This is a genomic window from Pseudomonas putida (assembly GCF_028682175.1).
Lineage (GTDB): Bacteria > Pseudomonadota > Gammaproteobacteria > Pseudomonadales > Pseudomonadaceae > Aquipseudomonas > Aquipseudomonas putida_AD.
In genome coordinates, this window is sequence record NZ_JANHKS010000016.1 from 1 (window position 1) to 55,734 (window position 55,734).

The 55,734-nt window shown below is 60.9% G+C and carries 54 protein-coding genes and 1 tRNA gene (1 of these 55 only partly in view); 22 read left to right on the forward strand and 33 right to left on the reverse strand.

The features are described 5' to 3' along the window. Positions 1-16 precede the first annotated feature (16 nt). The 4 genes from NPS29_RS13425 to NPS29_RS13440 all read right to left on the reverse strand — a co-directional run bounded on the left by NPS29_RS13425 (position 17) and on the right by NPS29_RS13440 (position 4,347). Positions 17-928, reverse strand: coding sequence for an SdiA-regulated domain-containing protein (locus NPS29_RS13425; protein ID WP_274133134.1), 912 nt, complete (start codon positions 926-928; stop codon positions 17-19). Between the two features lie 221 nt (positions 929-1,149). After that, on the reverse strand, positions 1,150-2,073 hold the full coding sequence (locus tag NPS29_RS13430) for an SdiA-regulated domain-containing protein (RefSeq protein WP_274133135.1): 924 nt from the start codon (positions 2,071-2,073) through the stop codon (positions 1,150-1,152). Positions 2,074-2,250: 177 nt separating this feature from the next. Then, positions 2,251-2,916 (reverse strand): fumarylacetoacetate hydrolase family protein, encoded by a 666-nt coding sequence (locus NPS29_RS13435; RefSeq protein ID WP_274133136.1) that lies wholly within the window; start codon positions 2,914-2,916, stop codon positions 2,251-2,253. Positions 2,917-2,952: 36 nt separating this feature from the next. Next, the gene (locus NPS29_RS13440; RefSeq protein ID WP_274133274.1) at positions 2,953-4,347 is read right to left on the reverse strand and encodes an FAD-binding oxidoreductase; all 1,395 of its coding nucleotides are present in this window, start codon (positions 4,345-4,347) and stop codon (positions 2,953-2,955) included. Between the two features lie 199 nt (positions 4,348-4,546). Between NPS29_RS13440 and serA the strand changes: the two genes are divergently transcribed. Further along, on the forward strand, positions 4,547-5,776 hold the full coding sequence (gene serA, locus NPS29_RS13445; RefSeq protein WP_274133137.1) for a phosphoglycerate dehydrogenase: 1,230 nt from the start codon (positions 4,547-4,549) through the stop codon (positions 5,774-5,776). Between the two features lie 173 nt (positions 5,777-5,949). On the opposite strand, the gene NPS29_RS13450 is transcribed toward serA, so the two are convergent. Together NPS29_RS13450 and NPS29_RS13455 are read right to left on the reverse strand one after the other, a co-directional pair. Further along, on the reverse strand, positions 5,950-6,387 hold the full coding sequence (locus NPS29_RS13450) for a DUF4399 domain-containing protein (RefSeq protein ID WP_274133138.1): 438 nt from the start codon (positions 6,385-6,387) through the stop codon (positions 5,950-5,952). A gap of 129 nt (positions 6,388-6,516) precedes the next feature. Next, a complete protein-coding gene (locus NPS29_RS13455; RefSeq protein WP_274133275.1) occupies positions 6,517-7,155 on the reverse strand; it encodes a 2OG-Fe(II) oxygenase in 639 nt (212 codons plus the stop codon). Between the two features lie 195 nt (positions 7,156-7,350). On the opposite strand from NPS29_RS13455, the gene NPS29_RS13460 reads away from it, so the two are divergent. Then, positions 7,351-8,091, forward strand: a complete 741-nt coding sequence (locus NPS29_RS13460) for a DUF2059 domain-containing protein (protein ID WP_274133139.1) — start codon at positions 7,351-7,353, stop codon at positions 8,089-8,091. Between the two features lie 131 nt (positions 8,092-8,222). Here NPS29_RS13460 and NPS29_RS13465 read toward each other — a convergent pair whose 3' ends face one another. Next, entirely contained in the window at positions 8,223-9,164 is a 942-nt protein-coding gene (locus tag NPS29_RS13465; protein ID WP_274133140.1) for an alpha/beta hydrolase, read from the reverse strand. 106 nt (positions 9,165-9,270) lie between these two features. Between NPS29_RS13465 and NPS29_RS13470 the strand changes: the two genes are divergently transcribed. Then, positions 9,271-9,861: a DUF6436 domain-containing protein gene (locus NPS29_RS13470; protein WP_274133141.1), complete on the forward strand. Its 591-nt coding sequence runs from the start codon at positions 9,271-9,273 to the stop codon at positions 9,859-9,861. Positions 9,862-9,952: 91 nt separating this feature from the next. Here the strand turns inward: NPS29_RS13470 and NPS29_RS13475 are convergent, their stop codons facing one another. After that, positions 9,953-10,867 (reverse strand): ParB/Srx family N-terminal domain-containing protein, encoded by a 915-nt coding sequence (locus NPS29_RS13475; RefSeq protein WP_274133142.1) that lies wholly within the window; start codon positions 10,865-10,867, stop codon positions 9,953-9,955. A gap of 250 nt (positions 10,868-11,117) precedes the next feature. Between NPS29_RS13475 and NPS29_RS13480 the strand changes: the two genes are divergently transcribed. Beyond that, a complete protein-coding gene (locus NPS29_RS13480; protein ID WP_274133143.1) occupies positions 11,118-13,517 on the forward strand; it encodes a penicillin acylase family protein in 2,400 nt (799 codons plus the stop codon). A gap of 205 nt (positions 13,518-13,722) precedes the next feature. On the opposite strand, the gene NPS29_RS13485 is transcribed toward NPS29_RS13480, so the two are convergent. The 8 genes from NPS29_RS13485 to NPS29_RS13520 all read right to left on the reverse strand — a co-directional run bounded on the left by NPS29_RS13485 (position 13,723) and on the right by NPS29_RS13520 (position 23,061). Further along, positions 13,723-14,613 carry an ABC transporter permease subunit gene (locus NPS29_RS13485; RefSeq protein WP_274133144.1) on the reverse strand — a complete coding sequence of 297 codons (891 nt, stop codon included), beginning with the start codon at positions 14,611-14,613 and terminating at the stop codon, positions 13,723-13,725. Continuing rightward, a complete protein-coding gene (locus tag NPS29_RS13490) occupies positions 14,610-15,530 on the reverse strand; it encodes an ABC transporter permease subunit (protein WP_274133145.1) in 921 nt (306 codons plus the stop codon). Before NPS29_RS13490 ends, NPS29_RS13485 begins: the two co-directional genes overlap by 4 nt. Further along, positions 15,527-16,669, reverse strand: coding sequence for a polyamine ABC transporter ATP-binding protein (potA, locus tag NPS29_RS13495; protein ID WP_274133146.1), 1,143 nt, complete (start codon positions 16,667-16,669; stop codon positions 15,527-15,529). The genes NPS29_RS13490 and potA overlap by 4 nt, the downstream gene beginning before the upstream one ends. Positions 16,670-16,723: 54 nt before the next feature. Then, positions 16,724-17,818 (reverse strand): polyamine ABC transporter substrate-binding protein, encoded by a 1,095-nt coding sequence (locus NPS29_RS13500; RefSeq protein WP_274133147.1) that lies wholly within the window; start codon positions 17,816-17,818, stop codon positions 16,724-16,726. Between the two features lie 273 nt (positions 17,819-18,091). Continuing rightward, entirely contained in the window at positions 18,092-19,189 is a 1,098-nt protein-coding gene (locus NPS29_RS13505) for a polyamine ABC transporter substrate-binding protein (RefSeq protein ID WP_274133148.1), read from the reverse strand. A gap of 239 nt (positions 19,190-19,428) precedes the next feature. Further along, on the reverse strand, positions 19,429-20,793 hold the full coding sequence (locus NPS29_RS13510; protein ID WP_274133149.1) for an aspartate aminotransferase family protein: 1,365 nt from the start codon (positions 20,791-20,793) through the stop codon (positions 19,429-19,431). A 72-nt stretch (positions 20,794-20,865) separates the two neighbouring features. Further along, positions 20,866-22,224, reverse strand: a complete 1,359-nt coding sequence (locus NPS29_RS13515) for a glutamine synthetase family protein (RefSeq protein WP_274133150.1) — start codon at positions 22,222-22,224, stop codon at positions 20,866-20,868. A gap of 42 nt (positions 22,225-22,266) precedes the next feature. Then, positions 22,267-23,061 (reverse strand): gamma-glutamyl-gamma-aminobutyrate hydrolase family protein, encoded by a 795-nt coding sequence (locus tag NPS29_RS13520; protein WP_274133151.1) that lies wholly within the window; start codon positions 23,059-23,061, stop codon positions 22,267-22,269. 277 nt (positions 23,062-23,338) lie between these two features. Here NPS29_RS13520 and NPS29_RS13525 point away from each other — a divergent pair, with 277 nt between their 5' ends. Together NPS29_RS13525 and NPS29_RS13530 are read left to right on the forward strand one after the other, a co-directional pair. Then, positions 23,339-24,715, forward strand: a complete 1,377-nt coding sequence (locus NPS29_RS13525) for a glutamine synthetase family protein (protein WP_274133152.1) — start codon at positions 23,339-23,341, stop codon at positions 24,713-24,715. Between the two features lie 237 nt (positions 24,716-24,952). After that, positions 24,953-25,594 (forward strand): TetR/AcrR family transcriptional regulator, encoded by a 642-nt coding sequence (locus NPS29_RS13530; RefSeq protein ID WP_274133153.1) that lies wholly within the window; start codon positions 24,953-24,955, stop codon positions 25,592-25,594. Between the two features lie 152 nt (positions 25,595-25,746). Here NPS29_RS13530 and NPS29_RS13535 read toward each other — a convergent pair whose 3' ends face one another. From NPS29_RS13535 to NPS29_RS13560, 6 genes are all read right to left on the reverse strand, one after another. Next, a complete protein-coding gene (locus tag NPS29_RS13535; protein WP_062379390.1) occupies positions 25,747-25,962 on the reverse strand; it encodes a TOBE domain-containing protein in 216 nt (71 codons plus the stop codon). A gap of 51 nt (positions 25,963-26,013) precedes the next feature. Then, entirely contained in the window at positions 26,014-26,823 is an 810-nt protein-coding gene (gene ssuB / locus NPS29_RS13540; RefSeq protein ID WP_274133158.1) for an aliphatic sulfonates ABC transporter ATP-binding protein, read from the reverse strand. Next, on the reverse strand, positions 26,820-27,608 hold the full coding sequence (gene ssuC / locus NPS29_RS13545; protein ID WP_274133160.1) for an aliphatic sulfonate ABC transporter permease SsuC: 789 nt from the start codon (positions 27,606-27,608) through the stop codon (positions 26,820-26,822). Before ssuC ends, ssuB begins: the two co-directional genes overlap by 4 nt. 27 nt (positions 27,609-27,635) lie before the next feature. Then, a complete protein-coding gene (locus tag NPS29_RS13550; RefSeq protein ID WP_274133162.1) occupies positions 27,636-28,601 on the reverse strand; it encodes a sulfonate ABC transporter substrate-binding protein in 966 nt (321 codons plus the stop codon). A gap of 352 nt (positions 28,602-28,953) precedes the next feature. Beyond that, the gene (locus NPS29_RS13555; RefSeq protein WP_274133164.1) at positions 28,954-29,592 is read right to left on the reverse strand and encodes a peroxiredoxin; all 639 of its coding nucleotides are present in this window, start codon (positions 29,590-29,592) and stop codon (positions 28,954-28,956) included. Positions 29,593-29,736: 144 nt separating this feature from the next. Next, positions 29,737-31,116 carry an OprD family porin gene (locus NPS29_RS13560; RefSeq protein ID WP_274133166.1) on the reverse strand — a complete coding sequence of 460 codons (1,380 nt, stop codon included), beginning with the start codon at positions 31,114-31,116 and terminating at the stop codon, positions 29,737-29,739. 777 nt (positions 31,117-31,893) lie between these two features. Between NPS29_RS13560 and tauA the strand changes: the two genes are divergently transcribed. From tauA to tauD, 4 genes are all read left to right on the forward strand, one after another. After that, complete coding sequence (gene tauA / locus NPS29_RS13565) at positions 31,894-32,871, forward strand: taurine ABC transporter substrate-binding protein (RefSeq protein WP_274133167.1); 978 nt, start codon at positions 31,894-31,896, stop codon at positions 32,869-32,871. A gap of 223 nt (positions 32,872-33,094) precedes the next feature. Further along, complete coding sequence (gene tauB / locus NPS29_RS13570; RefSeq protein ID WP_274133168.1) at positions 33,095-33,886, forward strand: taurine ABC transporter ATP-binding subunit; 792 nt, start codon at positions 33,095-33,097, stop codon at positions 33,884-33,886. Further along, positions 33,883-34,728, forward strand: a complete 846-nt coding sequence (gene tauC / locus NPS29_RS13575) for a taurine ABC transporter permease TauC (RefSeq protein WP_274133169.1) — start codon at positions 33,883-33,885, stop codon at positions 34,726-34,728. The genes tauB and tauC overlap by 4 nt, the downstream gene beginning before the upstream one ends. Before the next feature lie 60 nt (positions 34,729-34,788). Continuing rightward, positions 34,789-35,622, forward strand: coding sequence for a taurine dioxygenase (tauD, locus tag NPS29_RS13580; protein WP_274133170.1), 834 nt, complete (start codon positions 34,789-34,791; stop codon positions 35,620-35,622). Positions 35,623-36,009: 387 nt separating this feature from the next. Here the strand turns inward: tauD and NPS29_RS13585 are convergent, their stop codons facing one another. Further along, positions 36,010-36,450, reverse strand: a complete 441-nt coding sequence (locus NPS29_RS13585) for a hypothetical protein (protein ID WP_274133171.1) — start codon at positions 36,448-36,450, stop codon at positions 36,010-36,012. Here NPS29_RS13585 and trmL point away from each other — a divergent pair. Continuing rightward, a complete protein-coding gene (trmL, locus tag NPS29_RS13590) occupies positions 36,449-36,904 on the forward strand; it encodes a tRNA (uridine(34)/cytosine(34)/5-carboxymethylaminomethyluridine(34)-2'-O)-methyltransferase TrmL (RefSeq protein ID WP_274133172.1) in 456 nt (151 codons plus the stop codon). The genes NPS29_RS13585 and trmL overlap by 2 nt on opposite strands. A 292-nt stretch (positions 36,905-37,196) precedes the next feature. Here trmL and secB read toward each other — a convergent pair whose 3' ends face one another. The 3 genes from secB to NPS29_RS13605 are packed head-to-tail and all read right to left on the reverse strand — an operon-like array spanning position 37,197 to position 38,397. Further along, positions 37,197-37,688 (reverse strand): protein-export chaperone SecB, encoded by a 492-nt coding sequence (gene secB / locus NPS29_RS13595; protein WP_274133173.1) that lies wholly within the window; start codon positions 37,686-37,688, stop codon positions 37,197-37,199. Positions 37,689-37,727: 39 nt separating this feature from the next. Then, a complete protein-coding gene (grxC, locus tag NPS29_RS13600; RefSeq protein ID WP_274133174.1) occupies positions 37,728-37,982 on the reverse strand; it encodes a glutaredoxin 3 in 255 nt (84 codons plus the stop codon). Between the two features lies 1 nt (position 37,983). Beyond that, a complete protein-coding gene (locus tag NPS29_RS13605; RefSeq protein WP_274133175.1) occupies positions 37,984-38,397 on the reverse strand; it encodes a rhodanese-like domain-containing protein in 414 nt (137 codons plus the stop codon). Positions 38,398-38,596: 199 nt separating this feature from the next. On the opposite strand from NPS29_RS13605, the gene gpmI reads away from it, so the two are divergent. From gpmI to NPS29_RS13625, 4 genes are all read left to right on the forward strand, one after another. Continuing rightward, a complete protein-coding gene (gpmI, locus tag NPS29_RS13610; RefSeq protein WP_274133176.1) occupies positions 38,597-40,132 on the forward strand; it encodes a 2,3-bisphosphoglycerate-independent phosphoglycerate mutase in 1,536 nt (511 codons plus the stop codon). Between the two features lie 139 nt (positions 40,133-40,271). After that, on the forward strand, positions 40,272-41,585 hold the full coding sequence (locus NPS29_RS13615; protein ID WP_274133178.1) for a murein hydrolase activator EnvC family protein: 1,314 nt from the start codon (positions 40,272-40,274) through the stop codon (positions 41,583-41,585). Between the two features lie 30 nt (positions 41,586-41,615). Next, positions 41,616-42,953, forward strand: coding sequence for a S41 family peptidase (locus NPS29_RS13620; RefSeq protein WP_274133179.1), 1,338 nt, complete (start codon positions 41,616-41,618; stop codon positions 42,951-42,953). A gap of 1 nt (position 42,954) precedes the next feature. Further along, complete coding sequence (locus tag NPS29_RS13625; RefSeq protein WP_274133180.1) at positions 42,955-43,752, forward strand: divergent polysaccharide deacetylase family protein; 798 nt, start codon at positions 42,955-42,957, stop codon at positions 43,750-43,752. Positions 43,753-43,933: 181 nt separating this feature from the next. Here the strand turns inward: NPS29_RS13625 and NPS29_RS13630 are convergent, their stop codons facing one another. The 7 genes from NPS29_RS13630 to NPS29_RS13660 form a co-directional block, all read right to left on the reverse strand. Next, positions 43,934-44,689 (reverse strand): substrate-binding periplasmic protein, encoded by a 756-nt coding sequence (locus NPS29_RS13630; protein WP_274133181.1) that lies wholly within the window; start codon positions 44,687-44,689, stop codon positions 43,934-43,936. A 214-nt stretch (positions 44,690-44,903) separates the two neighbouring features. Continuing rightward, positions 44,904-45,674, reverse strand: coding sequence for an imidazole glycerol phosphate synthase subunit HisF (gene hisF, locus NPS29_RS13635; protein WP_274133182.1), 771 nt, complete (start codon positions 45,672-45,674; stop codon positions 44,904-44,906). 134 nt (positions 45,675-45,808) lie between these two features. Then, positions 45,809-46,546, reverse strand: a complete 738-nt coding sequence (gene hisA, locus NPS29_RS13640) for a 1-(5-phosphoribosyl)-5-[(5-phosphoribosylamino)methylideneamino]imidazole-4-carboxamide isomerase (RefSeq protein ID WP_274133183.1) — start codon at positions 46,544-46,546, stop codon at positions 45,809-45,811. 103 nt (positions 46,547-46,649) lie between these two features. Further along, positions 46,650-46,907: a DUF2164 domain-containing protein gene (locus NPS29_RS13645; RefSeq protein ID WP_081563619.1), complete on the reverse strand. Its 258-nt coding sequence runs from the start codon at positions 46,905-46,907 to the stop codon at positions 46,650-46,652. Continuing rightward, positions 46,907-47,545, reverse strand: coding sequence for an imidazole glycerol phosphate synthase subunit HisH (hisH, locus tag NPS29_RS13650; protein ID WP_274133184.1), 639 nt, complete (start codon positions 47,543-47,545; stop codon positions 46,907-46,909). Before hisH ends, NPS29_RS13645 begins: the two co-directional genes overlap by 1 nt. After that, complete coding sequence (gene hisB / locus NPS29_RS13655) at positions 47,545-48,138, reverse strand: imidazoleglycerol-phosphate dehydratase HisB (protein ID WP_081563617.1); 594 nt, start codon at positions 48,136-48,138, stop codon at positions 47,545-47,547. The genes hisH and hisB overlap by 1 nt, the downstream gene beginning before the upstream one ends. Before the next feature lie 313 nt (positions 48,139-48,451). Then, positions 48,452-50,113, reverse strand: coding sequence for an OFA family MFS transporter (locus NPS29_RS13660; protein ID WP_274133185.1), 1,662 nt, complete (start codon positions 50,111-50,113; stop codon positions 48,452-48,454). 480 nt (positions 50,114-50,593) lie between these two features. On the opposite strand from NPS29_RS13660, the gene NPS29_RS13665 reads away from it, so the two are divergent. The 7 genes from NPS29_RS13665 to NPS29_RS13695 all read left to right on the forward strand — a co-directional run. Beyond that, on the forward strand, positions 50,594-52,822 hold the full coding sequence (locus tag NPS29_RS13665) for an AsmA family protein (protein ID WP_274133186.1): 2,229 nt from the start codon (positions 50,594-50,596) through the stop codon (positions 52,820-52,822). Between the two features lie 164 nt (positions 52,823-52,986). After that, positions 52,987-54,054 (forward strand): A/G-specific adenine glycosylase, encoded by a 1,068-nt coding sequence (gene mutY / locus NPS29_RS13670; protein WP_274133187.1) that lies wholly within the window; start codon positions 52,987-52,989, stop codon positions 54,052-54,054. Then, on the forward strand, positions 54,051-54,323 hold the full coding sequence (locus NPS29_RS13675) for an oxidative damage protection protein (protein WP_166594215.1): 273 nt from the start codon (positions 54,051-54,053) through the stop codon (positions 54,321-54,323). Before mutY ends, NPS29_RS13675 begins: the two co-directional genes overlap by 4 nt. Before the next feature lie 102 nt (positions 54,324-54,425). Then, positions 54,426-54,501, forward strand: a tRNA-Phe gene (locus NPS29_RS13680). A 324-nt stretch (positions 54,502-54,825) separates the two neighbouring features. Beyond that, positions 54,826-55,290, forward strand: a complete 465-nt coding sequence (locus NPS29_RS13685) for a Panacea domain-containing protein (protein WP_274133188.1) — start codon at positions 54,826-54,828, stop codon at positions 55,288-55,290. A 9-nt stretch (positions 55,291-55,299) separates the two neighbouring features. Further along, a complete protein-coding gene (locus tag NPS29_RS13690; protein ID WP_274133189.1) occupies positions 55,300-55,506 on the forward strand; it encodes a hypothetical protein in 207 nt (68 codons plus the stop codon). 64 nt (positions 55,507-55,570) lie between these two features. Beyond that, positions 55,571-55,734, forward strand: the 5' end (the start) of a protein-coding gene (locus NPS29_RS13695) for a hypothetical protein (RefSeq protein ID WP_274133190.1). 331 nt of this gene lie beyond the right edge of the window; the window shows 164 of its 495 coding nt (coding positions 1-164); it begins with the start codon at positions 55,571-55,573; the stop codon falls past the right edge of the window.

Genomic DNA, 55,734 nt, shown 5'->3' on the forward strand with positions numbered 1-55,734 from the left:
AATCACCCTCTGCCTGTCACTTCTTCTTGAACGAATAAAACAGATTCGGCTCGCTGACCACATACAACGTCCCGTCTGCCCCCATCGCAATCCCCTCCGCCTGCGGCACGCCCCTGGCCAGCCCCATGCTGCCTTTGCTCAACGACACATTGCCCACCGGCCGACCCGAGGTGTCCAGTTCCAGGATCTGCCGCGACTCATCGGACAGCGCCAGCAAGTGGCCGCTGATTTCATCGAACTGCAAGCTGGAAAGATCACGCACGAACAACCCGGCATCACGCTGTTTGCTCGACGTCACTTCAAGAGTACTCGGGGTGCTGTCATCGGGATTCGGGAAGCCCCGCACTTCAAGGATCTGTACCGGCTTGCGCTCCTTGGCGACAAACAGGCGCTTGCCCTTGTTGTCGTAGGCAAGCCCCTCAAAACCACTGTTGCCCCCAGCATTGATACCCAGGGTCAGTTGCTCGGCGTCGGCGGCATCGAGAAACCGCGTGTCGTCATCCACTTGCACCTTGATCAGCCGCTGGCTGTGCTCATCGCTGATCACATAAATGCCGGGGCTGATGTACTCCACAGCTTCCGCATCGCCAAACCCGGTCAGGGGAATGCGCCGAATAATACGGCCCTCCAGGCTCAACTCGACCAACTCGGGGTCTTTGTTGGTCACGGTAAACAGGGTGTTGCGATCGGGGTCGAAGCTCAGGGCCGAGACGTTGTCTTCCAGGCCTTCGATGATTCGGGCTTCGATCACCACTTCATAGTCATCAAGCCCCATCGCCTGTGCATCACTGGCCTGCCAGAACACATGCCAGTTGAACCACACCCGCTCGACCACGCGGTATTCGCGCACGACGATGAACGACAACGCCAGCGCAAGGACGGCCAGCAAGGTGAGCAGCATCGCTTTGAAAGGGGACGGGCGACGCATGTACGGAGCTCGGTTTCAGATGGGGGCGCATTAATATCACCCTAGTCTGAAACCAGACTTAAAACCCACCGACGCAGCTTCCCTGTAGGAGTGAGCTTGCTCGCGATAGCGGTGCAACAGTCACCTTTTCTGTATCTGAAACACCGCCATCGCGAGCAAGCTCACTCCTACAGGATTGCTGTGAGCCCAAGGACGGCGGCGGGCCGGATTGGGGGGAAAGCTCACTTCTTCTTGAACGAATAGAACAGGTTCGGCTCGCTGACCATATAAAGGGTGCCTTCCTCGTCCATCGTCACGCCCTCGGCGCGGGGGATGGTGTGGTCCAGGCCGTTGAGGCCGCGGATCAGGCTCATGAAGCTGACCTTGTTGCCTTTCTCGTCCAACTCCAGCAGCAGATGCGACTCCGCCGACAGCGCCAGCAGGTGCCCGGTCTTCTGATCGACATGCAGCGCCGAGAGGTTGCGCATGATGAGATTGCCGGTGTCAGGCAGCTTCTGCTTGTCGCCTTTCAACACGGCGCTGCCGTCGGACTTCCAGCTGAACAGTGCCGGCGGACGCTCCTCGCCCAGCAGGATCTGCTGGTTGCGCGCATCCCAGGCCACGCCTTCGAAGGCCTTGTTCTGGTCAACCGACGGGCCCAGGTCATATTTGGGGAAATCGGCGATGTTCAGGCTCTTGGTCTCGGGTGTCACGGTGACCATGGTCATCAGGTGCTGACGCTCATCGACGATGGCCAGCAGGCCATTGCCCAGCACCGCCACGCCCTCGGGGTTGCTCCAGCCCACCAGCGGGATCTTGCGCAGCACGTCACCCGTCACGCTCAGCTCCGCGAGGAAGGCGTTCTTGCCCATCACCGAATACAGGGTCTTGGTGGACGGGTCATAGGACAGGTCCGAAGCCTCATCCTTTTCCAGCCCGGCCAGCGGTTTGCCGTCGATCACCACCCGGTAATCCGGCAGCCAGATGCTCGCATCCTTTTGCGCAGAAGAGACCGTCTGTTCGCGCAGCCACAGCAACCCGCGGTCATCCCAGTGCCAGGCGTAAGACAAGCCCACGAGAATCACCACCAGGGCGATCAGCGACCAGCCCCCTACGGAACGCAGGGTGCGCTTGGGTTTGTTCAGTGGCGGGGTGTTAACGGTCATCGAGACGATCCTGAAAAATCCATTGGCACAGCGTCTGTGCGCTGCGGTCGGCGAGGAATTATCCGGATCGAGTGTGAAAAAAACGGCAATCCGGAAGTTCTCGTTACATCCACTTACTGAAAACAAAAAAGCCGCCTGCAATCTCTCACAGGCGGCCTTTCAGTGAAACGGCAACGATCAGCGCACGTCGCTTTCGAAACGGCTTTGCCCCGGCAGTTCGAGCACGATCTGGTCACCCACGTTGAACGGCCCCACGCCCGCTGGTGTGCCGGTCATGATGAGGTCGCCCGCCTGCAGCGAGAACTGCGACGCCATGTGCTGGATCATCGGCACGATGGGGTTGAGCATCTGGCTGCTGTTGCCGTCCTGGCGCACTTCGCCGTTGACGGTCAGGCGAATCGCGATGTCGGTCAGGTCCGGGTAGGCATCGGCCGACACGAACGGCGCAATCACCGCCGCGCCGTCGAACGACTTGGCGATTTCCCACGGCAGGCCCTTCTCCTTGAGCTTGGACTGCACGTCGCGCAGGGTCAGGTCCAGGCCCGGAGCGAAGCCGGAAATGGCATCCAGCACTTCTTCGCGGCTCGGGTTCTTGCTCAGGGACTTGCCGATCAGCACAACGATTTCAGCCTCGTAATGCACCGATCCACGGTCCTCTGGAATGCTGAAACCACCCTCGATTTCCACCACGCAACTGCCCGGCTTGATGAACAGCAAAGGCTCGGTCGGCACCGGGTTGTCCAGCTCCTTGGCGTGCTCGGCGTAGTTGCGGCCGATGCAGACCACCTTGCCCAGGGGGAAATGGACCTTGGTCCCGTCGATGTATTTGTGCTGGTAGCTCATTGAGCGCTCCTGAGTGCGTTTGGCAGCGGGTGCAGCTTACACCGCAAAGATCTTGCCCGGGTTCATGATGCCGTTGGGGTCGAAGACAGCCTTGAGGGCCTTCATGTAGTCGATTTCCAGCGGCGAGCGGCTGTATTCAAGGTAGTCGCGCTTGACCAGCCCCACGCCATGCTCGGCGGAAATCGAGCCGTTGTACTTCTCGACGATCTCGAACACCCACTTGTTGACCTTCGAACAGGTGGCGAAGAACTCGGCCTTGTCCAGGTTCTCGGGCTTGAGGATGTTCAGGTGCAGGTTGCCGTCGCCGATGTGGCCGTACCAGACCACTTCGAAATCCGGGTAATGCTCGCTGACGATGGCGTCGATTTCCTTGAGGAAGGCCGGCACTTTAGAGACGGTCACGGAAATGTCGTTCTTGTAGGGCGTCCAGTGGGAAATGGTTTCGGACAGGTATTCGCGCAGCTTCCACAAGTTCTGCAACTGCTGCTTGCTCTGGCTCATCACCCCGTCGATCACCCAGCCCTGCTCCACGCAATGTTCGAAGATTTCCAGCGCCTGGTTGGAGACGTCCTCGTTGACGGCTTCGAACTCCAGCAGCGCATAGAACGGAGTTTTGGTGGCGAAAGGCTCGGGCACGTCGCCACGGGCCATGATTCGGGCCAGGCCCTTGTCGGAAAAGAACTCAAAGGCTGTCAGATCCAGCTTGCCGTGGAAGGCGTGCAGCACCGGCATGATCGAATCGAAATCAGGGGTGCCGAGCACCATGCAGGTCAAGTTCTTCGGCTCGCGGTCCAGGCGCATCGTGGCCTCGACCACAAACCCCAGGGTGCCTTCGGCGCCGATGAACAACTGGCGCATGTCGTAGCCAGTGGCGTTCTTGGTCAGGTCCTTGTTCAACTCCAGGATGTCGCCCTTGCCGGTGACGACTTTCAGCCCGGCGACCCAGTTGCGGGTCATGCCGTAGCGAATGACCTTGATCCCGCCGGCATTGGTGCCGATATTGCCGCCAATCTGGCTGGAACCTGACGAAGCGAAGTCCACCGGGTAATACAGCCCGTTCTCCTCGGCGAAGTTTTGCAGTTGCTTGGTGATGACGCCCGGCTGGCAACGCACGGTGCGGTCGGTGGCGTTGAGTTCGAGAATCTGATTCATGTAGTCGAAGGAAACCACGACCTCGCCGTTGGTCGCCACCGCCGCTGCCGAAAGCCCGGTCCGGCCACCCGAGGGCACCAGCGCGACCTTGTGCGCATTGGCCCAGCGCACGATGGCCTGGACCTGCTCGACCGCCTTGGGGAACACGATTGCACTGGGCGCCGGGGCGAATTGCCGGGTCCAGTCCTTGCCCCAGGCTTCGAGGGATTGCGGGTCGGTCAGCACCTTGCCAGGCTCGACCAGACCCTTCAGTTCTTCCATCGCGGCAACGTCGATCATCAGCAGAACTCTCGGATTATTCATGATTATCCTGAGAACGCTTCACGTCGCAGGAACGGGTATTTAGCGGGGCACATATGCTAGCATACCGCCCCCGCAGAGACGTGCCTGAGGCCGACTCTCGGTGGCGCCATTGCGCCGCGAGGCAGCTTGCGCTGTCCATTTCCTGCCAATTTCTCCGGGACACAGGTTTACGCAGATGAGCAAGACTTCCCTCGACAAGAGCAAGATCAAGTTCCTTCTTCTCGAAGGCGTCCACCAATCCGCCGTCGACGTCCTCAAGGCCGCCGGCTACACCAGCATCGAGTACCACACCAAGTCTCTGCCGGAAGCCGAGCTCAAGGAAAAGATCGCCGACGCTCACTTCATCGGCATTCGCTCTCGCACCCAACTGACCGAAGAAATGTTCGACTGCGCCAAGAAACTGGTCGCCGTTGGCTGCTTCTGCATCGGCACCAACCAGGTTGACCTGGACGCTGCCCGCGAGCGTGGTATCGCCGTATTCAACGCGCCGTACTCCAACACCCGCTCCGTGGCCGAACTGGTGCTGGCCGAGGCCATCCTGCTGCTGCGCGGCATCCCCGAGAAAAACGCTTCCTGCCATCGCGGTGGCTGGATCAAGAGCGCGGCCAACTCCTTCGAGATCCGTGGCAAGAAACTGGGCATCATCGGCTACGGCTCGATCGGTACGCAGCTGTCGGTCCTGGCCGAGAGCCTGGGCATGCAGGTGTTCTTCTTCGACCCGCTGACCAAGCTGCCACTGGGTAACGCCACTCAGGTCACCAGCATGACCGAGCTGCTGGGCCTGGCTGACATCGTGTCCCTGCACGTGCCTGAACTGCCGTCCACCCAGATGATGATCGGCGAGAAAGAAATCCGCGCGATGAAAAAAGGCGCGATCCTGATCAACGCCGCTCGCGGCACCGTGGTTGATCTGGACGCCCTGGCCGACGCGATCAAGGACCAGCACCTGATCGGCGCCGCCATCGACGTGTTCCCGGTCGAGCCGCGCTCCAACGACGACATCTTCGAAAGCCCGCTGCGTGGCCTGGACAACGTGATCCTGACCCCGCACATCGGCGGCTCCACCGCCGAAGCCCAGGCCAACATCGGTCTGGAAGTGGCCGAGAAGCTGGTCAAGTACAGCGACAACGGTACTTCGGTGTCTTCGGTCAACTTCCCTGAAGTGGCCCTGCCGGCTCACCCTGGCAAGCACCGCCTGCTGCACATCCACGAAAACATCCCGGGCGTGCTAATGGAAATCAACAAGGTGTTCGCGGAAAACGGCATCAACATCTCCGGTCAGTTCCTGCAGACCAACGAGAAAGTCGGTTACGTGGTCATCGACGTCGACGCCGAGTACTCGGACCTGGCGCAAGAGAAACTGCAGCACATCAAAGGCACCATCCGCAGCCGCGTGTTGTTCTAAGCCTTGCTGCAATGAAAAAGGAGACCTTCGGGTCTCCTTTTTTTGTGCCTGGTGACGCCAATCCCGTAGCAGCACGGCTTGCCGGCGGGGGCGGTGTGTCATGCAACCCATTATTGGCTGACACACCGCTCCCGCCGGCAAGCCGTGCTGCTACGGATCGGGCGGCGCGCCCGTTATTTCACAGTAATGGTGATCTTCTGCGACTCCACCGGCGGGTTCAGCGGGATGTGGCTCTTGTCGCCCACCAGCAGCTGCAAGGTGTGCTGGCCAGGGGTGAGGGTCAATTCGGTTTCGGTCTGGCCCTTGCCGAAGTGGCGGATGTTGTCGGTGGTGGGCAGCGGTGCGTTCATGTCCGGCTGGTCTTTCACGTCGATCAGCAGGTGATGGTGCCCGGTGTCCGGCACATCCACGCCAGCCGGCGCGACGCCCATGCCCTTGAGCCCGAACTGCACCTTGAACGTGCCATTGACCGTCGCGCCGTCCTTGGGCGAGATGATGTACACCTCGGCGCCGGCGGGCGATGCAGTACGCGGCACATCGGCGGCCTGCACCACGAATGCAGAGCCCAGCAGCAGGCCGGCCAGGGCAGTTCTTGCAAATAGCGTCTTCATGATCTCTCCTGTTTTTATCGATGCCGACAATCGGACCTTGATCCAGCCCGTCCGGTTCACGACTTCACCTTAGCCCGATCTGGCACGGCGACGGCCGGGAGAGTGAATTTATGTCGAAGATTTCATCTTTTACAGCTCGAACGGCTCATTGCCGCGCCGACGGAACCAGCCGGTCAGCGACAAGCGCTCGTGACAGGCAGGCAGCACCTCGTGGGGCATGTCACCGGACATGAACACCACCAGGCAGCCACCCAGCGGCGGCACGTCGAACTCGGGCGCATTTTTCGGGAACATGCGCAGCTGTCCGCCATGCTCGGGCTGCCAGGCGTCATTGAGGTAGATCACCGCCGAAACCATGCGCTTGTCATCGTCCCGGAAACGGTCGACATGCTTGCGGTAGAACGCCCCCGGCGGATAGAGCGCGAAGTGGCACTCAAACTCTTCCAGGCCAAGGAACAACCCGCGATTGAGCGCCTGGCGCAGGCTGTCCATGAGTTCCAGATAGCGGTCGCAGGACGCGGCCTGCCCCGGCTCGATCCACTGGATATGATCGCCGCGTATCCCCTCGCGCACTTCCTGCGTCGCGCCGCGTCCCACGGCAGCAGGCGCCAGCTCGCCCTGAACCGCGCGCGTGCGGCATTCAAGGGCCAGCTCGCGGGTCAGGTCCGGCGGGAGAAAGAGGTTCTGCTGCGACCAGCCACGTTCGGCCAGGTCGTCGACGATGCGTAACAGCAGTGGATCATCAGGGGATAGGGACATGCCGCGCATAGTATCCATACGCCGGGCAATCCAACAGCTCCTGCGGTCCGCTGGACGAGGAATATTTTTCGCAGTGTATAAACAGGCAGGCGCTTTAAACGCAGGGTCGTCGAACCCATCGGTTTTCTTGGGGTCTGGCAACTGTTAACTCGACAAATCCCCGCCGCGCCGTCGAGAATAGCGGCTTGCCGACAGGAGTCACTAATGCGCCGTCTGTTTTTCCTGCTGTTGATGTTCTGCACCATGCCTGTCTGGGCAGACGTCCATGACCAGCTTTACAAGATCGCTGGTTGGCCGGATCAACGCGCGCACTTCAACGACGCCCTCAAGGCCGCCCAGCAGCGCTACAAGAATAGCCTGCCGCCTGCTGTATTCGACGCCCTCGTCAGCAACAGCAACCAGCGCTTCGCCCCTCAGGCCATGGATCAGCGCGCCGAGCAGAAACTGCGCCAGACGCTGGCCGATCCCAACCCGGCGCTGCAGTTCTTCCAGTCCCCGCTGGGACGCAAGATCGTCAACGCCGAGCTGACCGCCACCCGCCCCGATCAACTGGCAAAGAACGCCCAGGGCCTGCCCCACATGCAGGCTGACGACAACCGTCTGCTGATCATCGGCCACCTGGCCAATGCCCTGCCGGCCAAGGAGGCAGGCGCCGAAGTGAGCCTGGCGATTGCGGGCGTGGCTGCTGACAGCCTGAGTTCGATGATTCCGGGACTGATGGGCGGCGGTACCACCCAGGCCATGCTCGACGGCCAGCGCCAACGCCTGATGGGCCAGATCGCCAATGACATGAGCAACACGCTGTTGTATGTGTATCGGGACCTGTCCGACGCCGAGCTGGACGAGTTCGCAACCTTTGCCGAATCCGCCGAAGGCAAGGCCTACTACCAGGCCGCACTGGCCGCGATTCGCGCGGGCTTGGCGGTTGGGCAGCCGGTAAAGTAACCGCTCCTGACACCTCGAGCCCCTGTAGGAGTGAGCTTGCTCGCGATAGCGGTGCATCAGCTACATGAGAGGCGGCTGGCATACCCCAATCGCGAGCAAGCTCACTCCTACAAGCCTGCTCGGAGCGGGGCTCACCCCATCCGCTGGGTCAAGAACCTGAAAAACTGCAGCCGCAACTCCGGCAATTCATTGGCCAGATGATGCCGTGCTTCATGGAGCATGAAGATCTGCGGATGGTCGAACTTGTCCTTGAGCACCGCCAGGTTGTGGTTCCAGTCCACGGTCATGTCCGACTCGCCCTGGACGATCAGCGGGCTGCGGGGGCTGCGCGGGGCGCTTTCGATGCGTTCGATCCATTTGGCCAGCGCGCCGACCCAGGCCGTAGGTAGACGTCTGGGCTGCAAGGGGTCCGCTATGAGGAACGGCATGAAGGTCGGCACATTGGTGTTCTCGCTGAAGCGCCGGTCGATGCCTTTGACGAACGCCCGCAGCAGGTAATAGCTGACCTTCGACCAGGTCCAGCCCCGTGGCCGCACCAGCGGCGCCAGCAGGATCGACTGCCCTTGAATCGGGCTCTGGTCTCCATGATTGAGCAGGTGATCGATGACAATCGCCCCACCGGTGCTCTGCCCGCACAGGTGCCAGGGCTGAGGCAAATCCAGGGCTTTCGCCTCGACGAACAACCGCTCGAGCACCACCTGGTATTCAGCGAAATCAGTAATGCTCGCCCGCGTTCCGCTGGACAGGCCATGGCCCGGCAGGTCGCAGGAGATCACGGCATAGCCCAACTCCAGCGCCCACTCGATCACATGGCGATACAGGCCCATGTGGTCGTAGAAGCCATGCACCAGCACCAGCGTCGCGACCGGCTTTTCAGGCGTCCACAATTGGGTGACGATTTCGTATCCGCCGACTTCGAAACGCCCCAGCCGGCTGCTCACCCGTCCTTCGCTGCCCAACCCGGCCATGCTGTAGAACCGCTGGTACGCCTGCCCGTCATCGGAGAGCGCGAGGTTCTCCACCAGGGGCTTGAGGCCGGCACGCAGGCGGTCGGGGTCGAACGTGTTGGACATCGGTATTCCAGATCAGGCAGATGGAGGTCAAGGAGTGATCGTAGCTGCGAGTTTCATCTGTCCGCCAAGGCGTGGCAAGCTACGGCACCCAAATCGAAGCCACCCCATGACTGCTCACTCACGCACCCGACGTCGCACCGTTTTCATCGCGCTGGCCGCCTGCATCTGTGCCGCAGCCCTGTGGTGGGCCTATGGGTGGTTTGAGGGCCGATATGTGCGAGCGTTCAGTGACCAGACGGCATTGTTTGCAGGCGATGTCCTGAGCCTGCCGCCTGAACTGGCGGGGCCGGGCCGCGTTCGCGTCGTGCATTTCTGGGACCCGGCCTGCCCGTGCAATGTCGGCAACCAGCAGCACCTGAGCGACCTGGTGGCGCAGTTCTCGGGGGCCGGTGGCGTCGATTTCTACGCCGTACGCAAGCCCGGCAGCCAGGGCCAGTTGCCTGCGACACTGGATGCGATCAAACCCTTGAACAGCCTGCCCGGCGCCGAACGCATCAGCGCAAGCCCCGCTGTTGCGATCTGGGACCGCCAGGGCCGGCTCGCCTACTTTGGCCCCTACAGCGAAGGGCTGGTGTGCAACTCGAAGAACAGCTTCATCGAGCCGATCCTTCAGGCGCTGCTGCAGGACAGACCGGTCAGTGCGACGCACACCATGGCGGTGGGCTGCTACTGCCCCTGGGCCCCCGAAACCCCGTAGCAGCACGGCTTGCCGGCGGGGCGGTAGGTCCGACACAGATGAGTTGACTGACACACCGCCCCCGCCGGCAAGCCGTGCTGCTACGGGCGACTCAATGGGTGTCTTTGTAATCGATCACGTAGGGCAGCTTCTCACTCGCCGTCTTGCTCAGCGCCTTGTGCTTGACCGACTTGAATCCCCCCAACTGCCTGGCGCTCATGCCGCCGCCGATTGATTTGCTCACCGGCGGCTCCACCATCAGGTCGCTCGCCGCCTCCAGCGCACGGTGGTAGCCGCTGCGCTCGCTCAGATTGAAGTCAGCCAGCACCAGCCGCCCTCGCAGCCAGTCTGCCCAATAGAATTCGAGAAACTCCGGCGACACATCCCCCGCCTTTGGTTTGTCATACGCCGCGCCGCGCACGAAGTAGACGATGCTGCGCAGGATGTCGTTCTGCATCGACTTCAACCCCACATGGGCAGGCAACTGATCGGGCGCCAGCGACTGGCCGTTGCCATCCTTGAGCCAGACCTTGTGCGCCTGCTGCATGCGCTTCCAGAAGGTCGGCATATCGGCGCTGTCGCTGAAATCGTCGGTGATGCGCACCTTCATTTTCATCTGCGGCCCGGCGCCGGGTTGCTCCCACAATGCGCTGAAGGTGTGGTGCCCGTCGGTGAGGTAGAACTGCCCGCCGGGGCCGACCACCACGGTCTTCATGTCCTGAGGATGGGCATTGGGCTCGTCCTTGCAGGCGAAGCTCTCGGGCTTGAGCGGATCAGCAGCCTCGCCGATGCGCCTGGCCTCATCCTGACCGTTGCTCTCGCAGATTTCGTCAAAGAGCTTCTGACGATCCTTGGCGAAGCGTTCGAGCTTGTAATACACCTGATCGAAACCGATGACCGCCTGGGTCGGATGGACCTGCTCGAGGCTGACTTCGACGATGTCACCAGGCTTGGGCGCGGCGAAGGCCAGGGCCTGGCCGCAGGACAGGGCCAGCAGGAGCGTCAGGGCGAGGGAGGGAATCCGCATGGTTCAAGACTCTTGAGGGCGTGGGCTGAGCTTAATGCAATAAGCACCTGACACAACCCGACACTTGTAGGAGCGGGCTTGCCCGCGATGGCGGCCTGTCTGAAACGCATACGGCGACTGACACGACGCCATCGTCCGGATGCGGCCCAGACCAAGCGCGCTCCTACAGGCTGTGGCGCATAGTGCTGCTACACAGCCCCGCGACAAATCTGTAGCCTTTCGCCTTCCCGACGATCTTTAGAGCCTCTGCATGAAACGCAGCCTTTCCGTCATTGCCTTTGTGGTCGTCCTGATTGCAGGTAGCGGCGCCTGGTACATCCACGGCAAGCAACCGGTACGCGATGGCGAGATCGCCCTGCCAAAGCTCCAGGCGCCGGTCACCGTGCGTTACGACGAGCGCGGTGTGCCGCACATCAAGGCCGAGAATCAGGATGACCTCTACCGCACCCTGGGCTATGTCCACGCTCAGGACCGGCTGTTCCAGATGGAAATCCTGCGCCGCCTGGCCCGTGGTGAACTGGCCGAGGTGCTGGGGCCCAAACTGGTCAACACCGACAAATTGTTCCGCAGCCTGCGTATCCGCGAGCACGCTGACGCCTACGTCGCCCGCCAGGACAAGAACACACCGGCCTGGAAGGCGCTGCAAGCCTATCTGGACGGCGTTAACCAGTTCCAGGCAACTCACCCCCGCCCCATCGAGTTCGACGTGCTGGGCATCGAAAAGCGCCCGTTCACGGCAGAAGACACGCTGAGCATCGGCGGCTACCTGGCCTACAGCTTCGCCGCCGCCTTTCGCACCGAGCCCTTGCTCACTTACGTACGCGATCAACTGGGCGCGGACTACCTGAAAACCCTGGACCTGGACTGGCAACCCCAGGGCGCCCTGCACCCCTCGCCCGCGCTGACCAGCAAGGATTGGAAAGGCCTGGGTGACCTGGCCCTGCTCAGCCAGCAGGCCCTCGAAGACGCAGGCCTGCCACAGTTCGAAGGCAGCAACGCCTGGGCAGTGTCGGGCAGCCGCACCCAGAGCGGCAAACCCCTGCTGGCCGGCGATCCGCATATCCGCTTCTCGGTGCCGGCGGTCTGGTACGAGGCGCAGCTGTCGGCCCCGGGCTTCGAGTTGTACGGCCATTTCCAGGCGCTCAACCCCTTCGCCCTGCTGGGCCACAACATGGATTTCGGCTGGAGCCTGACCATGTTCCAGAACGACGACGTCGATCTGATCGCCGAGAAGGTCAACCCTGATAACCCCAATCAGGTCATGTACCACGGCGCTTGGGCCGACATGACCTCGCGCATCGATCAGATCAAGGTCAAGGGCCAGTCGCCGATCAGCTTCACCCTGCGCCAGTCGCCCCACGGCCCGATCGTCAATGACGTGCTGACCGCCAGCGGCATTCAGGAGCACGCCAACACGCCGGTCGCCATGTGGTGGTCATTCCTGGAATCCGAGAACCCAATCCTGCAAGGCTTCTATGAGGCCAACCGCGCCGACACCCTGGACAAGATGCGCAGCGCCGCCGAGAAGATCCACTCACCGGGCCTGAACGTGGTCTACGCCAACGCCCACGGCGACATCGGCTGGTGGGCCGCCGCGCAACTGCCCAGAAGGCCGGAGGGCGTGAACCCGGCGTTCATCCTCGACGGCAGCACCGATCAGGCCGACAAGAACGGCTTCTACCCTTTCAGCGCCAACCCGCAGGAAGAAAACCCGGCGCGCGGGTACATCGTTTCGGCCAACTTCCAGCCGGTATCGCCCCTCGGGATCGAGATTCCCGGCTACTACAACCTGGCCGAGCGCGGCCGTCAGCTGGACAGGCAACTGAGCGACAACAGCGTGAAGTGGAATCTGGACAACAGCCAGGCGCTGCAACTGGGCACCCGGACCGACTACGCCGAGCAGATCCTCAAGCCTTTGCTGCCGGTACTGCGTCGTGTGGTCAGCGACCCCGAAGAGCATGACCTGCTCGAACGCCTGGCCACCTGGAAGGGCGACTATCCTGTGGATTCGGTCGGTGCCACGCTGTTCAACCAGTTCCTGTTCAACCTCTGCGACCAGACCTTCCGCGACGAACTGGGCGACGCGTTGTTCTCGACGCTGATTTCAACACGTGTCATCGACATGGCGCTGCCCAGGCTTGCCGCCGACGAACACTCGCCGTGGTGGAACAATCGCAACTCCAATGAACCGGAGAGCCGCGATCACACCGTCAAGGTCGCCTGGCATGCGGCGGTTTCCCACCTCAAATCCCTGTACGGCCTCAATCCCGAGGAATGGACCTGGGGCAAGGCGCACACCCTGACCCACGAACACCCGCTGGGCCGCCAGCCGCCGCTGGACATGCTGTTCAACGTCGGCCCCTTCGCCGCCCCCGGCACCCATGAAGTGCCGAACAACCTCTCAGCGAGCATCACCACGGCACCGTGGCCGGTGACCTACGGCCCCTCGACCCGCCGCCTGATCGACTTCGCCGACCCCGCCCATGCGCTGGGCATCAACCCGGTGGGCCAGAGCGGCGTGCTCTTCGACAAGCACTACGCCGATCAGGCACAGGCCTACATCACCGGACAGTACAGACCGGAGCGGTTCAGTGAGGGGGATGTGGCGGGGAATAGCAGGGAGGTGTTGAGGTTGGTGCCAGCTCACTGACATCAACCAATGCGGGGGACTGACATCCACCCTTGCGGGGATTAACACAAACCACTGTGGGAGCGGGCTCGCCCGCGAAGGCGTCGAACCTGGCGCATCGATGGTTGCTGAGCCACCGCCTTCGCGGGCAAGCCCGCTCCCACAGAAGCCCGCTCCCACAGATTCTCCAGGTTGGCCACGCGATGGTGGCCAACCTGACTTCAGATCAAGCCGCTTCCGGCGCCGGAGCGCGGCGTACGTCCGGCTGTTTCCAGCCATCAGCCGCTGCTTCTTCAATAGCCTGCTGAATCGCACGCTTGCGGGCGTTTTCAGCGCGGCGGGTGAAGAACCACACCAGGAAGGTCGCGATCGACACCGCCAGCAGGATCAGACTGGCAATGGCGTTGATCTCAGGCTTCACGCCCAGGCGCACCGCCGAGAACACTTCCATCGGCAGGGTCGTCGAGCCAGGCCCCGAGACGAAGCTCGCCAGTACCAGGTCATCCAGCGACAGCGCGAACGACATCATGCCGCCCGCCGCCAGAGACGGCGCGATCATCGGGATGGTGATCAGGAAGAACACCTTCCACGGACGCGCCCCCAGGTCCATCGCAGCCTCTTCGATGGACATGTCCAGCTCACGCAGGCGGGCCGACACCACCACCGCCACATACGCCGCACAGAACGTCGTGTGGGCGATCCAGATGGTGACGATGCCACGCTCCTGCGGCCAGCCGATCATCTGCGCCATGGCCACGAACAGCAGCAACAGCGACAGGCCGGTAATCACCTCAGGCATGACCAGCGGCGCCGTCACCAGCCCGCCGAAGAACGTGCGGCCCTTGAAGCGGGTCACGCGGGTCAGCACGAAGGCGGCCATGGTGCCCAGGGCCACTGCGGCGATGGACGTGTAGCAGGCGATTTCCAGCGAGCGCATCACCGCGCTCATCAACTGGGTGTTGTCCAGCAGGCCCACGTACCACTTCACCGACCAGCCGCCCCACACCGTCACAAGCTTGGAGGCGTTGAACGAGTAGATCACCAGGATGACCATCGGGGCGTAGATGAAGATCAGGCCCAGCACCAGCATCAGGTTCGAGAATCGGAAGCTTCTCATGCTTTGCCCTCCAGTTCTTTGGCCTGGCTACGGTTGAACAGAATAATTGGCACGATGAGGATCAACAGCATCACCACCGCCAGCGAAGACGCCACCGGCCAGTCGCGGTTGTTGAAGAACTCTTGCCACAGGACTTTACCGATCATCAGCGTCTCGGGGCCGCCCAGCAATTCAGGGATGACGAACTCGCCCACCACCGGAATGAACACCAGCATGCAGCCGGCGATGATGCCGTTCTTGGACAGCGGCACGGTGATCTTCCAGAAGCTGTTGAAGGTGCTCGAACCCAGGTCCGATGCCGCTTCCAGCAGGCTCTGGTCGTGCTTCACCAGGTTGGCGTACAGCGGCAGGATCATGAACGGCAAATAGGAATAAACGACACCAATGTAGACCGCGAGGTTGGTGTTGAGGATCTGCAACGGCTCGCTGATGACGCCCAGCCACATCAGGAAGGCGTTGAGCAGACCGTTGTTGCTGAGGATACCCATCCAGGCATAGACGCGGATCAGGATCGCGGTCCAGGTCGGCATCATGATCAGCAGCAACAGCACGGTCTGCATTTCCTTGCGGGCAATGGAAATGCCGTAGGCCATCGGATAGCCGATCAGCAGGCACAGCAAGGTGCTGAAGAAGGCCATCTTCAACGAGCCCAGGTACGCCGAGATGTACAGGTCATCGCCGGTCAGCAACGAGTAGTTGGCGAAGTTGAGCACGATGTCGAGCTTCTGCTCGGCGTAGGAGAAGATCTCGGTGTACGGCGGAATCGCGACGTCGGCTTCAGCGAAACTGATCTTGATGACGATCAGAAACGGCAGCGCGAAGAACAGGAACAGCCACAGGAATGGAACCCCGATGACCGCCTGACGGCCATTGGGCGTGATGCGTTGCAGCGTGCGTTTGAGTTTTCGGATTTTCATGAGCGCAGTACCACGCCGCTGTCGTCTTCCCACCACACGTAGACTTCATCGTCCCAGGTAGGACGCGCGCCACGGCGTTCGGCGTTGGCCACGAAGGACTGAACCAGCTTGCCGCAGGCCAGTTGCACGTAGAACACCGAGTGACCGCCCAGATAGGCGATGTCGTGGACCTTGCCGCGCGACCAGTTGTATTCGTAGGTCGGCTGCTCGGTGGTGATGAGCAGTTTCTCCGGACGAATCGCGTAGGTGATCTGCTTGTCTTCCACCGAGGTGCTGATGCCGTGGCCGACGAAGATATTGCGTTCAAGCTCGGGGCTGCGGATCAATGCGTGGCCTTCCATGTCCTCGATGACTTCGCCGTCGAACAGGTTGACGTTACCGATGAATTCGCAGACCAGGCGGCTGGTCGGGGTCTCGTAGATGTCCACCGGGCTGCCGATCTGGGCGATCCAGCCCAGGTGCATGATCGCGATACGCTGGGCCATGGTCATGGCCTCTTCCTGGTCGTGGGTCACCATCACGCAAGTCACGCCGACGCGCTCGATGATCTCCACCAGTTCCAGTTGCATCTGCGAGCGCAGTTTCTTGTCCAGTGCGCCCATGGGCTCATCGAGCAGCAGCAGTTTCGGCTTCTTGGCCAGCGAGCGGGCGAGTGCCACGCGCTGACGCTGACCACCGGAAAGCTGGTGTGGCTTGCGCTTGGCGTACTGGGTCATCTGCACCAGCTTGAGCATCTCGGCCACGCGGGCGTCGATCTCGGCCTTGGGCAGTTTGTCCTGCTGCAGGCCGAAGGCGATGTTCTGCGCCACGGTCATGTGTGGAAACAGCGCGTAGGACTGGAACATCATGTTGATAGGACGTTCGTACGGCGGCATGTCAGTGATGTCGACGCCATCGAGGAAAATGCGCCCCTCGGTAGGCCGCTCGAAACCGGCCAGCATGCGCAGCAACGTGGACTTGCCCGAACCAGAACCGCCAAGCAGGGCGAAAATCTCGCCTTTGTTGATCTGCAGAGACACATCGTCCACAGCAACCGTCTCGTCGAACTTTTTGGTGACCCGATCGATTTTGACCAGCACCTGTTTAGGTTGCTGACCACCCTCAAGGGCTTTTTTGTAGGCGCCGGAGGCAACTGCCATGGGTGAAACTCCCAACTGTTTTTGCACCCGGCCACTACGGCCGGGCGCCTGGTCTTATTTACCGGATTTGATCTTGGTCCAGCTGCGCGTCATGACGCGCTGAATTTTCGGCGGCAACTCGGAGTTGACGTACAGCCGCTTCTGCACGTCGGCCGGTGGATACACCGCCTCGTCGTTACGGATTTCCTGATCCATCAGTTCGCCCGAAGCCGGGTTCGGGTTGGCGTATCCCACCTGGTCGCTGACCTTGGCGATCACGTCAGGCTTGAGGATGTAGTTGATGAATGCGTGAGCGGCTTTGACGTCCGGGGCATCGGCCGGAATCGCCAGCATGTCGAACCACAGGTTGCCGCCCTCTTTGGGAATTGCGTAGGCGATGTTCACGCCCTTGCCCGCTTCTTCGGCACGGGCCTTGGCCTGGAACACGTCGCCGGAGAAGCCGGCCGCGATGCAGATGTCACCGTTGGCCAGGTCCGTGATGTATTTGGAGGAGTTGAAGTAGGTCACGTAAGGACGGACCTTGAGCAACTTGTCTTCAACTTTCTTGTAGTCTTTCTCGTCGGTGCTGTTGGGGTTCAGGCCCATGTAGTTCAGCACGGCGGGCATCATTTCATCTGCCGAATCGAGGAAGGCCACTCCGCACTTCTGCAGCTTCTTGATGTTCTCGGGTTCGAACAGCACGGCCCAAGAATCGATGGTGTCGACGCCCAGCACTTCCTTGATCTTGTCGACGTTGTAGCCAATGCCGTTGGTGCCCCACAAATACGGCACGGCGTACTGGTTACCCGGATCGTTCTTCTCCAGGCGCTTCATCAGTTCGGGGTCGAGGTTGGAATAATTGGGGAGTTGCGACTTGTCGAGCTTCTGGAACGCACCGGCCTTGATCTGCTTGCCAAGGAAGTGGTTGGAGGGCACTACCACGTCATAACCGGTGTGACCGGCCAGCAGCTTGCCTTCCAGGGTTTCGTTGGAGTCGAAGACGTCGTACTTGGTCTTGATCCCGGTGGTGGACTCGAAGTCCGCCAGGGTCGTGGTGCCGATGTAATCGGACCAGTTATAAATGCGGACAGTGGATTCCGCGTAAGCACCGACGGCGAGCGTCAGGCCGGCTCCGAGCAGCAAGCCTTTGGAAAATAAAGAAATAGACACGTTTGCAGTCCTTTTCAGTAGTTGGGCCTGTTGCCCGTGCCGAGGGCAGCCGTGGCCGCCTGAAACAAATCCGGCGCGCAACTTACCTTCGATAAACCCTTGTCGCAAAAAGAATTTTTTCTTACATCGAAGAACACACATCGTCTGTAGGAGTGAGCTTGCTCGCGATTGCGATCTGTCGGATACGAATCTGTTGACTGACTCACCGCAATCGCGAGCAAGCTCACTCCTACAGAGGCAAAGCGCGTGCTGCCGAAACAGCACGCTACAGGCTTACTTGCCCGACTTGATGTTGGTCCAGCTGCGGGTCATCAGGCGTTGAGTCGCTGCCGGCAGGTCGGCGATGGCGTACAACTTGGCCAGGACATCAGCAGGTGGATACACACCCGGGTCGGAAGTGATTTCCTTGTCAACGAACTCGGTCGCAGCCTTGTTACCGTTCGGGAAGTGAACGGCGTTGGTGATTTCAGCCATCACCTTCGGTTGCAGCAGGAAGTTCATGAACTTGTAGGCGCCGTCGACGTTTTCTGCGTCTTTTGGAATGGCGACCATGTCGTAGAAGCTGCCAGCGCCTTCTTTCGGAATGTTGTAGCTGACCTTGATCTTGCCACCGGCTTCTTCAGCACGGGCCTTGGCCTGGTACACGTCACCCGAGTAACCCACGGCTACGCAGATGTTGCCGTTGGCCAGGTCGGAGATGTACTTGGAGGAGTGGAAATAGGTGACCGAAGGACGAATCTTCTTGAACAGCGCTTCAGCTTTCTCGATGTCTTCTTTCTTCTGGCTGTCGGTTGGCAGGCCCAGGTAATGCAGCGCCACTGGCAGCATTTCGGTCGGCGAATCCAGGAAGCTCACGCCGCAGGCTTTCAGCTTGGCTGCGTTTTCAGGCTTGAACAGCAGGTCCCACGAGTTGACCGGGGCGTCGGCGCCCAGTGCAGCCTTGACCTTCTCGGCGTTGTAGCCGATACCGATCGAACCCCACATGTACGGGAAGGCGTGCTTGTTGTCAGGGTCGCTGACGGACACGGCTTTCAACAGTGCAGGGTCCAGGTTTTTGTAGTTGGGCAGCTTGGACTTGTCCAGCTCCTGGTAAACACCGGCCTTGATCTGCTTGGCCAGGAAGTTGTTGGATGGCACAACGATGTCGTAGCCCGACTTGCCAGCCAGCAATTTGGCTTCCAGAGTCTCGTTGCTGTCGAAGACGTCGTACACCACTTTGATGCCGGATTCTTTTTCGAAATCGGCAATGGTGTTCGGTGCGATGTAGTCGGACCAGTTATAGACGTGCAGAACTTTGTCATCGGCGTGTGCGGCCGCAGCCACTGCGCCCATCATGGACAACGCGAGGAGGGTTTTGCCAAATTTCTTCATTCGTACAGCTCCAGTGTTTTTATGTTAGCGGCGACTAAAACAACCGTTAGTCTGGCAATTTCCTGGGCGGCCTTACAAGCGCACCTGCCCGCCATGTTGCATAACTTTCAAAGATTTCATCTGCACGCCAACACCTTCCCCGTCCTGTAGGAGTGAGCTTGCTCGCGATAGCGTCCACTCAGACGCTGCATCTGCGACTGACAAACCGCAATCGCGAGCAAGCTCACTCCTACAGTCCATCACTTACTCAACTCAGCCAGGGTCAGATCCAGGCATTTGCGTGCCTTTTCCACCAGCTCATCGATCTCGGCAAAGCTGATGACCAGCGGTGGCGAGATAATCATGGTGTCGCCCACTGCCCGCATGATCAGCCCGTTATTGAAGCAGAAGTTGCGGCAGATCATGCCTACACCAAGACCCTCGTAACGCTTGCGAGTTGCCTTGTCCTTGACCAGCTCGATGGCCCCGAGCAAACCGACGCCACGCACCTCACCCACCAGCGGATGATCGTTCAACTCGCGCAAACGCTTCTGCAAGTATGGTGCCGTTTCCGACTTGACCCGCTCCACGATCCTCTCGTCGCGCAGGATGCGAATGTTTTCCAGACCCACCGCTGCCGCCACCGGGTGCCCCGAGTAGGTGAAGCCGTGGTTGAAGTCCCCGCCCTCGTTCAGCACCTTGACCACTTCATCGCGCACGATGACGCCGCCCATGGGGATGTAGCCGGAGGTCAGGCCCTTGGCGATGGTCATCAGGTCAGGTTTGAGATCGAAGAAATCGCTACCGAACCACTCACCGGTGCGGCCAAAACCACAGATCACCTCATCGGCCACGAACAGGATGTCGTACTTGGCCAGGATCTCCTTGATCTTCGGCCAGTAGGTGGCTGGCGGTACGATCACGCCGCCTGCACCCTGGATCGGCTCGGCGATGAATGCACCGACGTTGTCTTCGCCGACTTCGAGAATTTTCTTTTCCAGTTGCTCGGCAGCCCAGACGCCGAACTCATCCGGGGTCATGTCGCCGCCTTCATCGAACCAGTAAGGCTGCGGGATATGAACGATGCCGGGAATCGGCAGATCGCCCTGCTCATGCATGTACGTCATGCCACCCAGGCTCGCGCCCGCCACGGTGGAGCCGTGGTAGCCGTTCATGCGGCTGATGATGGTTTTCTTCGAAGGCTTGCCCTTCACCGCCCAGTAGTGACGAACCATGCGCAGCACGGTGTCGTTACCTTCGGAGCCGGAACCAGTGAAGAACACGTGGTTCATGCCTTCTGGGGCGATGTCGGCAATCGCCTTGGCCAACTGCAATGCAGGCGGGTGGGCGGTCTGGAAGAACAGGTTGTAATAAGGCAGCTCGCGCATCTGCTTGCTGGCGGCGTCCGCCAGTTCGTCGCGGCCATAGCCCACGGCCACGCACCACAGGCCGGCCATGCCGTCGAGGATCTTGTTGCCTTCGCTGTCCCAGAGATAAACGCCCTTGGCGTTGGTGATGATGCGCGGGCCTTTCTCTTTAAGCTGTTTGAAGTCGCTGAATGGCGCCAGGTGATGGTCGCTGCTGAGGGCTTGCCATTCGCGGGTCTGCGGGTTGTTGGAACTCATGAACCACTCCATTAGCTGTGTATCGCGTGTCGGCGCCGCTGGCCCGCGAAGGCCGGGCGGCGCCTGTGATCTTCAGACGGCGAAGAGCAGGAATTCCCGCTCCCACGAACTGATCACACGCTTGAAGTTTTCGTGCTCGGCGCGCTTGACCGCGACGTAGCCGGTGACAAATGTCTTGCCCAGGTATTTCTCGACGGTCTTGCTGTTTTCCATCCGCTCCAGCGCGTCCTCGATGGTCAGCGGCAGGCGCAGGTTGCGGCGCTCATAACCGCGACCCACGACTGGCGCGCTCGGATTCAAACCCTCGACCATGCCGATATAGCCGCACAGCAGGCTCGCGGCGATGGCCAGGTACGGGTTGGCATCGGCGCCCGGCAGACGGTTCTCGACGCGGCGGTTCTGCGGGCCGGCATCCGGTACGCGCAGGCCGACCGTGCGGTTTTCCTCGCCCCACTCCACGTTCACCGGCGCCGAGGTATCGGGCAGGAAGCGGCGGAACGAGTTGACGTTCGGCGCGAACAGCGGCAACAGCTCGGGGATCAGCTTCTGCAAGCCACCGATGTGGTGCAGGAACAGCTGGCTCATGGTCCCGTCTTCATTGGAGAAGATGTTCTTGCCGGTCTCCATGTCGACGATACTCTGGTGCAGGTGCATCGCACTGCCAGGCTCGCCGGTCATGGGCTTGGCCATGAAGGTGGCGGCCACGTCGTGCTTGAGCGCGGCTTCACGCATGGTGCGCTTGAACACCAGGATCTGGTCGGCCAGTGATAGCGCATCGCCGTGACGGAAGTTGATTTCCATCTGCGCGGTGCCGTCTTCGTGAATCAGTGTGTCCAGGTCCAGGTGCTGCAATTCGCACCAGTCGTAGACATCTTCGAACAGCGGGTCGAATTCGTTGGCCGCCTCGATGGAGAACGACTGGCGACCGGTTTCCGGGCGGCCCGAACGGCCAACCGGTGGCTGCAGCGGGTAGTCGGGGTCTTCGCTGCGCTTGGTCAGGTAGAACTCCATCTCCGGCGCCACGATCGGCTTCCAGCCACGGTCTGCATAGAGTTGCAGCACTTTCTTCAATACGTTGCGCGGCGACAGCTCGATAGGGTTGCCTTGCTTGTCGTAGGTGTCGTGAATCACCTGCGCGGTAGGCTCGATGGCCCAGGGCACCAGATACACCGCGTTCTGGTCAGGACGGCAGAACATGTCGATGTCTGCGGCGTCCAGCAACTCGTAGTAGATGTCGTCTTCGACGTAATCGCCGGTCACGGTCTGCAGCAATACGCTCTCCGGCAAGCGCATGCCCTTTTCGGCAATGAACTTGTTGGTCGGAGCGATCTTGCCGCGGGTGATACCGGTAAGGTCGGCGATCAGGCACTCGACTTCGGTAATCCTGTGTTCTTTCAACCAATCGGTGAGCTGGTCGAGGTTGGTACTCATAAATACCTCAGGGGTTTCAGTTCCTGGTCGTCGTCATGGCGATCAGGCGTTCTTTGACGCTTGCGCGTCGCGTTGTATCGCACGCTTTCGACAGGCATCGCCAAATGCCTGCAGGATTGAAAGATAGTCCGGGTTCTGCGTGACCTGCCACTCCGGGTGCCATTGAACGCCCAGTGCAAACACGTCAGATGAAGCAAAAGCCGCGCCCGCAGGAACGGAGATCGCTTCGATCAAGCCATCCGGGGCTTTCGCCTCGACTCGCAGACCAGGTGCAAGACGCTCGATGCCCTGTCCATGAATTGAATTGACACGAATTTCTTCACCCAGCCCCAGACCCGCCAACAGGCCACCGGCCTCGATGTGCATCGGATGGCTCGGAGCATATTGAATTTCAACGGGTTCATTGTCCGGTTCACGATGATCCATGAACGTTCCAGTCTCGTGAACCTTCTGGTGAAGACTGCCACCAAACGCCACATTCATCTCCTGAAAACCGCGGCAAATGCCCAAGACAGGCACGCCGGCGGCCACAGCGGCACGAATAAGGGGTAAGGTGGTGTGGTCGCGTGCAGGATCATGAGCAGTCCCCGGCGCGCTGGCAGGACCACTATAGTGATAGGGTTCGACGTTGGATGGAGAACCGGTGAAGAGCAAGCCATCGACCGCCGCGAGTATGTCGGCAGGATCGAGCAGCTCTGCCAGTGACGGCAGAATCAGCGGCAGGCCCTTGGCAGCGACGGCAACTGCGCGGACGTATTTGTCGCCACTGATGTGATAGGCATGCGAGCCGATTTGCTGAGTGCAGGCGGTGACGCCGATCAGCGGAAGGCGAGACATGTGACCCCCGGTATTATTGCTGTTATGGGTTGCAAACGAGCTTAGCCTTGTTCATTTTTTTACACAACAGCCCCGTAAAAAATAAAACACGCCCCGCTCAAGATCGCAGTTCCCAAGACCTCCAGCGTCCTTTTTCTGCCCTAAAGTGCGGCAAAAATGGCCTTGAGGCGCCGTTTTAGGGCAAAACAGGGCTCTCTTGACTTCAATCGGGCTTTCGGATTGACTGAACCCCGTAATGCTCGATGATTGATATTTTCAACAACAAAGGTGTTGCATCATGTCGGTACCCCCGCGTGCCGTTCAGCTCAACGAAGCGAACGCGTTCCTTAAGGAACATCCTGAGGTTCTATACGTTGACCTTCTGATTGCAGATATGAATGGCGTGGTGCGCGGCAAGCGCATTGAACGCACCAGCCTTCATAAGGTTTACGAAAAAGGCATCAACCTCCCAGCTTCTCTTTTCGCACTGGATATCAACGGCTCGACGGTGGAAAGCACCGGTCTTGGCCTGGACATCGGTGACGCTGACCGAATCTGTTATCCAATCCCCGACACTCTCTGCAACGAGCCTTGGCAGAAGCGTCCTACCGCACAACTTTTGATGACCATGCACGAGCTGGAAGGCGAGCCGTTCTTCGCTGATCCACGTGAAGTGCTGCGCCAGGTGGTGACCAAGTTCGACGAACTGGGCCTGACCATCTGCGCGGCGTTCGAGCTCGAGTTCTACCTGATCGACCAGGAGAACGTGAACGGTCGTCCACAGCCGCCACGCTCGCCGATCTCCGGCAAACGTCCGCACTCGACACAGGTCTACCTGATCGACGACCTGGACGAATACGTCGACTGCCTCCAGGACATTCTGGAAGGTGCCAAGGAGCAAGGCATTCCTGCCGACGCCATCGTCAAGGAAAGTGCCCCGGCGCAGTTCGAAGTGAACCTGCATCACACCGCCGACGCGCTCAAAGCCTGCGACTACGCGGTACTGCTCAAGCGACTGATCAAGAACATCGCCTACGACCATGAAATGGATACCACCTTCATGGCCAAGCCTTACCCAGGCCAGGCGGGCAACGGACTGCACGTTCACATCTCGATCCTGGATCGCGATGGCAAAAACATCTTCACCAGCGAGGATCCCGAGCAGAACGCCGCATTACGTCATGCGATCGGCGGTGTGCTCGAGACCCTGCCGGCGCAGATGGCGTTCCTTTGCCCGAACGTCAACTCGTATCGCCGGTTCGGTGCCCAGTTCTACGTGCCCAACTCGCCGACCTGGGGGCTGGACAACCGTACGGTCGCGGTTCGCGTGCCTACCGGTACCGCCGATGCCGTGCGTATCGAACACCGCGTCGCGGGCGCCGATGCCAACCCGTACCTGCTGATGGCGTCGGTTCTGGCCGGTATCCACCACGGCCTGACCAACAAGGTCGAGCCGACCGCGCCGGTCGAAGGCAACTCGTACGAGCAGCATGAGCAGAGCCTGCCGAACAACCTGCGCGATGCCCTGCGCGAGCTGGACGACAGCGAGATCATGGCGAAGTACATCGATCCGAAGTACATCGATATCTTCGTCGCGTGCAAGGAAAGTGAGCTGGAAGAGTTCGAACATTCCATCTCCGACCTTGAGTACAACTGGTATCTGCATACCGTGTGACGGTTGTGTGAAATAAAAAGAACGCCTCCAGCCGTTGCGGTTGGGGGCGTTTTTTATTTTAGACGCCGCAGCAGATCGTTCTGCTTTGTCTGTTCTGACGTCATCGCGAGCAAGCTCACTCCTACAGGAATCGGCGCGCACCTGTAGGAGTGAGCTTGCTCGCGATGACGTAAGCGCAGGCGCCACAAATCGATGCCTCGCGTACAATGCCTGCGGCCCCGATCAAGAGAGCAAGCAATGACCCGCCCCGCCACACCCCGCAAACCCCGTGCACGCAGTCAGGCGCGGATCGATTCGATCCTCGATGCTGCACGCACCCTGCTGGCGTCCGATGGCGTGGCGAGCCTGTCGATCTACAGCGTGGCCGAACGCGCGGAGATACCGCCGTCATCGGTCTATCACTTCTTCGCCAGCGTCCCGGCGCTGCTGGAGGCCCTGACCGCAGACGTTCACGCAGCCTTCCGGGAAAGCCTTCAGCAGCCCATCGATCACGCCCAGCTCGGCACCTGGCATGACCTCTCGCGCCTGGTCGAGACACGCATGCTGCACATCTACAGCATCGATGCCGCAGCCCGCCAGTTGATCCTCGCCCAGCACGGCCTGACCGAAGTCACCCAGGCCGACCGCCAGCACGACGTAGAACTGGGCAACCTGATGCATGAGCTGTTCGCCAGGCATTTCCAGTTGCCAGCCCTGCCCGACGACGTCGAGGTCTTCGCCCTGGCGCTGGAACTGGCCGACCGCGTCTACGCCCGCTCGGTGCAACTGCACAACACCATCACCCCGCGCATGGCCGAGGAAGGCCAGCGGGTGTTCGATGCGTATCTGGGGTTGTATCTGCCGCCTTTCCTGCCTAAGCGCTCACATGTCACCACGTAGCAGCACGGCTTGCCGGCGGGAGCGGTGTATCAGGCGAATTATTCGTCGCTGACACACCGCTCCCGCCGGCAAGCCGTGCTGCTACGGGTATGTGTTGAACATAAAAAACCCCGAAGGGCTCGCACCCTTCGGGGTTGTTCACAACGCACCGATCACAACTTGGCGATCGACACCTCGGTGGATTTCACGAAGGCGATCACTTCGCTGCCCACCACCAGTTCAAGCTCCTTCACGGAACGCGTGGTGATGACGGAAGTGACGATGCCCGATGCGGTCTGCACGTCGATTTCGGACAGTACGTCGCCGGTGACGATTTCCTTGATGGTGCCTTTGAACTGGTTACGTACGTTGATGGCTTTGATTGTCATGGTATGGCTTCCTTTGTGAGATCGGTTCCGGGCGCAGTATTGCGCCGGGATTCAGTTGGCCCAGCGCAGTTGCGTGGGCAGGGGTGAAGTCGGTTCGGGTTCGGGCGGGCTACCGGGAAGCGCCAGCACGCGGTTCAATACTTCGGTTTCCAGCGTGGCCAGGCGATGAGAGCCGCGAGCCCTGGGGCGCGCCAGATCGACCTGCAGATCCAGGCCAATACGACCCTCCTCGATCAGCAGCACGCGGTCGGCGATGGCCACCGCTTCGCTGACGTCGTGGGTCACCAGCAGCACGGTGAAGCCATGCTTCTGCCACAGGCGTTCGATCAGTTGCTGCATCTCGATACGGGTCAGGGCATCCAGCGCCCCGAGGGGCTCGTCCAGCAGCAACAGGCGCGGCTGGTGGATCAACGCCCGGGCCAGCGCCACACGCTGCTTCTGCCCACCGGACAGCGCAGCGGGCCACTCCTCGGCGCGCTCGGCCAGGCCCACGGCGTCCAGCGCCTCCAGGGCCTTGCCGCGCCAGTCGCCACTGAGGCCCAGGCCTACGTTGTCGATGATCTTTTTCCACGGCAGCAGGCGCGCTTCCTGAAACATCAGGCGGGTGTCTTCCCGCGCATCGGCCAGCGACGCCGTGCCAGCCAGCAGTTGCCCCGCCGAAGGCTTGTCCAGCCCTGCGAGCAAGCGCAACAGAGTACTTTTGCCGCATCCGCTGCGGCCCACCACGGCCACGAACTGGCCGGCCGGAATGTGCAGGTCGATGTCCTTGAGGACTTCCCGTGAGCCGAAGGTCTTCTTCAGCTTGCGGACCTGCAGCGGAATGCCGCGCAGCAGGTTTGCCGGTTGTTGAAGGTTGCTCATCGTGCACCACCCTTAGCCACTTGATACGCCGGGTGCCAACGCAGGCAGACCCGCTCCAGACCACGCGCCGCGAGGTCTGCCAGTTTGCCGAGGACGGCGTACAGAACGATGGCCAGTACCACCACGTCGGTCTGCAGGAATTCGCGGGCGTTCATCGCCAGATAACCGATACCCGAGCTTGCCGAGATGGTTTCGGCGACGATCAGCGTCAGCCACATGAAGCCCAGGGCAAAGCGCACGCCGACCAGGATCGAAGGCATCGCCCCCGGCAGGATCACATGACGGAACAGCGAGAAACCGGACAGCCCGTAGCTGCGGGACATTTCCACCAGGGTCGGATCAATGTTGCGAATGCCGTGGTAGGTGTTCAGGTAGATCGGGAACAGGGTGCCGAGGGCCACCAGGAAAATCTTTGCGCTCTCGTCGATGCCGAACCACAGGATCACCAGCGGAATCAGCGCCAGGTGCGGCACGTTGCGGATCATCTGCACCGAGCTGTCCAGCAGGCGCTCGCCCCATTTGGACAAGCCGGTGATGAACCCCAGGGTCAGGCCGATGCTGCCACCGATGGCAAAGCCGATCGCTGCGCGCCAGCCGCTGATCGCCAGGTGGGTCCAGATCTCGCCGCTGCGCACCAGGGTCACGCCAGCTTCAATCACCGCACTGGGCGCCGGCAGGATGCGCGTTGACAGCCAGCCGGCGCTCACCGCCAGTTGCCAGATAGCCAGCAACAGGACGGGGAGCAGCCAGGGCGCCAGTCGGTGAGTGATTTTTTCCACGCTCATGGAGTTGTCTCCTCTTAATGCCAGGGCTTACTGTGCTTTCGCGACAGCAGCGGGTGGCGTCCAGATCACATCGGCGATGCTGAGCGGTTTGGGGATCAACTTCAGTTGGTAGAAGGTGTCGGCGATTTTCTGTTGCGCGGCGATGGTTTCAGGGGTGATGAACAGCGCCCCGTAGCCCTGGCGCTTGACCGAGGTCCTGGTGATGTTTTCCGGCAGGCCCAGCAGCGGCGCAACCTGTTTGGTGACTTCATCCGGGTTGGCCTTGGACCATTCGCCCACGGCGCGCACTTCTTCGATCAGCGTCTGGATCACTTTCGGATGCTGTTGCGCGTAGGGTTTGGTCGCCAGGTAGAACTGGTTGTTGTCGACGATGCCTTTGCCGTCACGCAGGGTCTTGGCCTGCAACTGTTGTTCGGCGGCGGCCTGGTACGGGTCCCAGATCACCCAGGCATCGACGCTGCCACGCTCGAAGGCGGCGCGGGCATCGGCGGGCGGCAGGAATACGGTCTGGATGTCGCTGTATTTGAGGCCGGCCTCTTCCAGGGCCCGCACCAGCAGATAGTGGACGTTGGAGCCTTTGTTGAGGGCGACTTTCTTGCCCTTGAGGTCCTTGACCGAGGTAATGGGCGAATCCTTGGGCACCAGAATCGCTTCGCTGGTCGGCGCTGGCGGCTCGGAAGCCACATAGAGCAGATCGGCGCCAGCGGCCTGGGCAAACACGGGCGGGGTTTCGCCGGTCACGCCGAAATCGATGGAGCCCACGTTCAGGCCTTCGAGCAGTTGCGGGCCGCCGGGGAATTCGGTCCATTGCACTTGCACGCCCTGGTCTGCGAGTTTCTTCTCAAGCGACCCCTTGGCCTTGAGCAGCACCAGCGTGCCGTACTTCTGGTAACCGATGCGCAGGGTATCGGCCTGGGCTTGAGTGAGAACACCGAAGGACACCGCCGCAGCAAACAGAGCGACCAGGCCTCGACGCAAAATAACTGTGCTCATGGCACGCTCCTTTGCTGTAGCAATTTATGGTTGCACCTGCTTGGCCGATGGCGGACGAGTAAGGCGTCATGGGGATTCATTGCCGGCGCACTGGCCGGGACGGAGAGACCTTAACAGGGGCTTTTTATTCTTTAAAATCATATTTATTCATTTGGTTAGCACTGGATTGAATATATGAAGTTACCGTAGCAGCACGGCTTGCCGGCGGGGGCGGCGTGTCAGTGACGAATAATCCGCCTGACACGCCGCCCCCGCCGGCAAGCCGTGCTGCTACGGAGCGAGGTGGCCTGGAAATCACGGACAAAAAAAGGGCCGATAAATCGGCCCGAATGTCGTGGTTGAAACGGATGGATCAGCGGTTGGGCTGCGGGGTCAGGCGAAGGTACGGCGTAACGGCCTTGTAGCCCTTGGGGAAGCGTTCCTTGATCTCGGCCTCGTCCTTGATCGAAGGCACGATCACGACGTCTTCACCGTCCTTCCAGTTCGCAGGCGTGGCGACCTTGTAGTTGTCGGTCAACTGCAGCGAATCGATCACCCGCAGAATCTCGTGGAAGTTCCGGCCGGTGCTGGCCGGGTAGGTGATGGTCAGGCGCACTTTCTTGTTCGGGTCGATCACGAACAACGAGCGCACGGTCAGGGTTTCGCTGGCGTTGGGGTGGATCAGGTCGTACAGCTCGGAGACCTTGCGGTCGGCGTCGGCCAGGATCGGGAAATTGACGATGGTGTTCTGGGTGGTGTTGATATCGTCGATCCACTTGATGTGGGAGTCGACCGGGTCAACTGACAGGGCAATGGCCTTCACATTGCGCTTTTCGAATTCATCCTTGAGTTTGGCGGTAAAGCCCAGCTCGGTGGTGCAGACCGGCGTGAAATCGGCGGGGTGCGAAAACAGCACCGCCCACTTGCCGCCCAGCCACTCGTGGAATTTGATCCGTCCTTCGCTGGAATCCTGTTCGAAGTCCGGGGCGATGTCGCCGAGTTTCAGTCCCATACAAGCGTGCTCCTTTGGCTGTGAGTTATCGGGTTACTGTGCCTGTGCGGCCTTTGAAAATAAAAGACCGAAAAACCATGGCGTCAAATCTTTCGGGCATAAAAAAACCCCGCCGAAGCGGGGTTTCTTTCAACTGACCAATGCTTATTTGAAAGCGTAGGTGTAGTTGAAGATCAGACGAGTCTGGTCAGCATCGGAGATGCGGGTGTTCTGAGCAGCAGTACCGTGGTTGTCGAAGTTCGAACGGTAGTTGGCACGACGCAGGGTAGCGCCGAAGCCTTTCAGAGGACCGTCCTGGAACACGTAGTCGATACGCATGTCGCGTTCCCACTCGGAGCTGTCACCCACGTTTGCACCGCTGGTTGCCTTGATGTTGGTACCTTTGAGGTAGGCAATCGCAGCCTTCAGGCCAGGGACACCCACACGAGCGAAGTCGTAGGAGTACTGACCGAAGTTGGTGGTTTCACCAGCACGGGCGAACTGACCGATCATGGAGTCGGTGAACAGGTAGAAGCTCGAACCACCCAGGCCTTCACCGTGAGTTGCTGCGGTGCCGTCTTTGGTGATGTTGCCGTTGTTCATCCAGACGAAGCCGCCGTCGTCACCCACGTCCTGGTGACCAACCATCAGAGCATGGCCGCCCAACTGGTAAGTGAACATCGCCGACCAGGTTTTGTTGTCGACTTCGCCAGCGTTCTTGGCATAACCACCGTTGTTGTTGAAGCGGTAGCCAGCGTCGCCGTTCTTGCCGTCGGAACGGCTGTCGAAGTAGCGCAGGTCAGTCTTGAACGACTGGTCGTCAGCGATCGGAAAGACGTGTACCAGACCCAGGAAAGTCTGCTTGTAGTAGTCTTCCAGCTGCGAGTGGTAAGCCTGCAGGGTCAGGTCTTTGGTGACTTTCCAGTCAGCACCGGCGTAGGTGAAGCTGTTGGAGTCTTCGGTGCCGCCTGCAACGGCCAGGCCGCCGTAGTTGCTCGAAGCACGGCCAGCAGCGTGGGTCAGCTTACCGGCGTTGAAGGTCCAGCCATCCAGTTCCTTGGAAGTGATGGTGCCGCCTTCGAAGGTTTGTGGCAGCAGACGACCGTCGTTCGCAACCAGGATCGGCAGGTTCGGCTGCAGGGCGTTACCCAGTTTCAGCTCGGTCTTGGAGATCTTGGCTTTCACGTTGCCACCCAGACGCGACCAACTGTCAACGGACGAACCGTCGGTGTCAGTCGGGAAGAAGGTGTTCGCGGTGGTGTTGGTGTGGTGGTCAATGCCGCCGCCCAGGTGGATACCGTACATGCCTTGTACGTCCAGACCGAAGCCGACGGTGCCCGGGGTGTAGCCGGAGATGAAGTTGAACAGCAGACCTTCGGCGGTTTCGCGCTGATCTTGTGCACGAACGCCTTCACGCAGGTCGTTTTCGAAATACATGGTACGGGAACTGAGGGTTGCCTTGCTGTCTTCCAGGAAACCAGCTGCTCCAGCCTGAGTGGCCATCACACCAAAAGATACGGCCAAGGCCAGGGTGGACTTCTTCATTGTGTTTCGCTCCTCTTGAATCTAATTTTTGTAGTTCGTTGGTCATGGCCAACTGGCTCAAGACCGCGGATGCGCGATTAGCGCTGGACCCGACTCGGTGAGTCAATGGACCTCAGACTAATTGACTAGACCGCTCTAACAGCTGGCTGCAAGGTAAGGGAAATCCTTTAAACCTAAAAAGACTTTGTGAGTCTGTTTTTATGCTAAACAGTTATATGTCACAAGCCGTTTCAGCCGTCCGTTGCGGAGTGTATCGGCGTCTTTACCTAATTCCCAAAAAATATTTCTAAACCGTTCGTCAGATCGATTGGTTTCGGCACATCGTACGACCGGAACCAGACTGCTCAGTCACTGTCTCGCTGTGAAACAGGATGAGAAGCGAATACGTAACTATCTGAAAAATAAGAAATTGAGAAATGGGTAGACCCGATTGTTACAGTTGTCACCCTGCTGTCCGTCTCTTTTTTGGATGAAAGTGGAATTAACTCATCAGTTAACTGGCAAAAACCGGCTACGCTGATTCGCCACTCAAATCCAGGATGGCGTGGGCGTGATCCCTCCCGCCTCGGGCAAGCGCGCAGATCTTATTTAGAAAATGTGACAGATCAATGAATGGTCATCTTACTGTCGTAATTTTCTGCACCGCCCCGCACAGGCGCCCTGCGCGACCATCCTTTCATCTCTAAGCTCATGCAAAAAAGTTATTTATTTCGCATTTCTTAGCTCATTTACGCTCCGCATCATCAGCCACGGTCTGCCTTGATTCGGAGCCCCACCATGAAACTGCCCAACCCTCTTCGTCTGCTCGCAGCCCTGTCGCTGGCAGGCTCTGCCTTGATTGCCCAGGCGGCCGACTTCACCGTCGCCTACCAGACCACCGTGGATCCGGCGAAAGTCGCGCAGGCCGACGGCGCCTATGAAAAAGCCACCGGCTCGAAGATCGCCTGGCGCAAATTCGACAACGGCGCGGATGTCATCACCGCCATCGCTTCGGGCGACGTGCAGATCGGCTACCTGGGCTCCAGCCCGCTGACGGCCGCAGCCACCCGCAAGCTGCCGGTCGAGACGTTCCTGATCGCCACCCAGATTGGCGCCGCCGAAGCGCTGGTGGCGCGCAATGGCTCAGGGATCAACAGCCCGCAGGATCTGATCGGCAAGAAGATCGCCGTGCCTTTCGTGTCCACCGGCCACTACAGCCTGCTGGCGGCGTTGAAACACTGGAACATCGACCCGTCCAAGGTAACCATCCTCAACCTTGCGCCGCCTGCCATCGCAGCGGCCTGGCAGCGCGGCGACATCGACGCCACCTACGTCTGGGACCCGGCACTGGGCGTGGCCAAGGAAACCGGCAAGGTGCTGATTACGTCCGGCGAACTGGCCAAACTCGGCGCACCGACCTTCGATGCCTGGATCGTGCGCAAGGACTTCGCCGACAAGCATCCTGACCTGGTCAAAGCCTTCGCCAAGACCACCCTTGATGCCTACGCCGACTACCGCAAGGATCCCGCCGCCTGGCTCGCCAACGGCAAGAACGTCGACAAGCTGGTGACCCTCTCCGGCGCCAAGGCGGCTGACATCCCGGGCCTGCTGCAGGGCAACGTCTACCCGCTGGCCGGCGATCAAGTGAAGGAACTGGGCGCGCCGACCACCGAAGCCATCGGCAAGACCGCCGCCTTCCTCAAGGAGCAGGGCAAGGTCGATGCGGTACTGGCGGACTACACCCCGTACGTCAGCGCCAGGTTCGTTACCCAGTAGCAGGGGGCGTCCTCAAGATCGTTCCCGCGGGCAAGCCCGGCTGCTACGGGAATTGCGGCGAACATTTATTCGGGGAACACCCGAATTCCGTAGCAGCACGGCTTGCCGGCGGGGGCGTCCTTGAGATCGCCTTCGCGGGCGAGCCCGCTCCCACAGAAATTGCGGCGAACACATATTCGGGGAACACCCGAAATCCGCCTATCAACCAACCGGAGTCATTGCCATGGCCTTGTTGAACCTTGCGCGCATCAGCGCACAGTATCCCGGCGCGGCCAGCCCCGTGCTGTCGGATATTTCGTTGAGCCTGGGCCCGCAGCAGTTGCTGGTCGCGCTGGGTCCTTCGGGCAGCGGCAAGACTTCGCTGCTGAATCTGATCGCAGGTTTCGTCGAGCCCAGTGCCGGGCGCATCACCCTGGATGGCGTTCCGGTCAAAGGCCCGAGTGCCGAGCGCGGCGTGGTGTTTCAGGACGATGCCCTGCTGCCCTGGCAAGACGTGCTGGCCAACGTGGCCTTCGGCCTTGAGCTGGCAGGCGTGCCGCGAGCACAGCGCGAAGCCAAGGCGCGGGAAATGCTGGCACTGGTTGACCTGGCGGGCTTCGAGAAGCGCCGCGTCTGGCAACTGTCAGGCGGGCAAAAGCAGCGCGTCGGCCTGGCCCGTGCACTGGCCGCCGATCCGCGAGTGCTGCTGATGGACGAGCCTTTTGGCGCGCTGGACGCCTTCACCCGGGAACAGATGCAGGAGTTGCTGCTGCAAGTCTGGCAACGCAGCGCCAAGCCGGTGTTCCTGATTACTCACGACATCGAGGAAGCGGTTTTCCTCGCGACCGACCTGATCCTGCTGGCGCCCAATCCGGGCCAGATCGTCGAGCACCTGAAACTGGATTTCGGCCAGCGCTATGGCGCAGGTGAGTCGGCGCGGGCGATCAAGTCCGATCCGAAATTCATCGAAACCCGCGAGCACGTGCTGGCTCGGGTGTTTTCACAACGCCAGGCCACCGTGGAGCAACGCGCATGAGCCAGTTTCAGTCCACCCAGGCGGGCGAAACCCTCGCCACGCCCACCTCGGCCAAGGTTGCGTCAAAGCGCCTGAACCTGAGTACTCGCGCCATCAGCGTGTTGACGCTGCTTGTCCTGCTGGGCAGTTGGTGGCTGGTGACCGCTTTCGAATGGGTCGAGCCGCTGTTTCTGCCGCCGCCCTCGGCCGTGCTGGAAAAGGCCTGGCTGTTGATGACCAAAGGCTACATGGATTCCACCCTGTGGCAGCATCTGGGCGCCAGCCTGCAACGCATTGGCCTGGCCTTGGGCGCTGCGGTGCTGACGGCAATTCCGGTGGGCATCGCCATCGGCCACAACCGCATCGCCCGCGGCATCTTCGATCCGCTGATCGAGTTCTATCGCCCGATTCCGCCACTGGCCTACCTGCCGCTGATCGTGATCTGGTGCGGTATCGGCGAATTCTCCAAGGTGCTGCTGATTTATCTGGCGATCTTCGCGCCGATTGCCATCGCCACCGCGACAGGCGTGCGCACTGTCGACAGCGCCAAGCTGCGCGCCGCGCAATCGTTGGGCGCCACTCGCTGGCAATTGATTCGCCACGTGATCCTGCCCAGCGCCCTGCCCGACATCCTGACCGGCGTGCGCATTGGTCTGGGCGTGGGCTGGTCAACCCTGGTGGCCGCCGAACTGATCGCCGCCACCAGTGGCCTGGGCTTCATGGTGCAGTCAGCGGCGCAGTTCCTGGTCACCGATGTGGTGGTGCTGGGAATCCTGGTCATCGCACTGATCGCCTTTGCCCTGGAGATGGGCCTGCGCGCCCTGCAACGCAAGCTTGTGCCCTGGCACGGGCAGAACCACTGAGCTGACGCCCTTTACAACACTGACCACGCCGGCACATCGGCGCCGAACCAAGAGATCATCATGAGCCTTCATATCACCCCGATCAGCGCTGCACTGGGCGCGCAAATCAGCGGCGTGGACCTGAGCCGGGACTTGACCGCCGAACAGCGCAACGCCATCGAGCAGGCACTGCTGACCTATCAGGTGCTGTTCTTTCGCGATCAGCCGGTCACACCCCGCCAGCAGGCGCGCTTTGCCGCCAACTTCGGCGACCTGCACGTTCACCCGATCTACCCCAACGTGGCCGAGCAGCCGGAAGTGATGGTGCTCGACACCGCCCTGACTGACGTACGCGACAACGCCATCTGGCACACCGACGTGACCTTCCTGCCGACCCCGGCGATGGGCGCGGTGTTGAGTGCCAAGCAGTTGCCTGCGTTCGGCGGCGACACCTTGTGGGCCAGCGGCATCGCCGCGTTCGAGGCGCTGTCGAGCCCCCTGCAAAACCTGCTCGACGGCTTGACCGCGACTCACGACTTCACCCGCTCCTTTCCGCTGGAGCGCTTTGGCAGCACCGCCGAGGACCTGGCGCGCTGGGAGGAAACCCGACGCAAGAACCCGCCGCTGTCGCACCCGGTGATTCGCACCCACCCGGTGAGCGGGCGCAAGGCGCTGTTCGTCAACGACGGTTTCACCACCCGGATCAACGAGCTGGAACCGGCAGAAAGCGAGGCGATTCTGAAATTGCTGTTCGCCCACGCCACACGGCCGGAGTTCACCATCCGCTGGCGCTGGCAGGAAAACGACGTGGCGATGTGGGACAACCGCGTCACCCAGCATTACGCCGTGGACGACTACCGGCCGCAGCGGCGGGTGATGCATCGCGCAACGATTCTGGGGGATGTGCCGTTCTAGAGGCACCACACCACCGTAGCAGCACGGCTTGCCGGCGGGAGCGGTGTGTCTGTGACGAAGAAGTCGCCTGATCCACCGCTCCCGCCGGCAAGCCGTGCTGCTACGGGGTACATGCGGCGGCGTGCATCACTTTGGCCCCCAACGGCCCAGAAATGCGCGAATAGCGTGCAAAACCGATCAACAAATAGCCAGATCCGAACCCCGGTTCGGACACCAGAAAGCGGCCAGTCCCGGAAAACCTGGCCCAAATGCCCCTGTTTCAAGGCCTCGCGAATGATTTTCGACATTCCTCGTCACGATTTCTCAAAACTGGCACGCACGCTGCAATAGGTTAAGCATCACCAGTTTTGGGGACCTTGGTACAGGCAGGCCGGGGAATCCCCTCTTTTATTCCTCCCGGAGACTCACCTGGAGTCTCCAGCGCCCGTCCTGGGTTGCGCCGTGCCACTCACCGCGCAACGGACGGGCCGCCAGCAGGTTCAGCAACAATCCCTTATCACTCTTACGTACCCGCCAGCGCACATCCTTGCCGTTGAGCTTGAGCGCGCCTTGCTGCGCCTGGCCCTGGGCGTTGAACAGCAGCGCAACCGCGCCATCGATCATCTCGCCATGCAACTGCGGCTCACGGTTGAACCACACCGCGACGCCATCGGGCAGTGCTTCGATCTGTTGCAGTGCAATGGGGTCAGGGGTGGTCAGCCGACCGACCATCAGCCCCACCATGACGCCGAATATCGCGATAGACCCCAAAAACCGCCGCCACAGCTTCGGTCTCGGGTCATCGATGGGGGTAGAATGCATCCCGTCCTTTTGTTCGGAGCCGTGCATGTTTCACGTGATCCTTTTTCAACCAGAAATTCCGCCGAATACCGGCAATATCATCAGGCTCTGCGCCAACAGCGGCTGCAGCCTGCATTTGATCGAGCCACTGGGCTTCGAGCTCGATGACAAGCGCCTGCGCCGCGCCGGCCTGGATTACCACGAATACGCCACCCTGCACCGCCACGCCGACCTTGCCAGTTGCCTGGAAAGCATCGGCCACCCGCGCCTGTTCGCTTTTACCACAAAGGGTTCGAAGCCTTTTCACGATGTGGCCTTCGCCGAAGGCGACGCCTTCCTGTTCGGCCCGGAAAGCCGCGGCCTGCCGCCTGAAGTGCTCGATCCGCTCTCAAGCGAGCAACGCCTGCGCCTGCCGATGCGTGAAGGGTGCCGTAGTTTGAACCTGTCCAACACGGTGGCTGTGGCGGTTTATGAGGGTTGGCGGCAGCTTGGTTTTAAATAGTCGGGCTGGCATGGCTTGGGATCGCTACACGGATGCCCTGCGGGCGCTATCGCGAGCAAGCTCACTCCTACATTTTTTGCAACGTGCCATGGCCTGATGGACCGCGTTGGTAGCCTTGGTGCTAGACCGTGGTCCGCTTGAAGGCTGACAACTCGGTCCATCAGATGCGGCACGTTGCAAAAAATGTAGGAGTGAGCTTGCTCGCGATAGCGCCCGAAGGGCATCAAAGTAAGAATCCAAAGCCAAAAAAAGCGCCCATCACAGGCGCTTTTTTCATCCATCCAGCAAAACCTTACTGAACAGTCGGCGCCGGAGTCTCGCCAGCTTCCTGCATGCGCTGCAGCTCTTGCGCGTACAGGGCGTCGAAGTTGACCGGGGCCAGCATCAGCGCGGGGAACGAACCACGGACGACCAGGCTGTCGATGGTCTCGCGAGCGTACGGGAACAGGATGTTCGGGCAGAACGCGCCCAGGGTGTGGCTCATGGAAGCCGCGTCCAGACCCTTGATCAGGAAGATACCGGCTTGCTGGACTTCAGCGATGAAGGCGATTTCTTCGCCGTTCTTCACTTCAACCGACAGGGTCAGTACCACTTCGAAGAAATCACCTTCGAGCTGCTTCTGACGGGTGTTCAGGTCCAGGCTGACGCTTGGAGTCCACTCCTGACGGAAGATCGCCGGGCTTTTCGGCGCTTCGAAGGACAGGTCACGCACGTAGATGCGCTGCAGGGAAAACTGTGGAGCTTCTTCGTTGGAAGTGGCGCCGTTGTTGGTTTCGTCGGTCATTTCAGATCCTTCTCTTTTAAGGTCTTGTAGGTTTCGAAATCAGGCGCTCAACAAGGCGTCGAGCTTGCCAGCGCGTTCCAGGGCGAACAGGTCGTCGCAGCCGCCGACATGGACCGAACCGATCCAGATCTGCGGCACCGACGTGCGTCCGGCCTTTTTGATCATTTCTGCACGAACCTGAGGCTTGCCGTCGACCTTGATCTCTTCGAAGTCGACTTTCTTGCTCGCCAGCAGCGACTTGGCGCGCGAGCAGTAAGGGCAATAATCGCTGGAGTAGACGACGACGTTGGCCATGTCACTTCACCAGCGGCAGGTTGTCGCCGCGCCACGACGAAACGCCGCCCGACAACTTGGCAGCCTTGAAACCGGCCTTGAGCAGCTCGCGCGCCACGTGACCGGCGTGCTGGCCGGCAGCATCGACGATAATCAGCGTCTTGGCCTTGTACTTCTCAAGCTCTGCGGTACGGGTCATGACCTTGTCTTGCGGGAAGTTCAGCGAACCGACGATGTGGCCGGTGGCGTATTCCTTCTTGGCGCGCACGTCGATGACCACGGCTTCGTCGCGGTTGACCAGGGCGGTCAGCTCGCCAGTGGAGAGGCTCTTGCCGCCCTTGCTCAGCTCGGTGGCGATCAGCAGTGCCAGCAGGATGACGAAAGCGCCAGAGATCAGATAGTGGTTAGTTGCAAATGCAATCAGGTGCTCGACCATCATTAGGTTCCAGGGCGTTAAAATGCCGGCCAGTATACACAGCCCCCAAGGTGGGCCAAAGCCCGTACGGCGGTCGCGGTATTTGAACCCGCTGGCGGGTCTGCTGTCCTTTCAACACGGCCACTCGCACTGGGACGGCAACAGCCCCTAGAATGTCGATCTTTTCTTCTCCTTCACCTTTTAGCCAAGAGTGGGATTCATGACTACCACGCCTAAACCTCTGGTTCTGATCATCCTGGACGGCTTCGGTCACAGCGACAGCCACGAAGGCAACGCTGTCTACGCCGCGAAGATGCCGGTGTTCGATCGTCTGTACAAGACCATGCCCAACGGCCTGATCTCCGGTTCCGGGATGGACGTCGGCCTGCCTGACGGCCAGATGGGCAACTCTGAAGTCGGCCACATGAACCTGGGTGCCGGCCGCGTGGTGTATCAGGACTTCACCCGCGTGACCAAGGCGATCCGCGACGGCGAGTTCTTCGAGAACCCGACCATCTGTGCTGCCGTGGACAAGGCCGTGGGTGCGGGCAAGGCCGTGCACATCATGGGCCTGCTGTCCGATGGTGGCGTTCACAGCCATGAAGACCACCTGGTGGCCATGGTCGAGCTGGCCGTCAAGCGTGGCGCCGACAAGATCTACCTGCACGCCTTCCTCGACGGCCGCGACACGCCGCCTCGCAGCGCGCACCAGTACCTCGAAACCATGGAAACGGCCTACAAGCGTCTGGGCAAGGGTCGTACTGCAACCATCATTGGCCGTTACTTCGCCATGGACCGCGACAACCGCTGGGATCGCGTCGAGTCCGCCTACAACCTGATCGTTGACGGCAAGTCCGAATTCCAGGCCGCCAACGCCAAGGCCGCGCTGGACGCTGCCTACGAGCGTGGCGAGAACGACGAATTCGTCAAGGCCACCAGCATCGGCGACCAGGTGAAGGTCGAAGACGGCGACGCCGTAGTGTTCATGAACTTCCGCGCCGACCGTGCCCGTGAACTGACCCGCGTGTTCGTCGAAGACGATTTCAAGGACTTCGCCCGCGCCCGCCAGCCAAAACTGGCCGGCTACGTCATGCTGACCCAGTACGCCGCCAACATCCCTGCCCCGTCCGCCTTCGCCGCTGGCAGCCTGGAGAACGTGCTGGGCGAGTACCTGGCGAAAAACGGCAAGACCCAACTGCGCATCGCCGAAACCGAAAAATACGCCCACGTGACCTTCTTCTTCTCCGGTGGCCGTGAAGAGCCGTTCGAAGGCGAAGAGCGCATCCTGATCCCATCGCCGAAAGTCGCGACCTACGACCTGCAGCCAGAAATGAGCGCGCCGGAAGTCACCGACAAGATCGTCGACGCCATCGAAAACCAGCGTTATGACGTGATCGTCGTCAACTACGCCAACGGCGACATGGTTGGCCACAGCGGGATCATGGAAGCAGCGGTGAAGGCCGTTGAATGCCTGGATGTGTGCGTTGGCCGCATCACCGAAGCCCTGGAGAAGGTCGGCGGCGAAGCGCTGATCACCGCCGACCACGGCAACGTCGAGCAGATGACCGACGACACCACCGGCCAGGCGCACACCGCGCACACCACTGAGCCGGTGCCGTTTGTCTACGTCGGCAAGCGTGACCTCAAAGTGCGCGAAGGCGGTGTTCTGGCTGACGTTGCACCGACCATGCTGACCCTGATGGGCCTGGACATTCCGAAAGAAATGACCGGCACCTCGATTCTGGTCGCCAAGTAAGACGCAAATCACCGGCCTGTCATCGCGTACAGGCCGGTTTTTGTATGAAATGTCTGAAAGCCGCGCTCCCGGAGCGTTTTTTTTGCCGCCATCGGCGGGCATACTAAGCCCGTCTTCACTCCTGGTATCGCCCAACCCCATGCTCCGCGCCCTGATCGCCCTTGCCTTGATTTGTCTGCTCAATCCGGCCTTCGCCGACGATGAGCGCGCACAAACCCAGAAACAGCTCGATGCCACGCGTCAGGACATCACCGAGCTGAAAAAGGCCCTGGGCCAGTTGCAGGAAGAAAAATCCGGGGTCCAGAAGGATCTGCGGGCCACTGAAACCGAGATGGGCAAGCTGGAAAAGCAGGTGGAGGCCCTGCAAAAGGAACTAAAAAAGAGTGAAAGCGAGCTGCAAAGGCTCGATCAGGAGAAAAAAAAACTCCAGAGCGCACGCGTTGAACAACAACGGCTGATTGCGATACAGGCCCGCGCCGCCTACCAGAATGGCCGCCAGGAATACCTCAAACTGCTGCTCAACCAGCAGAACCCCGAAAAATTCGCCCGCACGCTCACCTATTACGATTACCTGAGCCAGGCACGTCTTGCGCAGTTGCGCACCTTCAACGAAACCCTGCGCCAGTTGGCCGAAGTCGAAAAAGACATCGACCTGCAACAGGCGCAGCTGTTGGTGCAGAAGAGCACGCTGGACGACCAGAAAGCCCAGCTCGACACCGTGCGCCAGGAGCGCCAGGTGGCGCTGGCCAAGCTGAACCAGGACTACAAGGCCCGTGATCAGAAACTGCAGGCCCGCCAGCAGGATCAGGCAGACCTGACTAAAGTCCTCAAGACCATCGAAGAAACCCTGGCCCGTCAGGCCCGCGAAGCCGAAGAGGCGCGTCAGAAAGCGCTCCTGGCCCAGCAGGAAGCCGAGAAGCGCCAGCGTGAGCAACAGGAAGCCCTGGCCAAAAACCGTGGCAAGGACGATAGCGATGAAGCCCCGCGCAAGCCGACAAGGGCCCCCGGCGCACTGGTTTCCAGCGCCGGTCAGTCATTTGGTGGCGCATTTGAAGCGGCAAAGGGAAAACTTCCCTGGCCTGTCGATGGTCGATTGTTGGCGCGCTTCGGGGAAACCCGCGGCGATGACGAGCGGACCAAGTGGGATGGCGTGATGATCAGCGCCTCTGCCGGCAGCCAGGTACACGCTGTGCATGGTGGTCGCGTGGTCTTCGCCGACTGGTTGCGCGGGGCCGGGCTTCTGGTCATTCTCGACCACGGCAACGGCTATTTGAGTCTGTACGGTCACAACCAGAGTCTGTTGAAGGAAGCTGGGGACGTTGTAAAAGCCGGGGAAGCGATCGCCACTGTAGGCAACAGTGGTGGCGGTCAGGACACTCCGGCGCTGTATTTCGCTATTCGTCAGCAGGGTCGCCCAAGTGATCCGGCCCAATGGTGTCGCACTCAAGGATAAGTCGACGCCTCACTCAGGAGTTCGTAAGAGATGCCGTTTTCGTCCCGCCTCACCTCGCTGGCCCTGACCATCGCCGTGGTTATCGGTGCTCCGCAGGCCATGGCCGCCGGTGCCGCCCCCGCTGCGACGCCTGCCGCTGCTGCATCCGCGCCTGCCAACGCCGCGAACCTCAAGGCGCCGCTGCCGCTCGACGAGCTGCGCACCTTCGCCGAGGTGATGGACCGGATCAAGGCCGCGTACGTCGAGCCGGTGGATGACAAGACCCTGCTGGAAAACGCCATCAAGGGCATGCTCAGCAACCTTGACCCGCACTCCGCCTACCTGGGCCCAGAAGACTTCCAGGAGCTGCAGGAAAGCACCAGCGGCGAATTCGGCGGCCTGGGCATCGAAGTGGGCGTCGAGGACGGCTTCATCAAGGTCGTCTCGCCGATCGATGACACCCCGGCTTCCAAGGCAGGCATCGAGGCGGGCGACCTGATCGTCAAGATCAACGGCGCGCCGACCCAGGGTCAGACCATGCAGGAAGCGGTCGACAAGATGCGCGGCAAGATCGGCGAGAAGATCACCCTGACGCTGGTGCGCGACGGCGGCAACCCGTTCGACGTGACGCTGGCCCGCGCGACCATTCAGGTCAAGAGCGTGAAGTCGCAGATGCTCGAGCCTGGCTACGGCTACATCCGCATCACCCAGTTCCAGGTGAAAACCGGCGAGGAAGTGGGCAAGGCGTTGGCCAAGCTGCGCAAGGACAACGGCAAGAAGATGAACGGCCTGATCCTGGACTTGCGCAACAACCCGGGCGGCGTGCTGCAGGCGGCAGTCGAAGTCGCCGACCATTTCCTGACCAAGGGCCTGATCGTCTACACCAAGGGCCGTATCGCCAATTCCGAACTGCGCTTCTCGGCAGACCCTGCCGACGCCAGCGAAGGCGCGCCACTGGTGGTGCTGATCAACGGCGGCAGTGCCTCGGCGTCCGAGATTGTTGCCGGCGCCCTGCAGGACCAGAAACGCGGCATCCTGATGGGGACCGACTCGTTCGGCAAGGGCTCGGTGCAGACCGTGCTGCCACTGGCCAACGACCGCGCCCTGAAGATCACCACGGCGCTGTACTTCACGCCGAACGGCCGCTCGATCCAGGCCCAGGGCATCATCCCGGACATCGAAGTCAAACGTGGCAAGCTCACCACCGAAGCCGATGGCGAGAACTACAAGGAAGCCGACCTGCTCGGCCACCTGGGCAACGGCAACGGCGGTGCGGACAAACCGACCACCAAATCCAAGGCTGGCAAGGCGCGTCCGCAGGACGACGACTACCAGTTGAACCAGGCCCTGAGCCTGCTCAAGGGATTGAGTGTGACACGCGGCAATTGATATGCGCTTCTGGTTGACCGGGCTCGTCTGGGCCCTCGCTGTGCTGACAGGTGCTGCCCATGCGGCACCTGGCCAATCTTCCACCGACGATAAGAAGCCTGCGCGGGCCTATTTGAGCCTGATCATCGACGACCTGGGGCAGAGCCCGGAAAAGGACAGCCGCGTGCTGGCCCTGCCCGGCCCCGTGACGCTGGCGATCATGCCTGACACCCCGCACGCCACCGACTTCGCCCGCCAGGCCCACAAGGCTGGCCGGACGGTCATGCTGCACATGCCGATGGACCCCGCCACCGGGCCCTACGCCTGGCGGCCGGACCTGCCGCTGACCGAGCTTGAGTCGCGCCTCAATGCGGCGCTGCTGAAAGTGCCGTATGCGGCAGGCATCAACAACCACGAAGGCAGCCGCATGACCGCAGAGCCGGTGGCGATGGCCTGGCTGGTGGGCGAGCTGCAACGCCGTCACCTGTTCTTCGTCGACAGCCGCACCAGCGCCAAGACCGTTGCCGCGGCAGAGGCGCAGAAAATCGGCCTGGCGAGTCTTTCAAGGGATGTGTTCCTGGACGACGAACGCACCGCCGAAGCCATCAGCGGCCAGTTGCAGACCGCGATCAGACTGGCCCACAAGCAAGGTTCAGCGGTGATGATAGGCCATCCGTATCCGGTGACCATGGAGGTGCTGGAACGCGAGCTGCCCAAGCTCAAGGCCCAGGGCATCGAATGGATCGAACTGCGCCACATGATCAGCATTCGTGGCAATCAGGCGATGGCCGGGCATGGGAAGGATGGGGTGTATCGGTAGTACGACTCCCCCCGTAGCAGCACGGCTTGCCGGCGGGAGCGGTGTATCAGCTAATAATGGGGTGACTGACACACCGCTCCCGCCGGCAAGCCGTGCTGCTACGGGTTAGGTGTTAGTTGGCGATCTTGAGTTCGCCAACGCCGGCAAGCCGGACTGCTACGGGGAGGTGGTGAGGCTGATGTCAGAGATACTTCCCGAGAATCGTGTCCACTGCCCCTTCCTTGCGCAGCTCATCCAGCGCGGTCTGCAGCTTCTGCACCACCTCGTCGGGCGTGTCCTTGTTCAGCGCCAGGAACAACTCCGCGCTGTTGAAGCGCAACACCGTCTTGAGCCCCGTCACGCCCTCCTGACGCGCCAGATAACGCCCGGCAGGATCACCCGTGGCCCACAGGTCGATCTGCCCTTCCACTAGCCTTCTGGCGTTGTCCTTGTCACTGAGCACGGTGAGCGGCTTCATGCCCTGGCGCCCCAGTTCCTCGGCGATGACATCGCCCTTGTACGCGCCAATCCGGTATTTGCGGGCCTGTTCCAGTGACTCGAGCTGAATCGGGCTGTCGGCGCGCGCCAGCATGATCCAGTCATCCGGGCCGATGGGGCCGACCCACTTGAACAGCTTCTCGCGCTCGGCCACTCGCGCCATCACGAACACGCCGTAGCCGGGCTTTTCCAGGGCGAGCTTGTAGATTCGCTCCCAGGGAAAACGCAGCGTCATGTTGTAGGCAATGCCGGCACGCTTGAACGTCTCGCGGACGATCTCGACAGCGATGCCCTGGATGTTGTTTTCCTGGGCGAAATTCTTGCCGTCGTTGGCCATGTTGTAAGGCGGGAAATTCTCGGTCAGCAGCACCATCGAATAGGGCGCCGTGTCCTGGGCCCTGACGGTGCCCGAGAGCAATGCGACAACGCTGATCAGCGCAAGAACAACACCTTTGAACATATCCCTGGCACCCCACCCTGACGACGGCAGGAGAGTGCCGCCAAGACGGTGCAATGTCCAGTCGGGCGTCGGTGGGGTCGCTTTCAGAACCAACTAAACCTGTGGGAGCGAGCTTGCTCGCGAAGAGGTCGGCATGAACGACACATAATCATTGCTCATACCATCGCCTTCGCGAGCAAGCTCGCTCCCACAGGTTTTGTGTTTCAGCTCAGTATCAGCGGACGACGATGCCTTGTTTGGCCATGAACGCCTTGGCCTCGGGAACGGTGTACTCGCCGAAGTGGAAAATGCTCGCAGCCAGCACAGCGCTGGCGTGGCCTTCGATGACGCCGTCAGCCAGATGCTGCAGGTTGCCCACGCCACCCGAAGCGATTACCGGGATGCCCAGCGCGTCGCTGATTGCACGGGTCACGCCCAGGTCGAAGCCGTTCTTCATGCCGTCCTGGTCCATGCTGGTCAGCAGGATCTCGCCAGCGCCCAGGCCTTCCATCTTCTTGGCCCACTCCACCGCATCCAGACCGGTCGGCTTGCGCCCGCCATGGGTGAAGATTTCCCAGCGCGGGGTTTCGCCAGGGCCAGACACCTTCTTGGCGTCGATGGCCACGACGATGCACTGCGAACCGAAACGCGCCGCCGCCTCACCCACGAACTCGGGGTTGAACACTGCAGCGGTGTTGATCGAGACCTTGTCGGCACCGGCGTTGAGCAGGTTGCGGATGTCCTGCACGGTACGCACGCCGCCACCCACGGTCAGCGGGATGAACACCTGGCTGGCCATGCGCTCGACGGTGTGCAGCGTGGTGTCGCGGCCATCGACGCTGGCGGTGATGTCGAGAAAGGTAATCTCGTCGGCACCCTGCTCATCGTAACGACGGGCGATCTCGACCGGATCACCGGCATCGCGGATATTCTCGAACTTCACACCCTTGACCACGCGACCGTTGTCGACGTCCAGGCAAGGGATGATGCGTTTGGCCAGCGCCATGAGTCTATTCTCCGAAAACGGTTGGTGACCTGTGGGAGCGGGCTCGCCCGCGAAGAGGCCAGTGAGGTCGACACCTATTGAGCGTCTGTATCTCAGCATTCGCGAGCAAGCTCGCTCCCACAGGGGGCATGGCTTCAGGCCTTGTATGAATCGCAGAACGCCTGAGCTTCGGCGACGTCCAGCGTGCCTTCGTAGATCGCACGGCCGGTGATCGCGCCGATGATGCCCGGTGCCTTGGCGTCCAGCAGCGCCTTGATGTCACCCAGGTTGTGGATGCCGCCCGAAGCGATCACCGGGATCCTGGTCGACGCTGCCAAGGCTGCGGTGAACGGCACGTTGCAGCCTTGCATCATGCCGTCTTTGGCGATGTCGGTGTAGACGATGGCCGAGACGCCGTCGGCTTCGAAACGCTTGGCCAGATCGATCACCTGAACCGAGCTGACTTCAGCCCAGCCGTCGGTGGCAACGAAACCGTCCTTGGCGTCCAGGCCGACGATGACCTTGCCCGGGAATGCGCGGCAGGCTTCGGCGACGAACTCAGGTTCCTTGACCGCCTTGGTGCCGATGATGACGTAGCTCACGCCCGCCTTGACGTAGTGCTCGATGGTTTCCAGCGAACGAATGCCGCCGCCGATCTGGATCGGCAGGTTCGGGTAACGCCTGGCGATGGCCGTGACCACCTCACCGTTGACCGGCTGACCTTCGAACGCGCCGTTCAGGTCGACCAGATGCAGACGGCGGCAGCCACCGTCGACCCACTTGGCAGCCATGCTGACAGGGTCATCGGAGAACACCGTGGAATCTTCCATGCGGCCCTGGCGCAGGCGCACGCAGGCACCGTCTTTAAGGTCGATAGCGGGGATAATCAGCATGCTTTTTCCTTTGTCAAAAGAGCTGCAAGCTGCAAGCCGTAAGCTGCAAGCAGGCACGCGTAAATCAGTCTTGCAGCTTTAAGCTTGAAGCTTGTCGCTGCCTTTAATTTTTCTCGAGCGCCCAAACGTCGCTTTCGATGCTTTCGAACCGCTCTTTCAAGTGCGCCTGAACATCGAAGATCGCTCGGTTGTAATAGTGCGGGGCAATTTCGCGAGTGAACAATTCAAGGATTTCGGCCGCTTCGAACGAACCCAGGTCCAGCTCGAAGCGATCCTCCATGAACCGCTTGATCTTGTGGCACGCCTCGCTCTCCTGTTCGGGAGTGAGGGTCAGGATCGGCGGCTTGTTCTTCTTGCTCATTACCAGCGACCGTCCCACGCGGCGAAGTTCTGCAGCAATTGCAGGCCATGGGTATGGCTCTTCTCGGGGTGGAACTGCACCGCAAAGCGCGAGCCGTCGGCCAGTGCGGCGGCGAAGTCGCGACCGTAGTGGCCACGTCCGACGATCTGACGCGGGTTCGGCGATTCGATGTAGTAGCTATGTACGAAATAGAACCGCGCCTTGTCAGGAATGCCGTGCCACAGCGGGTGATCCACTGCCTGTGTCACTTCGTTCCAGCCCATGTGCGGGACTTTCAGGTGCTGGCCGTCTTCGTGCAGATCCTTGCCGAAGAAACGCACCTGGCCCGGGAACAGGCCGATGCAATCGACGCCGTCGTTCTCTTCGCTGCGGTCCATCAGCGCCTGCATGCCGACGCAGATGCCGAGAAACGGACGGTCCTGGCTGACTTCGCGCACCAGGTCATCGAAGCCCAGACGGCGGATTTCAGCCATGCAGTCGCGGATCGCGCCCACACCCGGAAACACGATGCGGTCGGCTTCACGGATCACGTCGGCGTCGCTGGTGATCAGCACACGGCCAGCGCCCACGTGCTCCAGGGCCTTGGCCACCGAGTGCAGATTACCCATGCCGTAGTCGATAACTGCAACCGTCTGCATTACAGCACGCCCTTGGTCGAAGGCATTTGGCCTGCCATGCGGTCGTCGAGCTCGACGGCCATGCGCAGCGCGCGACCGAACGCCTTGAACACGGTTTCGATCTGGTGGTGGGTGTTGTGGCCGCGCAGGTTGTCGATGTGCAGGGTGACGTTGGCGTGGTTGACGAAGCCCTGGAAGAACTCCTGGAACAGGTCCACGTCGAAGCCGCCCACGGTGGCGCGGGTGTACGGCACGTGCATCTGCAGGCCCGGACGGCCGGAGAAGTCGATCACCACGCGTGACAGCGCTTCATCGAGCGGCACATAGGCGTGGCCGTAGCGACGGATGCCTTTCTTGTCGCCGATGGCCTTGCTGAACGCCTGGCCCAGCGTGATACCGACGTCTTCCACGGTGTGGTGGTCGTCGATTTCAAGGTCGCCTTTGCAATCGAGTTCGATGTCGATCAACCCGTGACGGGCGATCTGGTCGAGCATGTGTTCAAGAAAAGGCACACCGATATTGAATCGGGCCTTTCCGGTGCCATCCAGGTTGATCGAGGCTTTGACCTGGGTCTCCAGGGTGTCGCGCTCGACGAACGCCTTACGTTCGGCCATCACCAGCTCCGCAAAATCATTGGGCGAAAAGGCGGACATTATAGGCGTGTGGAGGGGAAACAGAAACACGAAGCGTGTTATGGGCGACGGAGAGAATCAGCGCGTTACGAAGATATACATGTCTGTACAAACAACCTGTAGGAGTGAGCTTGCTCGCGATTGCGGTGTGTCATCGAGCATGTTCATCTCTGACACGACGCTATCGCGAGCAAGCTCACTCCTACAGGTCAGGGGTTAGCCACCCCGTAGCAGCACGGCTTGCCCGCGGGAGCGATCTTGCAACCGCTACCGCAAGCAAGCCGAAACCACCGGCTTAGTGGAACAACACCGCAGTCTTCTGCAGAGTGATCCACACGCCCCACGCCAGGGGGATGCCCACTGCCAGCCAGGCCAGAACGGCCAGTGGCTTGGTGCTAGCGTCGGCTTTCCATTCCAGCGAAGTGGTGTGGTCAGCGCCTGCGTCGTGGCCGATGGCCTGTTCAGCCTTCAATTGCTCTTCGCTCATGAAGTACTTGTCCGCCACCGGACGCACCAGCATGTTGCAGATGAAACCCAGCACCAGCAGGCCGGCCAGGATGTACAGGGTGATGTCGTAGGCATCGGCACGGGCCACGCCGTGGCTCAGCTGATACTCACGCAGGTAGTTCACCAGCACCGGACCCAGCACTCCAGCGGCTGCCCAGGCAGTCAGCAGGCGACCGTGGATCGCGCCAACCATTTGCGTACCGAACAGGTCAGCCAGGTAAGCCGGAACGGTCGCGAAACCACCGCCGTACATCGACAGCACCACACAGAACGCCGCCACGAACAGCGCGACGCTGCCGATGTGGCTCAGGGTCGGTACCGAGGCGTAGAGCAGGAAGCCCAGGGCGAAGAACACGAAGTAGGTGGTCTTGCGGCCGATGTAGTCGGAGAACGACGCCCAGAAGAAACGACCGCCAATGTTGAACAGGCTCAACAGACCGGTGAAGCCCGCAGCGATGGCCGCGATGGCCGCCAGTTGCGAGGCGTCCAGTTGACCGAAAGCCTGATCGGTGCCCAGCAGCTTGCCGCCGAACACTTCCTGCAACAGTGGCGAAGCCATGCCGAGGATGCCGATACCCGCCGAAACGTTCAGGCACAGTACCAGCCACACCAGACGGAACTGCGGAGTCTTCCAGGCCACGCTCACGTGCACGTGACGGCTGGTGACCATGGAGTTGTTGGCTTTCTTCGCCGGAGCGGTCCAGCCTTCAGGCTTCCAGCCGGTCGGTGGAACGCGGTACAGCAGGGCGCCGCCGATCATGAAGACGAAGTAGATCGCAGCCATGGCCACGAAGCTCTGCCATACGCCGACGCTTTCCGGGGTCGCGAAGTGGCTCATCAGAGCGGTCGCCAGTGGAGCACCCACCATCGCGCCGCCGCCGAAGCCCATGATCGCCATACCGGTGGCCATCCCGCGTTTATCCGGGAACCACTTGATCAGGGTCGAGACCGGCGAAATGTAGCCCAGGCCCAGACCGATACCGCCGATCACGCCCGAACCGATCCACATCAGCCAGATCTGGTGGGTATAGACACCCAGCGCCGAGATCAGCAGACCGCCACACCAGCACAGCGCCGAGACGACACCGGCCTTGCGCGGGCCTGCGTGTTCCAGCCAGCCACCCCAGATCGCTGCCGAGCAGCCCAGGAAGATGAAGAACAGGGTGTAGATCCAGCCGAGCATCGAGATCGGCCAGTCACAGCTGGACGAGAAGATCTGCTCGAAGAAGCCCATGTCCGGCGCGCAGGCGACAGCCGTCTTGATGCCGATTGCCTTGGACAGCGGCAACCAGAACACCGAGAAGCCGTAGGCCATGCCGATACACAGGTGAATTGCCAGCGCAGCCGGCGGAACCATCCAGCGGTTGAACCCGCTTTTGGCAATGATACGTTCTTTGGACAAGAACGCAGGCTGGGCGTTGGATGCACCCAGAGCAGCATTTGAACTCATTGTTTTGCCCCCATTTTTAGTTGTGCCACGCAAGAACTCCGGCAATGCATCTACCACCCCTCTTGACGCCGCAAGCATCGGGAGTTTTATCGGCAGAAAGCCTCATTACGTGACAATTCGACGCAGCGGGCGCTGCGACGGGCGAGAGATTACCACCGCACAGGTGACATAAATCAATTAGCCACTACCTTTTTTATGCCGTTCGTCATCGCTCAAGCCGACCGCCCTCTACAATTGGGTGGAATCACCGGCACGTAGCAGCACGGCTTGCCGGCGGGAGCGCTCTGGGGGACGCCACCCGCCGGCAAGCCATGCTGCTACCCACAGCATAGTGCGCCGGAATCAGTGCACTTCCCCGCTGTCGGATTTTCTGCGTACATTCCCCTGCAACCGCGCAAGGCCGATCAAGGCCCGGCGCCTGCGTGAGAACGCTATACTCGCGGGCTAAATTTTGAACGACACGATTACAAGGACTCGCCCATGAAAGCGTTCGGCAAAATCCTGGGACTATTCATTCTCGGGCTGTTGCTGATCATCGTGGCTCTCGGCTTTGCCTTGACCCATCTGTTTGATCCCAACGACTACAAAGACGAGATTCGTAAACTGGCCCGCGACCGCGCGCACGTCGAGCTGACCCTCAACGGCGACATCGGCTGGAGCCTGTTCCCCTGGCTGGGCCTTGAGCTGCACGACGCCAGCATCGCCACGCTGAACGAGCCGACCAAACCGTTCGCCGACCTTACGATGCTCGGCCTCTCGGTGCGCGTGCTGCCCTTGCTGCGCAAGGAAGTGCAGATGAGTGACGTGCGGGTCGAAGGCCTGAACCTGACCCTGACCCGTGACGAAAACGGCCACGGCAACTGGGAAGACATCGGCAAGGTGCCGCCCAAACCGGTCGATCCGGCCCAGCCTGCGCCCGCCCCGGCGCCCGAGAGCACGGCCGATACCGCCAAGCCGGAACGAACCTGGCAGCCGCTCAAACTGGACATTGACAGCCTGACCGTGAACAACGCCCGGGTCGATTTCAATGACATGCAGAAAGCCCGGCAATTCACCGCCGAAAGCATTCAGCTGAGCACCGGGCCTGTGCATAACGCCACTGACATCCCGGTCAAGCTGACCGCATTCCTGAGCACCAACCAGCCAGTGGTGCGCACCAAGACCGAATTGACCGGCAAGCTGCGCTTCGACCGCGCGCTCAAGCGCTACCAGTTCGATGACATGCGCCTCTCCGGCGAAGCGGCGGGCGATCCGCTGCAGGGCAAGACCCTGACGTTCTCGGCCCAGGGCCAGTTGCTGGCAGACATGACGGCCAACGTTGCCGAGTGGACCAACCTGAAGCTCTCGGCCAACCAGTTGCGCGCCATCGGCGAGCTGCACGTGCGTGACCTGGACAAGGCCCCGCAACTGAGCGGCGGCCTGTCCATCGCCCAGTTCAACCTGCGCGATTTCCTCGACAGCGTCGGCCAACCCGCGCCAGCGCTGGGTGACGGCAGCCTGACCAAACTGGAAATGGTCACCCGACTGGCCGCCAGCCAGAACAGTGTGTCGCTGGATGACCTGACGCTGAAGGTCGATGACAGCACCTTCACCGGCCACGTCGCGGTGGAAGACTTCGCCAAACAGTCGCTGCGCCTGCAACTCAAGGCCGACACTTTCAATGCCGACCGCTATCGTCCGCCGCAAAGCGAGCAGTCGAAAGCCGCCGGCGCTGCGCGCAAATCCGAAGTCCAGAGCGGCGAAGCCCAGGCACTGGCTGCATCCGGCACCACGCCGCTGCCCAACGAGCCGACCCAGCAAGCCTGGAGCGACGCACGGCTGCTGCCGATCGAGCGCCTGCGCAAACTGGATGTGGACGCGGACCTGAACTTCGGCAAGCTGACCATCGAAAAACTGCCGATCCAGAACGCCGTGCTCAAGACCACCGCGCTCGATGGCGTGGTGACGGTGGACAGCCTGCGCGGCGATCTCTACAACGGCAATTTCGAAGTCAAAGGCAACCTCGACGTGCGCCCGGATGTGCCGCTGGCGGCCGTGCAGACGCGCATCACCAAGGTGCCGGTGGAGCACTTCATCCAGAGCCAGGGCACCACCCCGCCCCTGCGCGGCCTGTTGAACCTCAACAGCAACGTCACCGCCAAGGGCAACAGCCAGAAAGCACTGGTCGAAAGCCTCAACGGCACCGCCAGCTTCGCCCTGAACGACGGCGTGCTGGTCAATGCCAACCTCGAACAGCAGCTGTGCCGTGGCATCTCCACGCTCAACCGCAAGACCTTGAGCGGCGAGCCGCGGGGCAAGGACACGCCGTTCCAGCAGCTCAACGGCAACCTGGTGTTCCGCAACGGCGTGGCCAGCAACCCGGACCTGAAAGTCCGCACCCCGGGCCTGACCGTCAACGGCGATGGCGACATCGACCTGCGCGTGATGGGCATGAACTACCGCATCGGCGTCATCATCGAAGGCGACAAGAGCGACATGCCGGACCCGGCCTGCGAGGTAAACCCGCGCTTCGTCGGCATCGAATGGCCGGTCCTGTGCCGCGGCCCACTTGAACTGGGCGCCAAGGCCTGCCGCCTGGACAACGAAGGCCTGGGCAAGGTCGCCGCGAAAATGGCCGGCGACCGGATTGGCGACAAGATCGACGAAAAACTCGGTGACAAGGTCAGTCCCGAGCTCAAGGATGCGCTCAAGGGATTGTTCAAGCGCTGAGCAGGAACACATCTGCGGGCACGATAAGGTCCGTAGCAGCACGGCTTGCCGGCGGGAGCGGTGTGTCAGTCAACTCATCAGTGGCTGACACACCGCTCCCGCCGGCAAGCCGTGCTGCTACGGATGCTCGGCGCCGCACTCACCCTTTGAACACCGGAACCACGATGCAACCCGAGCAGTTCTCCACAGCCGTCCTTGACTGGTACGACCGTCACGGCCGCCACGACCTACCTTGGCAACACGACATCACGCCCTACCGTGTCTGGGTGTCGGAAATCATGCTGCAACAGACCCAGGTCAGCACCGTGCTGGGTTATTTCGACCGCTTCATGGACGCCCTGCCCACCGTCAGGGCGCTGGCCGAGGCGCCGGAAGACGAAGTGCTGCACCTGTGGACCGGCCTGGGCTACTACACCCGCGCCCGCAACCTGCAAAAGGCCGCGAAGATCGTCGTGGAAGAGCACGGCGGCGAATTCCCCCGTGACGTCGAAAAGCTCACCGAGCTGCCCGGCATCGGCCTGTCCACTGCTGGTGCTATCGCCAGCATCAGCATGGGCCTGCGCGCGCCGATTCTGGATGGCAACGTCAAACGCGTTCTGGCGCGCTTCACAGCCCAGGAAGGCTATCCGGGCGAGCCCAAGGTCGCGAAACAGATGTGGGCGACCGCCGAGCGGTTCACACCCCACAGCCGGGTCAATCACTACACTCAAGCGATGATGGACCTGGGCGCCACCCTCTGCACCCGCAGCAAACCCAGCTGCCTGCTCTGCCCGCTGGAGCGCGGCTGCGAAGCCCACATGCTCGGCCAGGAAACCCGCTACCCGGTGCCCAAGCCGCGCAAGGCCGTGCCGCAGAAGCGCACCCTGATGCCAATGTTCGCCAACCGCGACGGCGAGATCCTGCTTTACCGTCGCCCCTCCACCGGCCTGTGGGGCGGCCTCTGGAGCCTGCCGGAGCTGGACAACTTCGGCGACGTGCAGCACCTGGCCGACCAGCACGCACTGGATGTCGCCGGCCATCAGCCGCTGCCTGGACTGGTCCACACTTTCAGCCACTTCCAGTTGACCATCGAGCCCTGGCTTGTGCGCGTGCAGCAGACCGCCCATCACGTGGCCGAGGACGACTGGCTCTGGTATAACCTCGCCACCCCGCCGCGCCTGGGGCTGGCCGCCCCGGTGAAGAAGCTGCTGCAAAACGCAGCCGACGTATTGAATGCAGGAGAGTCGCCATGACCCGCACCGTAATGTGCCGCAAGTACAAAGAAGAACTGCCTGGCCTTGAGCGCCCACCCTATCCGGGCGCCAAGGGCGAAGACATCTACAACCACGTTTCGCAGAAAGCCTGGGCCGACTGGCAGAAACACCAGACCCTGCTCATCAACGAGCGCCGCCTGAACATGATGAACGCCGAAGACCGCAAGTTCCTCCAGACCGAGATGGACAAATACCTCTCCGGCGAGGAATACGCCAAGGCCGAAGGCTACGTTCCACCGTCCGAATGACCCCGTTCAGAAGGCGTCAAACGTAAGCGAAGGAAATAATTCGATTTTTTTTCAAAAACTTTCTTGACGACCTCCTGAAAAACACGTTTAATGCGCCCCGTTGCCCAGATAGCTCAGTCGGTAGAGCAGGGGATTGAAAATCCCCGTGTCGGCGGTTCGATTCCGTCTCTGGGCACCAAATACCGAAAAACCCCTGCATCGAAAGATTCAGGGGTTTTTTATTGGGCGCGATTCGGCAATTGAATCCGCCGATGCCGGAGCTGGCCCTCTGGACTGAATTTTGTAGGAAGCTTTGGGCTGGAGCGGTAACCACTTCCATCCCTGCCGTCAGACCTGTCTGAATTTCTCAGCCCACCCCGCGAAACGATCCTGCCCGCCGCCATCTGGCCTATAGTCCAGCCCTGTGACCCGGCTCTCTGGCCTTCAAATCCGAACCAGGATCAATTGACATCAGATGCAAGCAGAACCTAACGTCGAGCCATCCCAACCAAGGAAGCTATTCATGGCTGCCAGCACAGCAAATGGAGTCGCAGACTACCTTTTGTGGTTTGCCAAAGAGCATGGCGATCTGCTGACCCCCTTGAAACTGCAGAAACTGATGTTCTACGCAGACGCGTGGCACATGGTCATGCATGAGGGCGAAGAGCTGATAGGTGCACCTTTCGAGGCATGGGTGCATGGCCCGGTCCACCGGGAAACCTATGTCCGGTTCAGCGTGCACAAGTGGAACCCCATACCCTGTGACGCCGAAAAGCCGGACCTCCCGGCGCAGGTGCAAGCCTTTCTGAACGATGTCTACCAGGTGTTCGGCGGGTTTTCTGCATACGAGCTGGAGCAACTGACCCATCAGGAAACACCCTGGAAGGCTGCACGAGGCAATCTCCCCCTTGATGCCAGCTGCACTGCACCTATCGACAAGGCTCTGACCTGCGCCTTCTACACAGAGATGTCGCGCACCGAACACTAAGGAGCAGTGATGAGGGCAGGACGCCTACCCAAGCCGGACTCTCCGATTCGCGCCGGCATCCCTGCCCACCTGAACGAACAATTGCGCAGCAGCACCCCCTTCCAGTTTGCCGTGAGCGCCAATCTCCACGGACGCATCCATGGCTTTTTTGTCGATCACGTATTCTTTGTAGTCTGGCTGGATCCCGATCACTGTCTCTATCCGGGAAGAAAGTGAATACAATATGCGCCCGATAACCCCGGGCCATGAAAATGGCTGCACCAGACAAGGAACTGCCGTCATGGCCTCCCCAGACAAACAGCAAAAGCGCGCCCAGCGGGCCAAAGCCAAGGCCAAGCAAAACCGTTCGGGCAAGGGCAAGCCGAGCACGGTCCATCCGGTGCTCAATCACGCCTTTGTCGATGAGCCGTTCGACGACGTCGCCATTGACCTCTCGACCTTCGA

Excerpts from the sequence above, each read along its gene's own strand:
- NPS29_RS13530 (WP_274133153.1), top strand. The coding sequence starts at position 24,953 with ATGACCCGCCCCGCCACACCCCGCAAACCCCGTGCACGCAGTCAGGCG.
- trmL (WP_274133172.1), top strand. The coding sequence starts at position 36,449 with ATGTTTCACGTGATCCTTTTTCAACCAGAAATTCCGCCGAATACCGGC.
- NPS29_RS13515 (WP_274133150.1), bottom strand. The coding sequence starts at position 22,224 with ATGAGTACCAACCTCGACCAGCTCACCGATTGGTTGAAAGAACACAGG.
- NPS29_RS13630 (WP_274133181.1), bottom strand. The coding sequence starts at position 44,689 with ATGTTCAAAGGTGTTGTTCTTGCGCTGATCAGCGTTGTCGCATTGCTC.
- NPS29_RS13450 (WP_274133138.1), bottom strand. The coding sequence starts at position 6,387 with ATGAAGACGCTATTTGCAAGAACTGCCCTGGCCGGCCTGCTGCTGGGC.
- NPS29_RS13465 (WP_274133140.1), bottom strand. The coding sequence starts at position 9,164 with ATGTCCAACACGTTCGACCCCGACCGCCTGCGTGCCGGCCTCAAGCCC.
- NPS29_RS13660 (WP_274133185.1), bottom strand. The coding sequence starts at position 50,113 with ATGAGTTCAAATGCTGCTCTGGGTGCATCCAACGCCCAGCCTGCGTTC.
- NPS29_RS13440 (WP_274133274.1), bottom strand. The coding sequence starts at position 4,347 with ATGATCGACGTTGCCGCGATGGAAGAACTGAAGGGTCTGGTCGAGCCT.
- secB (WP_274133173.1), bottom strand. The coding sequence starts at position 37,688 with ATGACCGACGAAACCAACAACGGCGCCACTTCCAACGAAGAAGCTCCA.
- NPS29_RS13475 (WP_274133142.1), bottom strand. The coding sequence starts at position 10,867 with ATGCGGATTCCCTCCCTCGCCCTGACGCTCCTGCTGGCCCTGTCCTGC.
- NPS29_RS13535 (WP_062379390.1), bottom strand. The coding sequence starts at position 25,962 with ATGACAATCAAAGCCATCAACGTACGTAACCAGTTCAAAGGCACCATC.
- NPS29_RS13615 (WP_274133178.1), top strand. The coding sequence starts at position 40,272 with ATGCTCCGCGCCCTGATCGCCCTTGCCTTGATTTGTCTGCTCAATCCG.
- NPS29_RS13690 (WP_274133189.1), top strand. The coding sequence starts at position 55,300 with ATGAGGGCAGGACGCCTACCCAAGCCGGACTCTCCGATTCGCGCCGGC.
- NPS29_RS13585 (WP_274133171.1), bottom strand. The coding sequence starts at position 36,450 with ATGCACGGCTCCGAACAAAAGGACGGGATGCATTCTACCCCCATCGAT.
- NPS29_RS13470 (WP_274133141.1), top strand. The coding sequence starts at position 9,271 with ATGACTGCTCACTCACGCACCCGACGTCGCACCGTTTTCATCGCGCTG.
- gpmI (WP_274133176.1), top strand. The coding sequence starts at position 38,597 with ATGACTACCACGCCTAAACCTCTGGTTCTGATCATCCTGGACGGCTTC.
- NPS29_RS13620 (WP_274133179.1), top strand. The coding sequence starts at position 41,616 with ATGCCGTTTTCGTCCCGCCTCACCTCGCTGGCCCTGACCATCGCCGTG.
- hisA (WP_274133183.1), bottom strand. The coding sequence starts at position 46,546 with ATGCTGATTATCCCCGCTATCGACCTTAAAGACGGTGCCTGCGTGCGC.
- NPS29_RS13490 (WP_274133145.1), bottom strand. The coding sequence starts at position 15,530 with ATGAAAATCCGAAAACTCAAACGCACGCTGCAACGCATCACGCCCAAT.
- hisH (WP_274133184.1), bottom strand. The coding sequence starts at position 47,545 with ATGCAGACGGTTGCAGTTATCGACTACGGCATGGGTAATCTGCACTCG.
- hisF (WP_274133182.1), bottom strand. The coding sequence starts at position 45,674 with ATGGCGCTGGCCAAACGCATCATCCCTTGCCTGGACGTCGACAACGGT.
- tauB (WP_274133168.1), top strand. The coding sequence starts at position 33,095 with ATGGCCTTGTTGAACCTTGCGCGCATCAGCGCACAGTATCCCGGCGCG.
- hisB (WP_081563617.1), bottom strand. The coding sequence starts at position 48,138 with ATGGCCGAACGTAAGGCGTTCGTCGAGCGCGACACCCTGGAGACCCAG.
- NPS29_RS13520 (WP_274133151.1), bottom strand. The coding sequence starts at position 23,061 with ATGTCTCGCCTTCCGCTGATCGGCGTCACCGCCTGCACTCAGCAAATC.
- ssuC (WP_274133160.1), bottom strand. The coding sequence starts at position 27,608 with ATGAGCGTGGAAAAAATCACTCACCGACTGGCGCCCTGGCTGCTCCCC.
- NPS29_RS13555 (WP_274133164.1), bottom strand. The coding sequence starts at position 29,592 with ATGGGACTGAAACTCGGCGACATCGCCCCGGACTTCGAACAGGATTCC.
- NPS29_RS13505 (WP_274133148.1), bottom strand. The coding sequence starts at position 19,189 with ATGAAGAAATTTGGCAAAACCCTCCTCGCGTTGTCCATGATGGGCGCA.
- NPS29_RS13510 (WP_274133149.1), bottom strand. The coding sequence starts at position 20,793 with ATGAGTTCCAACAACCCGCAGACCCGCGAATGGCAAGCCCTCAGCAGC.
- NPS29_RS13625 (WP_274133180.1), top strand. The coding sequence starts at position 42,955 with ATGCGCTTCTGGTTGACCGGGCTCGTCTGGGCCCTCGCTGTGCTGACA.
- tauA (WP_274133167.1), top strand. The coding sequence starts at position 31,894 with ATGAAACTGCCCAACCCTCTTCGTCTGCTCGCAGCCCTGTCGCTGGCA.
- NPS29_RS13455 (WP_274133275.1), bottom strand. The coding sequence starts at position 7,155 with ATGCGCGGCATGTCCCTATCCCCTGATGATCCACTGCTGTTACGCATC.
- NPS29_RS13435 (WP_274133136.1), bottom strand. The coding sequence starts at position 2,916 with ATGAGCTACCAGCACAAATACATCGACGGGACCAAGGTCCATTTCCCC.
- NPS29_RS13550 (WP_274133162.1), bottom strand. The coding sequence starts at position 28,601 with ATGAGCACAGTTATTTTGCGTCGAGGCCTGGTCGCTCTGTTTGCTGCG.
- NPS29_RS13645 (WP_081563619.1), bottom strand. The coding sequence starts at position 46,907 with ATGAGCAAGAAGAACAAGCCGCCGATCCTGACCCTCACTCCCGAACAG.
- NPS29_RS13430 (WP_274133135.1), bottom strand. The coding sequence starts at position 2,073 with ATGACCGTTAACACCCCGCCACTGAACAAACCCAAGCGCACCCTGCGT.
- NPS29_RS13480 (WP_274133143.1), top strand. The coding sequence starts at position 11,118 with ATGAAACGCAGCCTTTCCGTCATTGCCTTTGTGGTCGTCCTGATTGCA.
- NPS29_RS13605 (WP_274133175.1), bottom strand. The coding sequence starts at position 38,397 with ATGGTCGAGCACCTGATTGCATTTGCAACTAACCACTATCTGATCTCT.
- ssuB (WP_274133158.1), bottom strand. The coding sequence starts at position 26,823 with ATGAGCAACCTTCAACAACCGGCAAACCTGCTGCGCGGCATTCCGCTG.
- NPS29_RS13675 (WP_166594215.1), top strand. The coding sequence starts at position 54,051 with ATGACCCGCACCGTAATGTGCCGCAAGTACAAAGAAGAACTGCCTGGC.
- tauC (WP_274133169.1), top strand. The coding sequence starts at position 33,883 with ATGAGCCAGTTTCAGTCCACCCAGGCGGGCGAAACCCTCGCCACGCCC.
- mutY (WP_274133187.1), top strand. The coding sequence starts at position 52,987 with ATGCAACCCGAGCAGTTCTCCACAGCCGTCCTTGACTGGTACGACCGT.
- tauD (WP_274133170.1), top strand. The coding sequence starts at position 34,789 with ATGAGCCTTCATATCACCCCGATCAGCGCTGCACTGGGCGCGCAAATC.
- NPS29_RS13460 (WP_274133139.1), top strand. The coding sequence starts at position 7,351 with ATGCGCCGTCTGTTTTTCCTGCTGTTGATGTTCTGCACCATGCCTGTC.
- grxC (WP_274133174.1), bottom strand. The coding sequence starts at position 37,982 with ATGGCCAACGTCGTCGTCTACTCCAGCGATTATTGCCCTTACTGCTCG.
- NPS29_RS13665 (WP_274133186.1), top strand. The coding sequence starts at position 50,594 with ATGAAAGCGTTCGGCAAAATCCTGGGACTATTCATTCTCGGGCTGTTG.
- NPS29_RS13560 (WP_274133166.1), bottom strand. The coding sequence starts at position 31,116 with ATGAAGAAGTCCACCCTGGCCTTGGCCGTATCTTTTGGTGTGATGGCC.
- NPS29_RS13485 (WP_274133144.1), bottom strand. The coding sequence starts at position 14,613 with ATGAGAAGCTTCCGATTCTCGAACCTGATGCTGGTGCTGGGCCTGATC.
- serA (WP_274133137.1), top strand. The coding sequence starts at position 4,547 with ATGAGCAAGACTTCCCTCGACAAGAGCAAGATCAAGTTCCTTCTTCTC.
- NPS29_RS13425 (WP_274133134.1), bottom strand. The coding sequence starts at position 928 with ATGCGTCGCCCGTCCCCTTTCAAAGCGATGCTGCTCACCTTGCTGGCC.
- NPS29_RS13685 (WP_274133188.1), top strand. The coding sequence starts at position 54,826 with ATGGCTGCCAGCACAGCAAATGGAGTCGCAGACTACCTTTTGTGGTTT.
- NPS29_RS13525 (WP_274133152.1), top strand. The coding sequence starts at position 23,339 with ATGTCGGTACCCCCGCGTGCCGTTCAGCTCAACGAAGCGAACGCGTTC.
- potA (WP_274133146.1), bottom strand. The coding sequence starts at position 16,669 with ATGGCAGTTGCCTCCGGCGCCTACAAAAAAGCCCTTGAGGGTGGTCAG.